This is a genomic window from Salmonella sp. SAL04214 (assembly GCF_046550615.1).
Classification (GTDB): Bacteria; Pseudomonadota; Gammaproteobacteria; order Enterobacterales; family Enterobacteriaceae; genus Salmonella; species Salmonella enterica.
Genome location: NZ_JBGDXT010000003.1, coordinates 144,734 through 201,104 on the forward strand (window position 1 = coordinate 144,734; position 56,371 = coordinate 201,104).

The window sequence follows — 56,371 nt, forward strand, 5'->3', positions numbered from 1 at the left end:
CCGACAAGTGCAAACTTCTGCATTGCTCATCGAGTTAACTACATCGCTGTAGTGAATAATGGTGGTGGGGGAAGGATTATTCGTCGCTTCGCTCCTCACCCTACGGGCCGTTGCCGTTGGCAACGTTCTCTCGCTTTCGCTCGAGTCGAACCTTAATCGAAGGTTCTCACCCTTCCCCGACAAGTGCAAACTTCTGCATTGCTCATCGAGTTAACTACATCGCTGTAGTGAATAATGGTGGTGGGGGAAGGATTCGAACCTTCGAAGTCGATGACGGCAGATTTACAGTCTGCTCCCTTTGGCCGCTCGGGAACCCCACCACGGGGTAATGCTTAATACTGGCCCGCTTCCTTTCGGGAAGCGGGGCGCATCATATCAAATGACACGCCGCTGTAAAGCATTCCTTTGCCTGAAATGAACTGTTTGCGTACTTTTCATCCGTAACGGATTAAAGCTAATCAATTCATATTACTGACGATTAAAGAATAATCGTCCGATTGCCGTAAACAAAGACCCGCTGCGCCAGAACCTGATACAGCGCGCGGCTTAATACGTTTTTCTCAACGTCGCGCCCGGCACGCATCATATCTTCTGCGGTGTAAGTGTGATCGACATGAATCACGTCCTGCATAATGATTGGGCCTTCATCCAGATTATCATTCACATAGTGCGCGGTAGCGCCGATGATTTTCACGCCGCGCTCATAGGCCTGATGATAAGGACGCGCGCCGATAAACGCCGGCAGGAATGAGTGGTGGATATTGATAATTTTGTTCGGGAAGCGCGCCACAAAACCTGGCGTCAAAACACGCATATACTTGGCCAGCACCACATAGTCCGGTTGATGGGCATCAATGGCGTCCGCCATCTTCGTGTCATGCTCTTCACGCGTTAATCCCTCATGGCTGACCAGTTCGAAAGGGATCTCAAAACGTTCAACCAGCGAGCGTAACGTTTCATGGTTGCCAATGACCGCGGCGATTTCAACATCCAGCCCGCCATAGTTGGCTTTCATCAGCAGGTCGCCCAGACAATGCGCCTCTTTGGTAACCAGAATCACTACCCGACGGCGTCCGGCGGGATTGAGTTCACGAACAGAGCCTTCCGGTAAGGCGCTGTCCAGATCGGCCAGAAGAGTGGAATCATTGAAGATGCCTTCCAGCTCGGTCCGCATAAAAAAGCGTCCGGTGCGATGGTCCACAAATTCATTGTTTTGCACAATATTAAGCTCGTGCTTATAGCAAATGTTGGTAATCCGCGCGATAAGGCCTTTTTGATCGGGACAAATAGTACGCAGAACTTTACGTTGTAGTGATTGCATTGCCGGAAAAATCCTGTTGAGAGTGTTTGCTGTATCGATACTGTCAGGCGTCACTGGCCGCAGCACTTTTTAAATTTTTTGCCTGAACCGCACGGGCAGGGATCATTTCGACCCAACTGCGGGCGGGTACCGTCAATATAATACCACTGACCGTTTTCTTTGATAAAACGAGAGCGTTCGATAATCGCCCCGGTTTTCCCTTGTTCGGAAAAGCGCGCGATAAAACTAACATACCCTGTATTTTCTGCTTCTGACCAGGTATGTTCAAAAATAGTCAGGCCGAGCCACCTGGTATTGGCAAATCCGGCGATGATATCATCACGAAACGCGGCCGCATTGCAGGTTGGATGCCAGCTCTTAATTAAGTAATCTGCGTCTTTCATCACAAAAGCGCAGTAACGAGAGCGCATGAGATGTGACGGATCGGGTGCTACTCGTTCTCCGGACACAATACGACCACAACATAGGCTATACTCGTCAGCGCTACCACAGGGACAAGGCTGAGACACAATAATCTCCCTGAATATAAAAAACGGCGTTGAACGCCAGGGTGGCATTATGTTAACTGAGCAGTGGCGATGTTGCTACGTCTTGAAGCCAGGGGAAGTCGTTAAGTACGATGAGAAAAATGAAAATAGGGCTGGCGCTGGGATCTGGCGCAGCGAGAGGATGGTCTCATATTGGGGTCATCAAAGCCCTCAAGCAAACAGGCATTGATATTGATATCGTTGCAGGATGCTCAATAGGTTCACTGGTCGGCGCCGCGTATGCCTGTAATAAATTATCGGCGCTTGAACAGTGGGTATGTTCATTCCGCTACTGGGATGTTTTACGCCTGATGGATGTATCCTGGGGCAGAGGAGGGTTGCTTCGCGGCGAACGCGTATTTAATCACTATCGGGATATTATGCCCGTCACGGATTTTGACCACTGTTCAAGACGTTTTGGCGCGGTCGCGACGAATCTTAGCACTGGACGAGAGCTATGGTTTACTGAAGGCGATCTACACCTTGCTGTACGCGCGTCTTGCAGTATGCCAGGGCTGATGTCTCCGGTTGAGCATAACGGTTACTGGCTGGTAGATGGCGCAGTCGTTAATCCGGTACCTGTTTCGTTAACCAGGGCGCTGGGGGCCGATATCGTTATTGCGGTAGACCTGCAACATGATGCCCACCTCATGCAGCAAGATTTACTCTCTGTAAATGTCGGGAATATCAATGAAGAGAGCGATGATGCGCTGCCCTGGCATAAGCGTTTAAAAGAACGTTTCAGTAGCCTGACTTCACGCCGTGGCGTGAGTTCGCCTGGGGCAATGGAAATCATGACAACCTCCATTCAGGTGTTGGAAAATCGTCTTAAACGTAACCGTATGGCTGGCGATCCGCCTGATATTCTCATTCAACCATTCTGTCCGCAAATCTCTACGCTGGATTTTCATCGCGCCCATGCCGCTATTGCGGCGGGTCAGTTAGCCGTAGAGAAAAAGATGGACGAACTTATACCCTTGGTGCGTACCGACGTTTAATGTACCTTTTACGATCACTTAAGCAAATTCTGACAGGCGCAAGCGGCAATACCATGCCACTATTGATTAAAGCCAGTCAGGGGAGAGAACATGACGCAGCCATTGGTCGGAAAACAGATTCTTATTGTTGAAGACGAGCCTGTATTTCGCTCGCTTCTGGATTCGTGGTTTTCCTCTTTGGGAGCGACAACGGCATTGGCAGGCGACGGGGTGGATGCCCTGGAGTTGATGGGGCGTTTTACCCCTGATCTCATGATATGTGATATCGCTATGCCGAGAATGAACGGTCTCAAACTGGTAGAAAACTTACGTAATCGCGGAGACCAGACGCCTATTCTGGTTATTTCCGCAACAGAAAATATGGCGGATATCGCCAAAGCGTTACGCCTTGGGGTTGAAGATGTCTTGCTGAAGCCGGTAAAAGATCTCAACCGCTTGCGGGAAACCGTATTCGCTTGCTTATACCCTAATATGTTTAACTCGCGGGTTGAAGAAGAAGAACGCCTGTTTCGTGACTGGGATGCAATGGTGAGTAATCCAACCGCCGCAGCGCAATTGTTGCAGGAATTGCAGCCCCCGGTACAGCAGGTGATTTCCCATTGCCGCATTAATTACCGGCAGCTCGTCTCCGCCGATCAGCCTGGACTGGTGCTGGATATTGCGCCGCTATCTGATAACGAACTGGCATTTTATTGCCTGGATGTCACCCGGGCGGGCGATAACGGCGTGTTAGCCGCATTGTTGCTGCGAGCGCTATTTAACGGCTTATTGCAGGATCAGCTCGGCCAACAAAAGCACCGTTTACCGGAGTTAGGCGCGCTATTAAAACAGGTAAATCATCTGCTCAGACAAGCCAATTTACCTGGGCAATTCCCGCTATTTGTCGGCTACTATCACAGTGAGCTCAAAAATTTGATTCTCGTCTCCGCCGGATTGAACGCCACCTTAAATACGGGCGCTCATCAGGTTCAAATTAGCAGCGGCGTGCCGCTAGGAACATTGGGTAACGCCTACCTTAACCAATTAAGCCAGCGTTGCGACTCATGGCAGTGTCAAATATGGGGCGCAGGAGGGCGTCTGCGATTGATGTTGTCTGCGGAATGACCAAACGGAAGAGTGAGCGGAAATTGCTTTACCGGCCTTTCCCGACGAGTGTTACTATCTGCGGCAGATTTATAAGTATTTGTCTTAATTATACCAATATAAGTCCTTTTTGGACCTGAGGCTTGTTCTGGTACTGATATACTGGAACACGATACAGATTAATGAACACGTTCAATACATGAACAGTCCAGGAGAATTTTAAATGGCTGCCCTTAATTCGAAAGTCAAAAAAGCCGTTATCCCGGTCGCGGGATTGGGAACCAGGATGCTGCCAGCGACCAAAGCTATCCCGAAAGAGATGCTGCCGCTGGTTGATAAGCCATTAATTCAGTACGTCGTGAACGAATGTATCGCTGCTGGCATTACTGAAATCGTGCTTGTTACGCACTCGTCTAAAAACTCTATTGAAAACCACTTTGATACCAGTTTTGAGCTGGAAGCGATGCTGGAAAAACGCGTTAAGCGTCAGCTTCTGGAGGAGGTTCAGTCTATTTGCCCTCCGCATGTCACTATTATGCAGGTACGTCAAGGGCTGGCAAAAGGCCTGGGCCATGCCGTATTGTGCGCGCATCCCGTTGTCGGAAACGAACCTGTCGCTGTTATTCTGCCAGACGTTATTCTTGACGAATATGAGTCCGACCTGTCTCAGGATAACCTGGCTGAAATGATCCGCCGTTTCGACGAAACCGGCAATAGCCAGATTATGGTTGAGCCGGTAGAAGATGTGACTGCATACGGCGTGGTAGATTGCAAAGGCGTTGAGCTGGCGCCGGGCGAAAGTGTGCCGATGGTTGGCGTGGTTGAAAAACCAAAAGCGGATGTTGCGCCGTCTAACCTTGCGATTGTTGGGCGTTATGTGTTGAGCGCGGATATCTGGGCGTTGCTGGCGAAAACCCCTCCGGGCGCCGGGGATGAAATTCAGTTGACCGATGCTATCGATATGCTGATCGAAAAAGAAACGGTTGAAGCCTACCACATGAAGGGTAAAAGCCATGACTGTGGTAATAAGTTAGGATATATGCAGGCATTCGTTGAATATGGCATCCGTCATAATTCGCTGGGTGCTGAATTTAAAGCCTGGCTTGAAGAAGAAATGGGTATTAAGAAGTAACGATACGTTATAAATTTTTTAACAGAAGCGCTGGTAAATCCGGCGCTTTTTTTATGCCTGGGGTCGTCAGCAGAGAGCTCAGGCAAAAAAAATCCCGCCAGCGGCGGGATTTTAAGCATCCAGGAAGTAAATTATTCCTTGATCAGGAAATCTTCCAGTTGCTTACCTTGTTCTTCCATTGCTTTTTTGATTACAGCCGGTGTACGACCCTGGCCAGTCCAGGTTTTAGTTTCACCGTTTTCGTCAACATAGCTATATTTAGCCGGACGAGCTGCGCGTTTAGCTTTGGTGCCGGATTTAGCGGCAGCCATGCTATTCAGCAGTTCATTCGGGTCAATGCCGTCGGCAATTAACATTTCACGATACTGTTGCAGTTTACGAGTGCGTTCTTCCACTTCAGCAGCAGCAGCGCTTTCTTCTTCACGACGCTCATTAACGACAACTTCTAATTTTTCCAGCATTTCTTCAAGCGTTTCCAGAGTACATTCTCTTGCCTGCGCACGAAGAGTACGGATGTTGTTCAGAATTTTAAGTGCTTCGCTCATTGTAGTAATCTCAAACTTATATTGGGGTGGTTTGTTGAGCTAATAATAGAGCGATAAATTCAGTTGTGCAATAGCCAGGAATGTAAGGAATTCAAAATTACGCTTTATTAAGCACACGTTTTAATTATCTCAACTTAAATTTTCCTTGAGACGCCGCACAAAAAAGAGCTTATTGGCAGGGGGGATACTCACCGTCTGTCGCTAAAAATTTAGGAGTCAGGTCACATTTTATCATGATGAAATACGATCTCATTGCAGAGATATCAATCTCTTGTATTAGCTTTCCTTACAAGAAAACCCTATTACTTTGCACCGGGTATGAGTAACGGTAACAATAAGTACAAGGTTTTCATATTGGCGGGTGATGATAAGCATTGTTGATGAATTTTAACGGCATAATTTGTGAAGGAATGTGTATATACCCTTCATACTTCAAGTTGCTTATGTGTTGGCTACGCTCGCTCACCCCAGCCACATAGATATCTATGCTCCTGGGGACTCACTCCCTTGCCGCCTTTAAGCAACGCGAATTATTTTGGGTATAGTGAGCGATGTTTGTACAATTCTTAATACTCACCGGAGCGCGAGCCGCGCCGTCGCGTCGGTAAATTATGGTACAATCCCGCCAATCTTTATTTCACTCAGGTGAGGTCCTGCGACCAATGGCACAGCTATATTTCTACTATTCGGCAATGAATGCGGGTAAGTCGACTGCACTGCTGCAATCTTCATACAATTATCAGGAACGCGGGATGCGTACCGTCGTATATACGGCGGAAATCGACGATCGTTTCGGCGCAGGCAAAGTCAGCTCTCGTATCGGTTTGTCGTCGCCGGCAAAATTGTTTAACCAAAATACATCCTTGTTTGAAGAGATTCGTGCCGAGAGCGCGCGGCAGACAATACATTGCGTGTTAGTCGACGAAAGCCAGTTTTTGACTCGCCAGCAGGTTTATCAATTATCCGAGGTTGTCGACAAATTAGATATTCCAGTACTTTGCTATGGGCTACGAACAGACTTTCGTGGGGAGCTCTTTGTCGGCAGCCAATACTTGCTGGCATGGTCAGATAAGCTGGTGGAATTAAAAACTATCTGTTTCTGCGGTCGTAAAGCCAGTATGGTTCTGCGCCTTGATCAGGACGGCAGGCCTTATAACGAAGGCGAACAGGTGGTTATTGGCGGGAATGAACGCTACGTTTCAGTTTGCCGTAAGCATTATAAGGACGCGCTGGAGGAGGGCTCACTGACGGCGATTCAGGAGCGCCATCGGCACATATGATACCTGAGGTAAAGATCGGCTTATAAAACGCCCTGTAGCGCTTTGGAGGTCATTATTCAGGCCTCCTGACGAAGGGCGTGCCGTGAGCACGTAGGCCAGATGATCAGCATAGCGCCTTCAGGCATCAGATAAACAGGTAAAACAAAAAAACGGCCTCAATTGAGGCCGTTTTTGTCATGCTAAAGCAGATAACGAATTAAGCGGATTTTTTCGCTTTCTTCTCTGCTTTCGGTGTGGCAACGACGTCTTTCTTCGCTGCAACTTCACCTTCGGTGAAATCACGACCGTAGTAGGTATCCAGCAGAATCTGTTTCAGTTCGGAGATCAGCGGATAACGCGGGTTAGCGCCGGTGCACTGGTCATCGAAGGCATCTTCAGACAGTTTGTCAACGTGTGCCAGGAAGTCAGCTTCCTGCACGCCTGCTTCACGGATAGACTTAGGAATGCCCAGCTCAGCTTTAATGCTTTCCAGCCATGCCAGCAGTTTTTCAATCTTAGCGGCGGTACGGTCGCCCGGCGCGCTCAGGCCCAGGTGGTCAGCAATTTCAGCGTAACGGCGGCGTGCCTGCGGACGATCGTACTGGCTGAAAGCGGTCTGCTTGGTCGGGTTGTCATTCGCGTTGTAGCGGATAACGTTACAAATCAGCAGGGCGTTCGCCAGACCGTGCGGAATGTGGAACTGAGAGCCCAGTTTGTGCGCCATGGAGTGACATACACCGAGGAAGGCGTTGGCAAACGCGATACCGGCGATAGTCGCTGCACTGTGAACACGTTCACGCGCAACCGGGTTTTTAGACCCTTCGTGGTAAGACGCCGGCAGGTTTTCTTTCAGCAGTTTCAGAGCCTGCAGAGCCTGACCGTCAGAGAACTCAGAAGCCAGTACGGAAACATAAGCTTCCAGGGCGTGAGTTACCGCATCCAGACCACCGAACGCACACAGGGACTTCGGCATATCCATCACCAGGTTGGCATCGACAATCGCCATATCCGGGGTCAGGGCATAGTCAGCCAGCGGATATTTCTGACCGGTTGCATCGTCGGTCACAACCGCAAACGGTGTGACTTCAGAACCGGTACCGGAAGTGGTGGTGACGGCGATCATTTTCGCTTTCACGCCCATTTTCGGGAACTTGTAGATACGTTTACGGATGTCCATAAAGCGCAGCGCCAGTTCTTCGAAGTGAGTTTCCGGATGTTCGTACATGACCCACATGATTTTCGCGGCGTCCATCGGGGAACCGCCGCCCAGCGCGATGATTACGTCCGGTTTGAAGGAGTTCGCCAGCTCAGCGCCTTTACGAACAACGGAAAGCGTCGGGTCGGCTTCAACTTCGAAGAAAACTTCGGTTTCAACGCCAGCCGCTTTCAGCACAGAGGTGATCTGGTCTGCGTAGCCGTTGTTGAACAGGAAGCGGTCAGTCACGATGAGCGCACGTTTGTGGCCATCAGTAATCACTTCATCCAGCGCGATGGGCAAAGAGCCACGGCGGAAGTAGATAGATTTCGGAAGTTTGTGCCACAACATGTTTTCAGCTCGCTTAGCAACGGTTTTCTTGTTGATCAGGTGTTTCGGACCAACGTTTTCAGAGATGGAGTTACCACCCCAGGAACCACAACCCAACGTCAGGGAAGGTGCGAGTTTGAAGTTGTACAGGTCACCGATACCACCCTGAGAGGCCGGGGTGTTGATCAGGATACGCGCGGTTTTCATCATCTGACCGAAGTAAGCAACGCGTTCTGGCTGGTTATCCTGGTCAGTGTACAGGCAGGAGGTGTGACCGATACCGCCCATAGCGACCAGTTTTTCTGCTTTTTCTACCGCTTCTTCGAAATCTTTCGCACGGTACATCGCCAGAGTCGGAGACAGTTTTTCGTGTGCGAACGGTTCGCTTTCATCAACGACCGTAACTTCACCGATCAGAATCTTGGTGGTTTCTGGTACGGAGAAGCCTGCCAGTTCAGCGATTTTGTAGGCTGGCTGACCGACGATAGCGGCGTTCAGAGCGCCATTTTTCAGGATAACGTTTTGAACCGCTTTCAGCTCCTGGCCCTGCAGCATGTAGCCGCCGTGGCTGGCGAAACGTTCGCGAACGGCATCATAGACGGAATCAACAACGACAACAGACTGTTCAGAAGCACAGATTACGCCGTTATCGAAGGTTTTAGACATCAGAACAGACGCCACAGCGCGTTTGATGTCAGCGGTTTCATCAATGACAACCGGGGTGTTGCCTGCGCCTACGCCGATAGCCGGTTTACCGGAGCTGTATGCTGCTTTAACCATGCCCGGACCACCGGTCGCAAGGATCAGGTTAATGTCAGGGTGATGCATCAGCGCATTTGACAGTTCTACGGAAGGTTGATCGATCCAGCCAATCAGATCTTTCGGCGCGCCGGCAGCGATAGCCGCTTGCAGAACGATGTCTGCCGCTTTGTTGGTTGCTTCTTTAGCGCGCGGATGCGGAGAAAAGATGATGGCGTTACGGGTCTTCAGGCTAATCAGCGATTTGAAGATCGCGGTAGAGGTTGGGTTAGTGGTTGGAACGATACCGCAAATAATGCCGATAGGTTCAGCAATGGTGATGGTCCCGAAGGTGTCGTCTTCAGACAGCACGCCGCAGGTTTTTTCATCTTTATAGGCATTGTAAATATATTCAGAAGCGAAGTGGTTTTTAATCACTTTGTCTTCCACGATACCCATACCGGATTCGGCGACGGCCATTTTGGCCAGCGGAATGCGGGCATCAGCGGCTGCCAGAGCGGCGGCGCGGAAGATTTTGTCGACCTGTTCTTGAGTGAAACTGGCATATTCACGCTGGGCTTTTTTTACACGCTCTACGAGTGCGTTAAGTTCAGCGACATTAGTAACAGCCATAATGCTCTCCTGATAATGTTAAACTTTTTTAGTAAATCATCTGCGCGATACGTGAGTATAGACAGATCGACGATACTTTGTATAAATGCCTGAAATTCAGGTGGTTACTTAACGTCCGTTTCGCTCTGATTTACTAAAAGAGCTTCTGCGTTAGTATCATTTAACTCTAACGCGTTACGTCCAGGTGGCGTAAGCAAGATTACTCACTTCTGAGTAGCGATTGTGTGATCTAAATCAAGATTACGCAAAGCTGACACCTTTCAGCAGGCCATTTTAGCCTTTTATGTAAATTGTTAAGAAATCGTTGTCATGAAGAGTGAGTGGATTAGCATAACGAGTACATATAAATAACAGCGATGAATGGATGAAATTAGGTGTAGATAAGAGGTGAACTATGCGAATAAAAGGCGTATCTTCTGCGCGTTTTGATCATTAACGAAAATTGACTTCATCCGGCTAACGCTTCGGAGCTAACCGTGATTCAACCGCTTTTTGATTTTCCTGTTTACTTTAAGTTCTTTATCGGGCTCTTTGCGCTGGTTAACCCGGTGGGGATTATCCCCGTTTTCATCAGCATGACCAGCTACCAGACGGCCACGGCGCGTAATAAAACTAACCTCACCGCGAATCTGTCGGTTGCGATTATCTTGTGGAGTTCCTTATTCCTCGGCGATGGCATCCTGCAGCTGTTTGGTATTTCTATTGACTCGTTCAGAATTGCGGGCGGTATCCTGGTTGTCACCATTGCAATGTCGATGATCAGCGGGAAGCTGGGGGAAGATAAACAAAACAAGCAAGAAAAGTCAGAGACGGCCATACGCGAGAGCATTGGCGTTGTGCCGTTAGCGCTGCCGTTAATGGCAGGGCCAGGGGCGATTAGCTCCACTATCGTCTGGGGGACGCGTTATCACAGCATCGCGCATTTGCTTGGCTTTTCAGTTGCCATTGCGCTTTTTGCGCTTTGCTGCTGGGGCGTGTTCCGTATGGCGCCGTGGCTGGTTCGTTTGCTGGGGCAAACCGGTATCAACGTTATTACCCGAATCATGGGGTTGTTGTTAATGGCGCTCGGCATCGAATTTATTGTCACAGGAATAAAAGGCATTTTCCCCGGCTTGCTCAACTAAACTCCCACCTGTTGATTTACAGGCGGCGCCGTAAGGGGGCCGCCTTGTGACATTCCCAGTGACATTCCCACGTAACACTTCTTACTTTGATAAGCATTCAGCGTTTAAATGATAAAAAATACTAATATAATCTAATGCTATTTATTTTTATTAATCAAACTATTATCAACATTACTGAGTCCGTGAGAAGCGGTAGGTCTGTTATTTTATTCACACCATACTCTGGGGCTTGATGAAGGATTATTGAAATGTTATTAGTTGTTTCAGCTCCATCGTAGATGAATGTGCTAAATAATGAGCATTTGTTAAATTTGTGTGTGTTTTCTGGCGCAGGTATATCCTACGCTGTGACAGCGAGACGGCTTTCTTTCAAATTGTTGATTATAAAGAATAAATTAAAGCTTTTTAACATTCTTGAACTGTTTTTCTGGGCAGGAAATTTTCCATAAAAGAGAATTGGTTAACAAAATTGTAAAATGAATTGGCGGTTCAGAAACGCATTTGATACTTTTCGGCCAAACATTTTGCAGAAGATTTCACATTGTTGATAACTATTTTCATTTAGATGGTTGTCAGAAATAACGTGCGACGTGGGCAGGTACGTCGTATACCGAATCGACGAAAGGCGATCGAACGAATCGTCAGAATAAATAAAGTCGGTGATAGCAAAAGCAGTGACAGACCTGGCAGTACACCACCAGTGCTGCACAGGAACCCTGACGGGATTAAACAGGCTGGTAAAAACCAGTAATTATAATGAGTGGAGTACAAACACAATGTCTAACATCACGAAAAAAAGTTTGATTGCAGCGGGAATACTCACTGCGCTCATCGCCGCCAGCGCCGCGACTGCGGCAGACGTGCCCGCCGGCGTTCAGTTAGCCGACAAGCAAACGTTGGTACGTAATAATGGATCAGAAGTGCAGTCTCTCGACCCGCATAAAATTGAAGGCGTGCCGGAATCGAACGTCAGCCGTGATCTCTTTGAAGGCTTATTAATTAGTGATGTCGAGGGGCATCCTTCACCGGGCGTCGCGGAAAAATGGGAAAATAAAGATTTTAAAGTCTGGACATTCCATCTACGTGAAAATGCGAAATGGTCAGATGGTACGCCCGTCACCGCCCATGATTTCGTTTATAGCTGGCAACGCCTGGCCGATCCTAATACGGCATCGCCGTACGCCAGCTATCTGCAATACGGTCATATTGCTAATATCGATGACATTATCGCCGGTAAAAAACCCGCCACCGATCTGGGGGTAAAAGCGCTTGATGATCACACCTTTGAAGTGACCTTAAGTGAGCCGGTGCCTTATTTCTACAAATTGTTGGTCCACCCTTCAGTGTCTCCTGTACCGAAATCGGCGGTCGAAAAATTTGGCGATAAATGGACGCAACCAGCCAATATTGTCACTAACGGCGCTTATAAGTTAAAAAACTGGGTGGTGAACGAACGTATCGTGCTGGAGCGTAACCCGCAATACTGGGATAACGCCAAAACCGTCATCAATCAGGTGACTTATTTGCCGATCTCTTCGGAGGTGACGGATGTCAACCGCTACCGCAGCGGCGAGATCGATATGACTTATAACAATATGCCGATCGAATTATTCCAGAAACTGAAGAAAGAGATCCCGAATGAAGTCCGCGTAGACCCTTATTTGTGTACCTATTATTACGAAATTAATAATCAAAAAGCGCCGTTTAACGATGTCCGCGTGCGTACCGCGCTGAAACTGGCGTTAGATCGCGACATTATTGTTAATAAGGTTAAAAATCAGGGCGATTTACCCGCTTATAGCTACACGCCGCCGTATACCGATGGCGCAAAACTGGTAGAGCCTGAGTGGTTCAAATGGTCCCAGCAACAGCGTAATGAAGAAGCGAAGAAATTGTTGGCTGAAGCCGGTTTTACGGCGGATAAGCCCTTAACATTCGACCTGCTGTATAACACCTCCGATCTGCATAAAAAACTGGCCATTGCCGTGGCGTCTATCTGGAAGAAAAATCTGGGCGTCAATGTGAATCTGGAGAATCAGGAATGGAAAACCTTCCTGGATACCCGTCATCAGGGCACCTTTGATGTCGCCAGAGCCGGGTGGTGCGCAGATTATAATGAACCGACCTCATTCCTGAATACTATGTTGTCCGACAGTTCAAATAACACCGCGCATTATAAGAGCCCGGCGTTTGATAAGCTGATTGCCGACACGCTGAAAGTGGCGGACGATACGCAGCGCAGCGAACTCTACGCTAAAGCGGAGCAGCAGTTAGATAAAGACTCGGCTATTGTGCCGGTGTATTACTACGTTAACGCGCGCCTGGTGAAACCTTGGGTGGGCGGGTATACCGGTAAAGACCCGCTGGATAATATTTATGTGAAAAACTTATATATTATCAAACATTAATGGCAAGACATGGGACAACTGCGGTTGTCCCATGGTGTCTTTTTTCATCGCACTATAACTTTCCCTGGCGGATCTTTTGTCACGTCCGGGAAGTAAAGGCACAGGCCAGAAGGTACGGGCAATGTTGAAATTTATTTTACGCCGCTGTCTGGAAGCGATTCCGACGCTGTTTATTCTTATTACCATCTCTTTCTTTATGATGCGCCTCGCGCCGGGTAGTCCTTTTACCGGCGAGCGCGCATTGCCGCCGGAAGTGCTGGCCAATATTGAAGCAAAATATCATCTGAACGATCCCATCATGACGCAGTACTTCAGCTACCTGAAGCAGCTGGCGCATGGCGATTTTGGACCATCGTTTAAATACAAAGATTACACGGTCAACGATCTGGTTGCCGCCAGCTTCCCCGTTTCGGCGAAACTTGGCGCCGCCGCTTTTTTGCTGGCGGTCATTATTGGTGTCAGCGCTGGCGTGATTGCCGCGCTAAAGCAAAATACGCGATGGGATTATACGGTGATGGGATTTGCCATGACCGGCGTCGTTATCCCCAGTTTTGTGGTGGCGCCGCTGCTGGTGATGGTCTTTGCGATAACCTTGCAATGGCTGCCTGGCGGCGGCTGGAACGGCGGGGCGTTAAAATTTATGATCCTGCCGATGGTCGCGCTTTCACTGGCCTATATTGCCAGCATCGCTCGTATTACGCGCGGCTCAATGATTGAAGTTCTGCATTCGAACTTTATTCGTACCGCGCGGGCAAAAGGATTACCGATGCGCAGAATCATCTTCCGCCATGCGTTAAAACCTGCGCTGCTGCCGGTTTTATCCTATATGGGGCCAGCCTTTGTCGGCATTATTACCGGCTCAATGGTGATCGAAACGATTTATGGCTTACCGGGCATTGGGCAGCTTTTCGTTAATGGCGCGCTCAACCGCGATTACTCGCTGGTGTTAAGTTTGACCATTCTGGTCGGGGCGCTGACCATATTATTTAACGCCATTGTCGATGTGCTCTATGCCGTTATCGACCCGAAAATTCGCTATTGATACTGGAGCTCGCGATGATGTTAAGTAAGAAAAACAGCGAGACGCTGGAAAATTTCAGTGAAAAGCTGGAGGTGGAAGGTCGCAGCCTTTGGCAAGATGCCCGTCGGCGCTTTATGCATAACCGTGCGGCGGTGGCCAGTCTTATTGTCCTGTTTCTGATAGCCCTGTTCGTGACAGTGGCGCCTATGCTGTCGCAATTTACCTATTTCGATACCGACTGGGGCATGATGTCCAGCGCGCCGGATATGGCGTCCGGTCACTATTTCGGCACTGACTCTTCCGGGCGCGATCTGTTGGTGCGCGTTGCCATCGGCGGGCGTATCTCATTGATGGTCGGGATTGCCGCCGCGCTGGTGGCGGTCATTGTCGGAACGCTGTATGGCTCGCTGTCCGGCTATCTGGGCGGCAAAATTGATTCTGTGATGATGCGTTTGTTGGAGATCCTCAACTCATTCCCGTTTATGTTCTTTGTGATTTTGCTGGTGACGTTTTTTGGGCAGAACATTCTGTTGATTTTCGTCGCCATCGGCATGGTCTCCTGGCTTGATATGGCGCGTATCGTGCGTGGCCAAACCCTAAGTCTTAAACGTAAAGAGTTCATCGAAGCCGCGCAGGTGGGTGGTGTGTCGACCGCCAGCATTGTGATCCGCCATATTGTGCCTAACGTCCTGGGCGTAGTGGTAGTGTATGCATCGTTGCTGGTGCCCAGCATGATTCTGTTTGAGTCTTTCCTCAGTTTCCTGGGGCTTGGGACGCAGGAACCGTTAAGCAGTTGGGGAGCGTTGTTGAGCGATGGCGCAAATTCAATGGAAGTCTCACCGTGGCTGCTGCTGTTTCCGGCTGGCTTTCTCGTGGTGACGTTATTCTGTTTTAACTTTATTGGCGATGGCCTGCGTGATGCCCTCGACCCGAAAGATCGTTAAGGAGTACAGCCATGAGCTTATCAGAAACCGCAACTCAGGCGCCGCAACCGGCGAATGTACTGCTGGAGGTAAATGATCTTCGTGTTACGTTCGCTACGCCTGATGGCGATGTGACGGCGGTCAACGATCTGAACTTTACGCTTCGCGCTGGAGAAACGTTAGGCATTGTTGGCGAGTCTGGATCGGGGAAATCGCAAACGGCGTTCGCATTAATGGGACTGCTGGCGACGAATGGTCGAATCGGCGGTTCCGCGACCTTTAACGGACGTGAAATTCTTAATCTACCTGAGCGCGAACTGAATACGCTGCGCGCAGAACAGATTTCGATGATTTTTCAGGACCCGATGACCTCGCTAAATCCTTATATGCGCGTTGGGGAGCAGTTAATGGAAGTCCTGATGCTGCATAAAGGAATGAGCAAAGCGGAAGCTTTTGAAGAGTCCGTCAGAATGCTGGATGCCGTAAAAATGCCGGAAGCGCGCAAACGGATGAAAATGTACCCGCACGAATTTTCCGGCGGAATGCGTCAACGTGTGATGATTGCGATGGCGCTGTTGTGCAGGCCGAAACTGCTTATTGCCGATGAGCCTACCACCGCGCTTGATGTTACCGTGCAGGCGCAGATTATGACCTTGCTTAATGAGCTAAAGCGCGAATTTAATACCGCCATTATCATGATTACCCACGATCTGGGCGTGGTCGCGGGTATTTGCGATAAGGTCCTGGTAATGTATGCCGGGCGTACCATGGAATACGGTAAGGCGCGCGATGTTTTTTATCAGCCCGTCCATCCGTATTCGATAGGACTGCTTAATGCGGTGCCGCGTCTGGATAGCGAGGGGGCGGAAATGCTGACGATTCCGGGCAATCCTCCCAATTTATTGCGTTTGCCTAAAGGTTGTCCATTCCAGCCGCGTTGTCCTCATGCGATGGAGATCTGCAATAATGCGCCGCCACTTGAAGCGTTCAGTCTTGGTCGCTTGCGCGCCTGTTTTAAACCGGTGGAGGAACTGCTATGAATGCTGTGATTGAACAACGTAAAGTTCTCCTCGAAATCGCCGATCTGAAAGTACATTTTGATATCAAAGAAGGGAAGCAGTGGTTCTGGCAACCGCCGAAAACTGTGAAAGCGGTGGACGGCGTTACGCTACGCCTGTATGAAGGCGAAACGCTGGGCGTGGTGGGCGAATCCGGCTGCGGCAAGTCGACGTTTGCGCGCGCCATTATTGGTCTGGTGAAGGCGACAGACGGTAAAGTCGCCTGGCTGGGAAAAGATCTGCTGGGCATGAAAGCGGATGAGTGGCGCGAGGTGCGCAGCGATATCCAGATGATTTTCCAGGACCCGCTGGCGTCACTCAATCCGCGAATGACGATTGGCGAAATTATCGCTGAACCGCTGCGCACTTATCATCCTAAACTTTCGCGCCAGGACGTGCGTGACCGCGTGAAAGCCATGATGCTGAAAGTGGGGCTGCTGCCGAATCTCATCAACCGTTATCCCCATGAATTTTCCGGGGGGCAGTGCCAGCGCATCGGTATCGCCCGGGCGTTGATCCTGGAACCTAAGCTTATTATTTGCGATGAGCCGGTGTCGGCGCTGGACGTTTCTATTCAGGCGCAGGTGGTGAATTTGCTCCAGCAGTTACAGCGAGAGATGGGGCTGTCGTTGATTTTTATTGCGCACGACCTGGCGGTCGTAAAGCACATCTCCGATCGTGTCCTGGTGATGTATCTCGGTCATGCAGTAGAATTGGGCACCTATGATGAGGTGTACCATAATCCACTGCATCCTTATACCAAAGCGCTGATGTCGGCGGTACCGATTCCCGATCCCGATCTGGAGCGAAATAAGAAGATACAATTGCTGGAGGGCGAATTACCTTCGCCCATTAACCCGCCTTCCGGCTGCGTGTTCCGTACACGCTGTCCGCTAGCCGGGCCAGAATGCGCGCAAACTCGACCGGTGCTGGAAGGGAGTTTTCGCCATGCCGTTTCCTGCCTTAAAGTAGACCCGTTATAATCGCAAGGGCTGACAATTCGTCAGCCCTTCTTTTAGGTGAGGTTACCGTGTCACTTTCTTTGTCGTCGGTTCGCCGTCGTCTTTATCATAATCTGTTCGATTTGACTACGCGCTCAGGTCGCCGTTTTGAAGGGTTATGCGCGCTGTTTGCGCTGCTTAGCGTACTGGTTATTTTTGTTGAATCAGGCGTAGGAACGGAATATCACCTGACATTTGATGAATGGCATATTTTTGTCTGGCTGGAGCTCTGCGTTACCCTGATATTTACCGGTGAATACTTGCTCAGACTGTTTAGCTGGCCCGAACCGGCAAAATACGTTTTTAGTTTCTGGGGATTTATTGATCTGGTGACGATTTTGCCGCTGTACGTCATGTGGCTGTGGCCGGAAATTAGCCTGAACTATATGTTTGCCTGGCGCGCTATGCGAGCGATTCGCGTGCTGCGTATTCTTAAACTGCTACGCTTTATGCCATCCCTGCGCGTATTCTGGAGCGCCATTATTAGCGCGCGTCATCAGCTTATTCTGTTCTATTCATTTATTGCGATCGTGATGATTATTTTCGGTGCCCTGATGTATCTTATTGAAGGACCGAAATATGGCTTCACGACGCTTAATGCCTCGGTGTATTGGGCGATAGTGACAGTCACAACCGTGGGGTACGGTGATATTACGCCGCATACGCCGCTGGGACGTATTGTCGCGTCGGTGCTTATTTTGATTGGTTATTCGGTGATTGCGATTCCTACAGGACTGATTACCACGCACATGAGCAGCGCGTTTCAAAAACGTCACTGGCAGCGAAAATGTCCGCAGTGCCAGCAAAGCCAGCATGAACATAGCGCGCAATATTGTAACCGATGCGGCAGTAAGCTACCGGATTAAACAGGCTTGCCGGAGGGCGCAATCAGACGCCATCCGGCCTGAACCGCTTATTCGCGCCAGAGAATATGGCACAGCTTGTGGTCCTTTTCCCGGCACAGCAGAACGCGGGCGAAAATGTCGTTAATTTCGCCGTCTTCGGTATCCGCCAGGCCAATCACCACCTCGGCAAAAAAGTCTGGATTCAGGTCAAAATCGACGTGCTCTTGCCAGTCTTCAGCGGGATCAAACAACTCCGCGCCGCCGCGCTCCTCGAATTGCAAATTGAACAGAATGATATCAGCCGGATCAAGATTATCCGCCGCCAACTCAAGAAAAATATCGTAAGCCTGCTCAAGCGTTTCGTCTTCAGTCAGGCGATTGTTCAGATCCATTTCCATAGTGACTACCTGTTTACTCATGTTGGTCACGTTTTACAGCAATGGACTAAAGAAGTAAAACAATCGCTCGGTAATACGCTGCCATAACGGACGTTTTACCCACAAACGCGCATCTAACAGGCGGGAGCGCGAAATATAATCGTCCTGTACCGCAGCCAGATCGGCGCCGAAACCCGTATCATCAATGACCAGCGTAATCTCGAAATTAAGCCACAGGCTACGCATGTCGAGATTCACGGTACCGACCAGGCTCAGTTCGCCATCGACCAGCACGCTTTTGGTATGCAACAGCCCGCCTTCGAACTGATAGATTTTCACGCCCGCCGCCAGTAACTCGCTAAAAAAGGCGCGACTGGCCCAGCCGACGAGCAGTGAATCATTTTTACGGGGCAGGATAATACTGACATCCACGCCGCGCTGCGCAGCGGTACAAATGGCGTGCAGCAGATCGTCGCTGGGGACGAAATATGGCGTGGTCATAATTAAATATTCGCGCGCAGCATAGGTGGCGGTTAATAGTGCCTGGTGAATGAGATCTTCCGGAAAACCAGGACCGGAAGCAATGGTATGAATGGTATGCCCGCTGGCCTGCTCAAACGGCATAATATTCATGTCCGGCGGGGGAGGCAGAATGCGTTTACCCGTCTCGATTTCCCAATCGCAGGAGTAAACAATCCCCATTGCTGTCGCAACGGGGCCCTCCATCCGCGCCATCAAATCGACCCATTGCCCAACGCCGGCATCCTGTTTGAAAAAACGCGGATCCACCATATTCATACTGCCGGTATAGGCGATGTAATTGTCAATCATCACCATTTTACGGTGCTGGCGAAGATCCATACGGCGTAAAAAGACGCGCATCAGATTCACCTTCAGCGCCTCTACGACTTCAATGCCAGCGTTACGCATCATGGCCGCCCAGGGGCTGCGGAAGAAAGCGACGCTACCCGCGGAGTCCAGCATAAGCCGGCAATGGATGCCGCGGCGGGCGGCGGCCATTAGCGATTCAGCGACCTGATCCGCCATGCCGCCTGGCTGCCAGATGTAAAACACCATTTCGATATTATGCCGCGCCAGTTGGATATCGCGAATAAGCGCCTGCATGACATCATCGGAGTCGGTAAGCAATTGCAACTGGTTGCCTTTGACGCCCGCAATCCCCTGACGTCGTTCGCACAGCTTAAACAAGGACGATGCGACGCTACTGTTTTCTTGCGCGAAAATGTGTTTGCAGGCTTTGAGGTCATTCAACCATTTGGCGGTAGACGGCCACATGGCGCGGGCACGCTCGGCGCGACGTTTGCCTAAATGCAATTCGCCCACGGACAAATAGGCGATGATCCCGACCAGCGGAAGGATATAGATGATTAACAACCAGGCCATTGCGGAGGGAACTGCGCGCCGTTTCATTAGAATACGTAATGTGACGCCGGCAATGAGAACCCAGTATCCCAAAATGACCAGCCAACTCACCACGGTGTAGAAGGTTGTCATAACTTTAAAAATCCTTTAGAAAGCGTGTTGTTAAGAGTTTACGCGTCAGGATTCACATGGCAAATAAAAACACGGGAAAAGCGCTGGTCTGCATCCGGCGAGGGGGTATAATGGCGCTTCTGTTACAGTGAGAGTCGTAAACATGAAGCGTAGTAGAACGGAAGTGGGGCGCTGGCGAATGCTACGTCAGGCGAGCCGCCGTAAAGCGCGTTGGCTTGAAGGGCAATCACGCCGTAATATGCGTATCCATACCATCAGGAAATGCATCTTTAATCGTCAGCGTAATTCATTACTCTTTGCGATTCACGGTGTGTGAGCCAGAAAGGGCACCGTATGCGGTGCCCAACAGGCCATCCTTTTCAAAAGATCTTCTTATATGGTTTGACCGAAACCTGCGCATAGACGCCCGCTGCGACGTAGGGGTCCGCATCAGCCCAGGATTGCGCCGCTTCTAAAGATTCAAATTCAGCAATCACCGTTGACCCGGTAAATCCGGCTACCCCAGGATCGTTACTGTCCACTGCGGGCATCGGCCCGGCAGTTAATAATCGCCCTTCATCATGCAGAAGTTGCAGGCGCGCCAGATGCGCGGGCCGTACCGAGAGGCGTTTTTCAAGCGAGTTGGCATTGTCCTGAGCGTAAATAACATACAGCACGGGTAGAGCTCCTTAATCGGTAAAAGTTGCTGATTACGTTATTGGAAAGGGCATTTAACTGCAATGTAAAGATACCGACTTTGTTAAACATGCACATTTTGTGTGGTGTTTTTGCGCGATATCATCTTTTAAATGCCGCTATCGGCAATGCCTTATTGAATATGATTGCTATTTGCATTTAAAATTCAGCTCTGGTTTTTCAACTGAAACGATTATGACTTCAATGACCCTTGATTTACCTCGTCGCTTTCCCTGGCCGACACTCCTTTCCGTAGGCATTCATGGTGCTGTAGTGGCAGGTTTGCTCTATACCTCGGTACATCAGGTTATTGAATTGCCTGCGCCAGCGCAGCCTATCACGGTGACAATGGTTTCACCCTCTGACCTGGAGCCGCCCCAGGCGGTTCAGCCGCCGCCGGAGCCGGTGGTTGAACCCGAACCGGAGCCAGAGCCGATCCCTGAACCGCCTAAAGAAGCGCCCGTGGTGATTGAGAAACCCAAACCTAAGCCAAAACCCAAGCCAAAACCGAAACCGGAACCGGTGAAAAAGGTTGAAGAGCAGCCGAAGCGCGAAGTCAAACCGACCGCGCCGCGTCCTGCCTCACCGTTTGAAAATAGCGCCCCGGCGCGGCCAACAAGCAGCACCTCGTCGGCGACCAGCAAGCCGGCGGTGAGCGTGCCCACTGGACCTCGCGCTCTGAGCCGTAACCAGCCGCAATATCCGGCGCGAGCACAGGCGTTACGTATTGAAGGCCGCGTAAAGGTGAAGTTTGACGTGACCTCTGCTGGGCGAGTGGAAAATGTACAGATTCTGTCCGCGCAGCCAGCCAATATGTTTGAGCGTGAAGTTAAGAATGCGATGCGCAAATGGCGCTATGAAGCAGGCAAGCCGGGTTCCGGGCTGGTGGTCAATATTATCTTCCGTCTGAACGGTACGGCGCAGATTGAGTAATCTCTGGCGCCGCCAGCCAGGAATATACCATCACCTGCTGGCGGCGTAAGTGGGTATACTTAACCCTGAACCGGGAGCGGGCGAGGTTTACCGTCCGGATCGACGGCAACATAAATAAACAGCGCCTCGGTGGCCTTGTAGCGCTGTCCAATCGGTTCTGACGCGACTTTTTTCACCCAGACTTCAATATTGATGCTAATAGACGTCGTACCGCGTTTAACGCAGCGCGCGTAGCAACATACGACATCGCCAACCGCGACGGGGCGCAGAAATGTCATTCCTTCCACGCGTACGGTTACAACCCGACCGTGCGCGATCTCTTTGGCCAGTATCGCGCCGCCAATATCCATTTGCGACATCAGCCAGCCGCCAAAAATATCGCCGTTCGCATTGGTATCGGCAGGCATGGCCAATGTACGTAAAACCAGCTCGCCCTGAGGAGTATTATCCATTGTTGTCATTGTAAAACCGACTATCAGAAAAAATTACAGCCGCGATGCTACTATGAATTTTGTGTGGAGAATAGAGGGAATAAAGGTACTGACGGGAAAGCGCAGGGCGTAAAGGCGGAGAAAATATCGCCAGGCGTTCGCAGCCTGGCGATGATAAGTCACGGGAGGGTTATGATTTATCTTCCTGTGGCAGATGCCGGTAGATATAGACGCCGCTCAGCAGGGTAAAAATGAGCGTCAGCGCCGTGAGTCCGAAGACCTTAAAGTTAACCCAGATATTTTGCGGCAACCAGAAGGCGATATAAATGTTAGCCAGACCGCACGCAATAAAAAACAGCGCCCACGCCAGGTTCAGCTTTGACCAGACCTGCTGCGGCAACGCCAGTTCTTTACCTAACATACGTTGGATTAACGGTTTTTTCATCACCCACTGGCTTATTAACAGCGCGCCGGCGAACAGCGCATAAATAACCGTCACCTTCCATTTAATAAATTCATCGTTATGGAAGAAGAGCGTCAGACCGCCGAAGACGGCAACCAGAACAAAGGTAATCAGCGCCATCTTCTCTATTTTCCGATAGCGCACCCAGCTATAAATCAGCACGATTGCCGTCGCGACAATCAGTGCGGAGGTCGCCGCATAGATGTCATAAAGTTTATAAAACGCAAAAAAGACAACCAGCGGTAAAAAATCCAGAAACTGCTTCATTCTTCGATTCCATCATCAACGAGCGTCGAATGCGCCGCGTAACGGCGCATTGCGGATTATTGGCGAATCAACATATACAGGCGGAATAAGTAGATAAGCAATACTGCGGAAATCAGATTGCTCAACGTATTCGCCAGTACAGCGCCTACATTTGGGGTCAGTACAGCGAAGCTGGGCGCGAACAGCAATAGCAATGTTTTAGCCAGTAACCAGCCTATCACCGCGGGCGCGACCAGTCTCATGTTAGCCCAGGCTAAACGCATACTGCTGCGCATTGCGGCAAACACGCCCATTTTCTCTTCAACCAACATCACTGGCGCAAGCGCCAGCACAATGGCCATAATAATCCCCGGAACGACAATCAGCATTATACCGATTTGCACTAACAGGGTAGTCAGAAAAATGAGAATAAACAGTTTAGGCAATGCAGGGGCGCTGGCGCCGATAGCGCGCAGCGCGCTAACCCGATGTCCCGCTGAAACTAACTGAGTCATCAGGATGATACCGCCGGCCAGAATAGCGTTGCCGATAAGCCCGGAAAACGTCGAGGCGGCAGAGGCGCGCAACAGGATCTGCTGCTGCTCTGGCGTCATATTTTGTACCAGCTCAAACAGGCCAGCGCTGCCTGCCAGATGTTCTCCTTCACTGAGTTGCGCGATTTGCGCATCGCTGGGTGAAAAGGCATGACCTAAGACCACCGTGATAAATGCGCACAGCAACGAAACCAGCAAGATAGTAATAAATTGATTTCGGAAAAAATTTCCGGCGTCACGGTAAACGGACTTCGCCGTGATAGACATGCACTCTCCTTGAGTTTTGCAGGTGTTAATTTGCGGACAATTGTACCCTGGATAACTCTACAGTGGCAGCATCAGCAGTTGTATGGAAAAGCATATCTTTGTAAAGCGGCGGTAATCCGTATCGCGCGCGGGCGCGATTGCACGCCTCATTCACTTCGCCTCCTTCGCCCGATATCGAAAATTCGCGACAGGTTGAAGGGCGGTTTTCATAAATAGCGCAACTGACGTTTTCACCCGGCGTGCCAATTAGCGCTTTACAGTGCGGCTGTTTTTGGTTGGTACCGGCCATACAACGTAAAAAAGGGGTAACAGGCTCGGTTAATGACGCCGGAACGCGTCCGCTGGCATCGTCGCCTTCAGCCCAATAAAAGGAGACACGAAAATAGGCACAACAGGCACCGCATGTCATGCATGGGTTAAGAACGCTCATGATTCACCTGCAAAAAACTCACGTATCAATAGATTACAACGGAAATTAATCTGTCCCGCAGTGTTCGCGAATCTTAACGCCACGCGCCATTGCGGGACATTGATTACCTTAGCCAGCCTTTATCGCCAGGGCAACAGGAGCAGACAAATATTTGCATAGCGTGAATATGTCAAAATTGATCTGAATTCCTATAACCAGGATTTTCAATACAAGTTCTAAATTAATCTGGATCAATAAATGTTAAATTATAAGAACAAATGTGATCTGTGTTAGATCACTTATTACTTCATTGTGGGTATATTCATCACGCTTTTATAACCATAACGATGGAGCGGGTATGAAAAAATTTACAGTGGCGGCACTGGCGTTAACAACTCTTCTCTCAGGCAGCGCGTTCGCGCACGAAGCCGGAGAATTCTTTATGCGTGCAGGTCCGGCAACCGTCAGACCTACAGAAGGGGCGGGTGGTACGCTGGGGCATTTAAACGGGTTTGATGTGAGTAATAACACGCAACTCGGCCTGACATTCACTTACATGGCGACGGACAATATCGGGGTTGAATTGCTGGCGGCCACGCCGTTCCGCCATAAGGTGGGTACGGGCGCGACGGGAGATATCGCCACGGTTCACCTGTTACCGCCAACGTTAATGGCGCAGTGGTACTTCGGCGATTCCAGCAGCAAAGTGCGTCCTTATGTCGGCGTGGGGGTGAACTACACCACCTTCTTCGATAACGACTTTAACGATAATGGTAAAAAGACCGGGCTGTCCGATCTGAGCTTTAAGGATTCCTGGGGCGCGGCAGGGCAAGTTGGGGTAGATTACCTGATTAACCGCGACTGGTTAATTGGCGCCTCTGTCTGGTACATGGATATTGATACTACCGCCAATTATAAAATGGGCGGCGTGCAGCAGCATGACAGCGTGCGTCTGGACCCATGGGTATTTATGTTCTCGGCAGGCTATCGTTTCTAATCGCGTGATGTTGTGACGAAAAAAGACCCCGCCAGGCGGGGTCAAAAAAGGACATGACACACGGATTTTACTTGTCGGAACTCACTTGTCTTCTTTCGGTTCGCCGCAGCCTAGTTCTGCGCCAGTGAGAGGATCAACGGTGGGGTCCGATTTCGTTCTTTCTGCCATCGCTTTGAGCAGCGCCAACTGCTCGCGCGGCAATTTCACTGTCGCCAGGCCATCGCCGCCATCAACAGCAGGCATCGGTTCTGCGACATAGTTGAAGTTCTCATCGCTATTCCAGCTACCTCGCGGATCGTCGCCTTGCGACATGTTGTAGTACACGTCGGTATACTGTTCTACCGGCGGTAATTTACCCGGCGGGAAGTTGTTACGAATCGAATACAGCGCCTTTTCAAAAGAGAGCTGGTGCGCGACTTCACGGGTCATTAAGAAACTGAGCGTGTCTTTTACGCCAGGATCGTCGGTCAGATTAATCAGGCGTTCATAAATGATCTTCGCTCGCGCCTCTGCCGCGATGTTTGAGCGTAGATCGGCTGTGACTTCGCCGATAGTATCAATATAAGCCGCGGTCCACGGTACGCCGCCGGAGTTAGTCAACGCAGGGCCGCCGCCATACAGCAGAGAGGTGATATGGCTGTCATTACCATTCTGCGTCAGCGAGCGATAAAGTTCCGCTTCGCTTTCGGTGCCTTCCGCCAGCTCGCCTTTAGCGCCTTTATTAAGCATTCCTACCAGTGAGCCGATAATTTCCAGATGACTCAGCTCCTCGGTGGCGATGTCCATTAACATCTCTCTACGACCGGCATCATCATCGCTTAAACCTTGCGTGAAGTAGCGGCAGGCGGCCGCCAGTTCGCCCTGCGGGCCGCCAAACTGTTCCAGCAGCAGGTTCGCTAATCCAGGATTAGGTTCGCTCACTCGCACAGTATATTGAAGTTGTTTTACGTGTCGAAACATATTGCCTCCTGCTTATTATTTATTTTTTGGCTTCAACGCCATCTGCTTCAGATCGCAGTAAAAATTGTTCCGTTGTCTGCGGAATATGTTTGATAAGCCAGTCAGCCATTTGCATTTCTTCTTTCAGAATGGCTTCAATCGTCGGAATTGAGGCAGTGTCGCCAGCTTTTTTTGCCGCCGCCAGCAGGGAGGTATAACAAGCAATTTCGAACTGCTCGAAAACATAACCGCTAATTGAGCCTTTGACAATTTCATCGGAAGGGAACATGCCACCGATAGATTGCCCCATTGCTGCCATTTTACTCATGGAGTCTTTCAACACCGAACGGGAAATGCCATTACGGTCCAACACTTCTTCGAGCATGGTAATTTGATGTTTGGTTTCACTAATATGTTGTTCAATTCTGGCTTTTATATCAGGATAATTTTCAATACGGCTGGCCATAGATTCAAGCATCGATTCTGCCTGTTTTTCCATGGCATGGGCGTCACGAAGCCAGTCATGATAATGTTCAGTATAATTCATTTTACATTCCTCAATGCGTGATAATCTGCTCCGATAATAAAATCGGAATCATGCAAGCTGATAATTAAAAATATTATTTCGATTTGCGTTCAGCACTTTTATTAACATTGCTGACTGCTAAATCGGTAAGTTTTAAATCAGTTTGTTTTTCCTCGTCGAGGGTTTCTTTGAGCAGTTTTAATGCTTTGCTATAGCCGAGCTGCTCGGCCAGGGTGGCTAGCGTGCCGTAGCTGGCGATTTCGTAATGCTCGACTTTTTGCGCCGCGGCGATAAGCGCTGCATCGCGTACTTCGTTTTTCTCCGTACTTTCGATGACTTCATTGGCTTCTTCAATCAGCCCTTCCATAGCGACGCATTTCATTCTTTTCAGTTTAATGCCAGATTCAGATTCGACGATCTGATCAATACGTTCAATCTGACCCTGGGTTTCTTCAAGATGAGATTGAAAGGCCTGGCTTAATTTTTCATTGGACGTGGCTCTGGCAAGTTTAGGAAGAGCCTTGGTTAATTGTTTTTCTGCACTATAGGTATCTGAAAGTAGATGGATAAAAAGGTCTTCAACGGTTTTGATATTCATAAATCTAATTCTCCTGGGCAAAATACTGCGAGCCAGAAGACTCGCAGATTGCTTGATAAAAGCATGTGTTATATTTACATTACAGTAAATCAGGAATTATCGGATTTACGTCCGCCGTGACTATTCTGACCACCTTTTTTACCGGCTTCAGAAGCTCGTTGCGGATCGTTTTTGAAATTCCCACCGCTATGCTGACCGCCTTTGCGGCCCGCTTCAGATGCTTTTTCACGATTCTCGGCGAAATTTCCTGAACCACCACGATGTTCGGCCATATTATTTCTCCTGTCTCGTTGCTTGCTGAAAAATCGGTTTTAACCGTGTCGACACCCTATTAAAATTAGTTGGTTAAACCGATTAGTCAAATTGACGGAAATAGTTGTGATTTACCGCGTAAATAACGCACAAAAAATGGTTTAGGGATAATATATTCTATATTTTCTTTTAGAATAAGCGATTTAACAGAAAATGCTTTACATTGTTATTAATAACAAACGTCACTATCTGCGGCCATAGAAACGTTAATGCATTGTTTGTTGACATTTCTTTACATAAAGGCGGGGGAAATTGACGTGAAAACGCTAAATTTTTCGGCGTGATTAGGAGTTTTCTTAGCAAAAATTGACTTCAGACTTTTTGAAAGCTGGGCAGAGAATAACACCAAAAAGATTGATGATGTACGCCTGAATCGTGATTCTGGTTCGGCGCAAGCTCTCATTAAGCCGCCAGCGTTATGCTGACGGCTTAACCCGTTATGCGCGGCTGGCGGCTTTCATCGCTGAGACAAAGGACCTGAGCTCCGCCAACATCTGTTCGGGAGACGCGTGGTTTTTCTCGATAATGTTGACAATGGCTGAGCCGGAGATAGCGCCAGCCGCCCCGGCACGCACGGCCGCAGACACCTGTTCCGGCGAGGAGATACCGAAGCCCTGTAACGCAGGCGCGGCGTGGTACTCTTTAAGCTTCTCAATGAGATGATGCAACGGCAATGCGCCACGGTTTTCCGCGCCGGTGACGCCCGAACGCGAAAGCAGGTAGGTGTAACCGCGGCCGTAAGATGCGACCTGGCGCAGAAGATCGTCATCCGCATTTGGCGGGCAGATGAAGATCGGCGCGATGTTATGCCGTAACGCCGCCTGGCGGAAGGGGGCCGATTCTTCAACCGGGACATCTGCGACCAGCACGGAATCTACGCCAACCTGTTCACAACGGGCATAGAACGCATCTATGCCGTTATTGAACACCAGATTCGCGTACATTAGCAGGCCAATCGGAATGGTCGGGTGTTTTTCACGAATCAGCGCCAGCATTTCAAAACACTGAGCCGGCGTGACGCCAGCGGCGAAGGCGCGTAAGTTCGCATTCTGGATGGTAGGGCCATCGGCCAGCGGATCGGAGAAGGGAACCCCCAGTTCCAGAGCGTCGGCGCCAGCGTCAATCAGTGTGTCGATAATTTTCAGTGACTGTTCAATGCCAGGGTCGCCCAGGGTGACGAAGGGGACAAAAGCGCCTTCCCGGCGATCGTTGAGTTGGGCAAATAAATTTTCGTAGCGTTCCATCAGATTTCCCCTCGCGCTTTCAGGATATCGTGTACGGTAAAGATGTCTTTATCTCCGCGGCCAGAGAGATTGACCACCAGCAGTTGCTCTTTTTCCGGCTGCTCGCGCATCATTTTCAGAGCGTGCGCCAACGCGTGGGAGGATTCCAGCGCCGGGATAATTCCCTCATGGCGGCACAACGTTTTGAAGGCTTCCAGCGCTTCATCATCGGTAATGGAGACATAATCCGCGCGTCCGATGCTGTTCAGGTACGCATGTTGCGGCCCAACGGATGGGAAATCGAGTCCGGCGGAAATGGAATAGGACTCTTCAATTTGCCCGTCCGCTGTTTGCATCATCGGCGCTTTCATCCCGAAATAGATGCCAACGCGACCATGTTTAAGCGGCGCGCCATGCTCGCCGGTTTCAATACCGTGACCGCCAGGTTCAACGCCTATTAGCCCGACGCCGGTATCATTAATAAAATCCGCAAACATCCCGATAGCGTTTGAGCCGCCGCCGACGCAAGCGATAACGGCATCTGGCAGACGGCCCTCTTTGTCGAGGATTTGCGCTTTCGTCTCTTCGCCAATCATGCGTTGAAACTCGCGAACGATGGTGGGATAGGGATGCGGTCCCGCCGCCGTGCCGAGCATATAGTGCGCGGTTTCGTAACTACCGGACCAGTCGCGCAGCGCCTCGTTACAAGCATCTTTTAGCGTAGCGGAGCCGCTATGAACCGGGATGACCTCAGCGCCCATCAGACGCATACGGAAGACGTTCGGCGACTGGCGCTCAACGTCTTTGGCGCCCATATAGATACGGCATTTCAGACCCAGCAGGGCGCTGGCGAGCGCAGAGGCGACGCCGTGCTGACCGGCGCCGGTTTCAGCGATAATCTCGCTTTTCCCCATCCGTTTGGCCAGTAGCGCCTGACCCAGTACCTGATTGGTTTTGTGTGCGCCGCCGTGCAGTAAATCTTCGCGCTTTAAATACAACGTGGTACGCGTACCGGCGGTAATGTTCTGGCATTTCGTCAGCGCGGTGGGGCGTCCCGCGTAGTTTTTTAGCAGATCGGTGAATTGCGCCTGAAATTCAGGATCTTTTTGCGCGCTGACGAAGGCCTCTTCAAGCTGGTTCAGCGCAGGCATCAGGATCTGCGGCACATACATGCCGCCGAATTCACCAAAGTAGGGGTTGAGAAGTGTTGTCATGTTTTTTCCTTAATATGCGCGCAGTGTCTGAAAAACCGAGGCCAGAAGACGAGCATCTTTGATGCCCGGCTGTGACTCCACACCTGAATTAAAATCGAGACCGGCACAGCCGACTTGCGCCGCCTGGACGCAGTTATCGGCCGCCAGCCCGCCCGCCAGTAACACATCATCCAGCGGTTGCCCCTGTAGCAGTGACCAGTCGAAGCGCTGCCCGCTGCCGCCTTGCCCATTGTCGAAAATGTATTTATCGACATGGTGATAATCGCGTGCGGGAAGGGCATCGCTAACGCTCAGCGCCTTCCAGATTTGCACATTGCGCGGCAACGCCTCGCGCAGCGCGTTGACATACGCCTGGTCTTCACTGCCATGTAGCTGTACGGCAGAAAGCGACAGGACGGCGGCTTTCTGGCAAACATCGGCGATATCAGCGTTCTGGAAAACGCCGACATACTGCAATGGCGCGCCGCTTATCACTTCTCGCGCCTGCTCAACGCTCACCGCGCGTGGAGATGAGGGCACAAAAATCAACCCGCCATATATGGCGCCAGCGTCACAGGCCGCTTTAGCGTCCTGGGCGCGGGTCAGGCCGCAGACTTTATTCTCGCCAAGCAGCACGCGACGGACGGCGGCGTTAAGATCGTCATGCGCCATTAACGCCGAGCCAATTAAAAAACCGTTGGCGAAGTGGCTCAGTTCGCGTACCTGACCATAGGTGTTAATCCCGGACTCGCTGATGACAGTCACGCCGTGGCCCAGTTTTGGCGCCAGCTGGCGGGTGCGATTCAAATCAATCGACAGATCGCGCAGATCGCGATTGTTGATACCTACCACTTTTGCGCCTAACGCTATCGCGCGCTCCCGTTCTTCGTCATTACTGACCTCCGTGAGCACGCCCATTTTCAGACTGTGCGCGACGGCGGAGAGTTGGCGATACTGTTCGTCATCCAGAACCGAGAGCATCAGTAAACAGGCGTCGGCCTGATAGTAACGGGCAAGGTAGATCTGATAGGGATCGATAATAAAATCCTTACACAGAATCGGCTGCGGCGCGCTTTGGCTAACGACCGGCAGAAAATCGAAGCTCCCCTGAAAATATTTTTCGTCGGTGAGCACCGAGATCGCCGAGGCGTAATGTTGATAAATACTGGCAATACGCGCCGGATCGAAATCGTCGCGAATCACGCCTTTTGATGGCGATGCTTTCTTACACTCCAGAATAAAGGCGGTACGCGCGCCCTGGAGCGCATCATAAAAATGGCGTGTACTTGGCTGGATCTCATTTTGAAAGCTGGCCAGCGGCTGTTGCTGTTTGCGGGCTTCTACCCAAATCGCCTTGTCTGCGACGATTTTCGCTAAAACGGTTTGCATTATTTACCCTCTTGCCGCCAGTGCGGTGACTCTGTCATATGCGGTGCCGTTGCGCAGAACATCAAGCACGGTTTGCGCGTTGGCCTTGAGATCTTCCTGACCATGCAGACGCATCAGCATCGCCACGTTGGCGGCGACGGCGGCCTCATGCGCGGCATCGCCTTTACCTTGTAATAACCGCGTCAGAATGTCACGGTTTTCTTCCGGCGTGCCGCCAGCCAACTGATCCTGATGGTAAGGCGTCAGGCCAAAATCCTCCGCCGTAAGTTGATAGCTTTTAATTTCGCCGTCATGCAGCTCCGCGACAATCGTCGGCGCATGGAGCGAAACCTCATCCATGCCGCCGCTATGTACCACCGCCGCGCGCTGATAGCCCAGTACCCGTAAGGTTTCCGCAATCGGCAGCACCAGTTCCGGGCTATAGACGCCAATCAATGCCAGCGGCGGATGCGCCGGGTTGATCAGCGGGCCGAGTACGTTGAACAGGGTTCGCGTTTTTAACTGTTGGCGAACCGGCATCGCGTGACGGAATCCGGTGTGATATTTCGGCGCGAACAGGAAACAGACGCCCAGTTCATCTAACGCCTGACGTGATTTATCGGCGTTCATATCCAGATTAATACCGAACGCCGCCAACAGATCGGATGACCCCGATTTGCTGGACACGCTACGGTTGCCGTGTTTCGCCACTTTCAGTCCACAGGCCGCTGCGACAAAGGCGCTGGCGGTAGAGATATTGATACTGTTACTGCCATCGCCGCCGGTACCAACGATATCCGCAAACAGATAGTCCGGGCGCGGGAACGGGGCGGCATTTTCCAGCAACGCAGTGGCGGCGCCGGCAATTTCATTGGGATGCTCGCCGCGAATTTTCATGCTCACCAGCGCGGCGGCGAGCTGTTCAGGCTTAAGTTCGCCGCGGACGACCGCCGAAAACAACTGGTGGCTCTCTTGTTGCGTCAGAGTTTGCGCCTGATAGAGTTTCTCCAGAATCGGCTGTAGGGTGTTGGTCGGTTCCAGCTTTTGCTGCGCCCAGGCTAATGTTTGCTCCAGCAGACGCGCGCCCTGCGTCGTCAGGATGGACTCAGGATGAAATTGAAAACCGCAAACGCGATCCGCATCATGACGTACCGCCATCACCATGCCGTTGAAATGGGCGTTAATGGTCAGCCCGGCAGGAACATTACTGCCGACCAGCGAATGATAACGCGCGACCGGTAGCGGATTCGCCAGCCCGGCGAACATCGCCTGACCGTCATGCTCAATGCTGGAGGCTTTTCCATGCAGGATTTCTCCCGCCTGTCCGACATAACCGCCGTAAGCTTCGACAATCGCCTGATGCCCCAGACAAATGCCGATGATTGGTAACTTGCCGCGTAGTCGGGTCAGCAGCTCCGGCATACAGCCTGCCTCGCTGGGAACGCCCGGACCGGGGGAGAGCATTAGCACCGGATTTTTCATTGTCGCCAGGCGATCGATAAGCGTCTGCGCCGGAATATGGTTACGGTAAATCACCACGTTATGACCGTTGGTCCGTAGCTGATCTGCCAGGTTCCAGGTAAACGAGTCGATGTTATCGAGCAGCAGAATATCAGCCATCAGAAGGTCTCCTGTGCATGATGCGCGGTGGCGATAGCACGCAATACGGCGCGCGCTTTATTACGGGTTTCATCGGCTTCAGACTGCGGAACAGAGTCCAGCACAATTCCGGCGCCCGCCTGTACGGTGGCGATACCGTTCTCCACCAGCGCGGAGCGGATAACAATACAGGTGTCCAGATCGCCGTGGGCGGTGAAGTAACCGACCGCGCCGCCATAGCTGCCGCGGCGCTGTCCTTCCGCATCGGCAATCAACTGCATGGCGCGTACTTTCGGCGCGCCGCTCAGGGTGCCCATGTTCATGCAGGCGCGATAGGCGTGCAGCGCGTCGAGATCGTGACGCAGTTCGCCCACCACCCGGGAAACCAGATGCATCACGTACGAATAGCGGTCAACTTTTGTCAGATCGGCAACGTAGCGACTGCCCGGCGTACAGATGCGCGCCAGGTCATTGCGCGCCAGATCGACCAGCATCAGATGTTCGGAAAGCTCTTTATGGTCGGTACGCATGTCCAGCTCAATACGGCTGTCGAGATCTCTGTCCAGCGTACCATCGGCGCGGCGACCGCGTGGACGGGTACCCGCGATGGGGTAAATCTCAATCTGACGGCTGGCGGCGTCATATTTCAGCGAGCTTTCCGGCGACGCGCCGAAAAGCGTGAAATCATTATCCTGCATAAAGAACATATACGGGCTGGGGTTGCTCTTTTTCAGCACGTAGTAGGCAGCCAACGGCGACGGGCAGGGCAATGAAAAGCGGCGCGACGGCACCACCTGAAATATCTCCCCCGCGCGGATGGCTTTTTGCAACTGGCGTACCACCGCGCCGAACGCGTCATCGCTCTGATTACATTCGCAGCGCATGTCCGGCACCGGCGTCACCGGCAACGGCGGCGCAGGCTGGGTTAACTGTTGGCTAAGGTACGCCAGGCGGGCGTTCAGGCGCTGTTTTTCCCGGTCGCTGGCGGTGAACAGACTGGCCTGAATACGGGTGCTTTTTTTCTGATGATCTATCACCATCAGCGTTTCCGCTAAATAAAAGCAGTAGTCCGGGCAGTTATTGCCAGCCTCAAGGTGTGGCAGCGCTTCAAAGCCAGCGACCAGGTCGTAGGCAAACAGACCGCCGAAAAACATAGCCTCCCGCTCTTGCGTCGGTATGTTCACCACCCCCTGTAACAGGCGGAACGCATCAAATACCGACAGAGAGCATAAACGGGCGTCTTCATCTAATAATGGGCTGACGGGCGGGAAGCGTAGAACGCGACCGGCAGGCAGGACTTCGTTCTCCACGCCAGCGGGCAGGGCGGTATCCAGTAGCGGCAATAACGAGGCGCCATTATCAGATAACGCCTGAATGGTGACAGTGTCACCTAAAGCGGTAATGCGCAGCGCGCTATCTACCAGCAGCAGGCTTTTTAAATCGTCTTTACTGTCGATATCCGCGGATTCCAGCAGCAGCGTTGCCGGGCGATCGCCGCAGACCTGGTGAAAAAGCGCCGTTGGGTTTTCCCGGTAGGCGGCATCGCAGGTCAACAGTTCGAGCGTGGGTTTTGGTGTTTGCATGGTTATTCTCATTATTTTGTTCAAAAAAAAGCCCGCTTAACAGGCGGGCCGGGTATCGTTTGGCTGATTACAGCTGTTCATACACCGCCCGCTATCAGGAAGTGCGCCACCAACCGTGTAATGCAAATGTCGCTGCCATTTTAGATACCCTCTTCATGTGAACTTTCGTACTAGTTAACTAGTTCGATGGAATAATGTCAACACCTATTTCAGTATATTTGCCGGAACCGTTATGATGTACATGACATACCTTTATCTCTATGGGAGCCGCCTTGAGCGACACGAATTACGCAGTGATTTACGATCTGCACAGTCATACCACGGCGTCCGATGGACTGTTGACGCCAGAAACATTAGTACACCGTGCGGTAGAGATGCGAGTCGGCACGCTGGCGATTACCGATCATGACACCACAGCCGCGATTCCTGCGGCAAGAGAAGAAATTTCACGTTCCGGGCTGGCCCTGAATCTGATTCCCGGCGTGGAGATTTCAACGGTCTGGGAGAATCATGAGATTCACATTGTGGGTCTGAATATTGATATTGCGCACCCGGCAATGCGCGATTTTCTGGCGCAGCAGACACAGCGGCGTCAGGCGCGTGGTCGGCTCATTGCGGAGCGTCTGGAAAAAGCCCATATTCCCGGCGCGTGGGAAGGGGCATTGAGACTGGCCAATGGCGGCGCGGTGACGCGCGGCCACTTCGCCCGCTTTCTGGTGGAGTGCGGCAAAGCCGCGACCATGGCGGATGTTTTTAAAAAATATCTCGCGCGTGGGAAAACCGGTTACGTTCCGCCGCAGTGGTGTACAATAGAACAAGCTATTGATGTCATTCATCATTCTGGCGGTAAGGCGGTGTTGGCCCATCCGGGACGCTACGATCTTAGCGCTAAGTGGCTGAAAAGATTAGTGGCGCATTTTGCCGACCATCACGGCGACGCGATGGAAGTGGCGCAGTGCCAACAATCGCCCAATGAACGCACCCAACTGGCGACGCTTGCGCGTCAGCATCATTTATGGGCATCGCTTGGATCTGATTTCCATCAGCCCTGCCCGTGGATTGAGTTGGGGCGTAAACTCTGGCTGCCCGCTGGCGTTGAAGGCGTATGGCAGACATGGGAACAGCCGCAAATATCACAGTGAGGGAAGTATGAGCCAGTTTTTTTATATCCATCCGGATAACCCACAGCAACGGCTGATTAATCAGGCCGTCGACATTGTGCGTAAAGGCGGTGTTATTGTTTATCCAACCGATTCCGGCTATGCCCTTGGTTGTAAAATTGAAGACAAAGGCGCAATGGAGCGCATTTGCCGCATCCGTCATCTGCCGGACGGCCACAACTTCACGCTGATGTGCCGCGATTTGTCCGAGTTGTCGACCTACTCCTACGTCGACAACGTGGCATTTCGTCTGATGAAAAACAATACGCCGGGTAATTACACCTTTATCCTGAAGGGGACAAAAGAGGTGCCGCGCCGTCTGTTGCAGGAAAAGCGTAAAACTATCGGCCTGCGCGTACCGTCAAACCCGATTGCGCTGGCGTTATTGGATACGCTGGGCGAACCAATGCTCTCGACGTCGTTGATGCTGCCTGGCAGCGATTTTACCGAATCGGACCCGGAGGAGATTAAAGATCGGCTGGAGAAGCAGGTGGATCTGATCATCCACGGCGGTTACCTCGGTCAACAGCCTACCACGGTAATCGATTTGACCAATGACTCCCCGGTGGTGCTGCGCGAAGGCGTCGGCGACGTTACACCTTTCTTATAAGGGCGTAAGCCTGTATACTACGCGGCCTTAAAATGGCGCGGCAACGCGCCGTTCATTCTCCTGTTCGACGCCTGTGAAGGCGACACCTGAAGGAAGCTCTATGAGCGAAAAGTTACAAAAAGTGCTGGCGCGCGCTGGCCACGGCTCTCGCCGTGAAATCGAATCCATTATTGAAGCGGGACGTGTCAGCGTTGACGGTAAAATCGCCACGCTTGGCGATCGTGTTGAAGTCACTCCCGGTTTGAAAATCCGTATCGACGGTCACCTGATTTCGGTGAAAGAGTCGGCGGAACAAATTTGCCGCGTTCTGGCCTATTACAAACCAGAAGGTGAACTGTGTACCCGCAATGACCCTGAAGGGCGGCCAACCGTTTTTGATCGCTTACCGAAACTGCGCGGCGCGCGGTGGATTGCGGTAGGACGTCTGGATGTCAACACCTGCGGGCTATTGTTGTTTACCACCGACGGTGAACTGGCGAACCGCCTGATGCATCCTAGTCGTGAAGTTGAACGTGAATATGCCGTGCGCGTGTTCGGTCAGGTGGATGAATCGAAACTGCGTGATTTAAGCCGTGGCGTACAGTTGGAAGATGGTCCGGCGGCATTTAAGACCATTAAATTCAGCGGCGGCGAAGGCATTAACCAGTGGTATAACGTGACGCTGACGGAAGGGCGCAACCGCGAAGTTCGCCGACTGTGGGAAGCGGTAGGCGTTCAGGTCAGCCGTCTGATCCGCGTTCGTTACGGCGATATCCCGCTGCCGAAAGGCCTGCCGCGCGGCGGCTGGACTGAGCTCGACCTCGCGCAAACGAACTATCTGCGTGGTCTGGTAGAGCTCCCGCCGGAAACCTCGTCGAAGGTTGCCGTCGAAAAAGACCGTCGTCGTATGAAAGCGAACCAGATCCGTCGGGCGGTAAAACGCCACAGCCAGATAGCTGGCGGACGCCGCTCCGGTGGGCGTAATAACAACGGGTAATCTCTACCGCGGTCTATAGGCCGAGAATCATCAGACAAGAGGGTTTGTGCCGGATGGCGGCGCAAACGCCTTAATCCGGCCTACGGTTAATAATCAATTCCCATCTGGGCTTTTACGCCCGCGTCGAAAGCATGTTTAACCGGACGCAGTTCGCTGACGGTATCCGCAAGATCAAGAATATCCCGATGACAGCCGCGACCTGTAATAATCACCGTCTGGTGACCAGGGCGCGCGTTTAGCGCGCTTATGACCTCTTCCAGCGGCAAATAGTCATACGCCACCATATAGGTCAGCTCATCCAGGACCACCATATCAAGCAGCGGATCGGCCAGCATCCGTTTCCCATGCTGCCAAACGGCCATACATGCTGCGGTGTCTGCCTCGCGATTTTGCGTCTCCCAGGTAAATCCCGTTGCCATCACCTGAAATTCGACGCCATGCGGTTCCAGCAGATTACGCTCGCCGTTGGGCCAGGTGCCCTTAATAAATTGCACCACGCCTACGTTTTTACCGTGTCCTACGGCGCGGGCGGCAGTCCCGAAAGCCGCCGTGGTTTTGCCCTTACCATTGCCAGTAAACACGATAATAATACCGCGCTCTTCCTGTGCCTGGGCGACACGGGCGTCAACCCGATCTTTTACCTTCTGCTGGCGCTGCTGATAACGTTCATCACTCATTGGGCGATTCCTGGTTTACGGCCCGGTTGGGCGTCAAAGGTCATACCGGTTTTACGGCGACTGTCGTCGCCCATAAGCCACAGGTAAAGCGGCATAATATCGGCAGGCGTTTTTAATTTGTGTGGATCTTCCGTCGGAAAGGCGCTGGCGCGCATACTGGTGCGCGTGCCGCCCGGGTTAATGCAGTTAACACGCAGAGAACGGTTCTGGTATTCGTCCGCCAGCACCTGCATCATTCCTTCAGTAGCAAACTTCGAGGTGGCATAGGCGCCCCAGTTGGCGCGTCCCTGACGGCCAACGCTTGATGACGTAAAGACCAGCGAGCCGGCATCGGACTTCAGCAATAACGGTAACAGCGCCTGGGTGAGCATAAAGGTGGCGTTAACATTCACCTGCATGACATCCTGCCAGATCTGCGGATCTTGTTCGCTCATTGGACCGATTTCTCCCAGTAACCCGGCATTATGCAGGACGCCATCCAGGCGGGGATAGTGCGCGGCGATGCGGTCGGCCACTTGCCGGCACTCTTCAGCGGTGCAGGTCAGCAGATCGAGCGTAAACCACTGTGGTTGAACATGTTGCTCGTCAGCAATGTGCTGCGCGACCCGACGCAGTTTCTCTTCGTTGCGTCCCAGCAGAATCACCGTTGCGCCGTAACGCGCATACGTGAGCGCGGCTTCCCGCCCAATGCCATCGCTGGCGCCAGTGACCAGAATAATGCGGTTTTGCAATAGATCTTGTTTCGGTTGGTAATGCATGGCTACTCCTCAACGGCGTGGTGCACCGTCCTGCCAGGTTGTCTTATCTTCGCGTTAACTTTTCGGGTTTATGCCTGAAAGCGCCTTTTTTTTCAATCAGACAGGGGCGATAACGCCGTAAAATGAACGTCTTGTCATACTTTTTCTTCCTCAACAGGCACACGGATGAAGAGAGACTGACTTCGATGCCTGTTGTACACTGAGCGCAAGTCGCGTTATTTAATCAAGGTGGGAGTCGTGGAATTGTTGTCTGAATATGGCTTATTTTTGGCAAAAATCGTCACCGTTGTGGTGGCCATTGCCGTCATTGTGCTGCTGATCGTGAATGCTACGCAACGCAAACGTCAGCGCGGTGAGCTGCGCGTGACCAATTTGAGCGAGCAGTATCAGGAGATGAAGGATGACCTTGCTGCGGCGTTGATGGATGGCCATCAGCAAAAACTGTGGCATAAAGCGCAGAAAAAAAAGCATAAGCAGGAGGCGAAAGCCGCCAAAGCAAAAGCGAAGCTGGGGGACATTGCGACATCGGACAAACCGCGTGTATGGGTGATAGATTTCAAAGGCAGTATGGATGCTCACGAAGTTAATGCGTTACGCGAAGAGGTCACGGCGGTGCTGGCAGTGGCGAAACCCGGCGATCGGGCGGTTGTGCGTCTGGAAAGCCCCGGTGGCGTTGTGCATGGCTATGGCCTGGCGGCATCGCAATTGCAGCGCCTGCGCGATAAAAATATTCCGCTGACCGTGACGGTGGATAAAGTCGCGGCAAGCGGAGGCTACATGATGGCCTGCGTGGCGGAAAAAATTATCGCGGCGCCGTTCGCTATTGTGGGGTCAATTGGTGTTGTCGCGCAAATCCCGAACTTTAACCGCTTTCTCAAAAGTAAAGACATTGATATTGAACTGCATACCGCAGGGCAGTACAAACGTACCCTGACATTGTTAGGCGAGAATACGGAAGAAGGGCGGCAGAAGTTTCGTGAAGATCTCAACGAAACGCACCATCTGTTCAAAGAGTTTGTGCAGCGGATGCGTCCGGCTCTGGACATTGAACAGGTCGCCACGGGCGAACACTGGTACGGTCAGCAGGCGCTGGAGAAAGGACTGGTTGATGAGATTAACACCAGCGATGAGGTTATCCTCGGCCTGATGGAAGGGCGCGAGGTGCTGAATGTGCGCTATATGCAGCGTAAAAAACTGATCGATCGTGTTACCGGCAGCGCGGCGGAAAGCGCGGATCGGCTGCTGCTGCGCTGGTGGCAGCGTGGACAAAAACCGTTGATGTAAACCGCTATTGCCGGATGGCATTCAGCGCCATCCGGCATGGATTAATCCACCAGGTGATACTTCTCAGACAGCACATGCGCCAGGTGTTTAAACATGTTAAACACCGCGGTGCTTTTAGGGGTCGGTAACCCTTGCTCGTCTAAAAAGTAATCGCCGCTGAAAACCAGCACGCCATTTCTCTGCGTTACGCCGGTGGCGACAATACCTGCCATCGTGTCTTCATGTTCCCGAATAATTTTGTTGGCTTCAAGCAACAGTGTTTCGCGATCGATAGGTTGCGTCTCTTTATGCATTTTTTACTCCTTAAACAAGGAGATTAGTCTACGCTGAGCACTTCTGATGGGCAAATATTCTCACAGGAAATTGATGGATTTGTCATGTTGCGTTCACTGGCAAGATTTGTTTTTGCATGCTAATAAAGTTGCGTATCGAATTTTATCAGGTACAGTGTGACGCTTTCGTCAATCTGGCAACAGAATTGCTTGACATTCGACCAAAATTCCGTCGTGCTATAGCGCGTGTGTGCAAAAAAGCCTGTTAACTCAGTCACCTGAGGGTTACATTTCGTACACAAAGCCAGTACAAGGGGTTGATATCCGCAGACGCAGAGACCATATATCGTTGTCTCGTCGCCAGTGGAAGGTGAATCAACGTGCGACGCATTCCTGGAAGAATCAACTTAGGTAAAGGTGAATATGGGTAAAGCTCTTGTCATCGTTGAGTCCCCGGCAAAAGCCAAAACGATCAACAAGTATCTGGGTAATGACTACGTGGTGAAATCCAGCGTGGGTCATATCCGTGATTTGCCGACCAGTGGCTCAGCAGCTAAAAAGAGCGCCGACTCTACCTCCACCAAAACGGCTAAAAAGCCCAAAAAGGATGAACGTGGCGCTCTCGTCAACCGTATGGGGGTTGACCCGTGGCACAACTGGGATGCGCACTATGAAGTGCTGCCCGGTAAAGAGAAGGTCGTCTCTGAACTGAAACAGTTGGCGGAAAAAGCCGACCACATCTATCTCGCAACCGACCTTGACCGCGAAGGGGAAGCCATTGCATGGCACCTGCGGGAAGTGATCGGCGGCGATGACGCGCGCTACAGTCGCGTAGTCTTTAACGAAATAACCAAAAATGCCATTCGCCAGGCGTTTGAACAGCCGGGCGAGCTGAATATTAACAGGGTCAACGCCCAGCAAGCGCGCCGCTTTATGGACCGCGTGGTAGGCTATATGGTCTCGCCGCTGCTGTGGAAAAAGATCGCCCGTGGTTTGTCGGCAGGTCGCGTTCAGTCTGTCGCGGTCCGTCTGGTCGTTGAACGCGAGCGCGAGATTAAAGCGTTTGTTCCGGAAGAGTTCTGGGAAATTGACGCCAATACGACGACGCCGTCTGGCGAGGCGCTACCGCTACAGGTCACGCATCAGAACGACAAGCCATTCCGGCCGGTAAATCGCGAGCAGACGCTTGCCGCCGTCAGCTTGCTGGAAAAAGCGCGCTATAGCGTACTGGAGCGTGAAGACAAACCGACCAGCAGCAAACCTGGCGCGCCGTTTATCACCTCCACGCTACAACAGGCGGCCAGCACCCGGCTGGGCTTTGGCGTGAAGAAAACCATGATGATGGCGCAGCGTCTGTATGAGGCGGGCTACATCACCTATATGCGTACAGACTCCACCAACCTGAGTCAGGATGCGGTCAACATGGTGCGTGGTTATATTGGCGATAATTTCGGCAAGAAATACCTGCCGGATAACCCGAACCAGTACGCCAGCAAAGAAAACTCTCAGGAAGCGCACGAAGCGATCCGTCCTTCCGACGTTGCTGTCATGGCGGAGTCGCTGAAAGACATGGAGGCTGACGCGCAGAAGTTGTATCAGCTAATTTGGCGTCAGTTTGTCGCCTGTCAGATGACGCCAGCACAATATGACTCTACTACGCTTACCGTTGGCGCAGGCGAATTCCGTCTGAAAGCGCGTGGGCGTATTTTGCGCTTTGACGGCTGGACAAAAGTGATGCCGGCGCTGCGTAAAGGCGATGAAGATCGCACATTGCCTGCCGTGAATAAGGGCGATGCGCTGACGCTACTTGAATTGACGCCTGCTCAGCACTTTACTAAACCGCCAGCCCGGTTTAGCGAGGCTTCTCTGGTTAAAGAGCTTGAGAAGCGCGGTATTGGTCGTCCGTCTACCTATGCGTCGATTATCTCGACCATTCAGGATCGCGGCTATGTTCGCGTTGAAAACCGTCGCTTCTATGCGGAAAAAATGGGTGAAATCGTCACCGATCGGCTGGAAGAAAACTTCCGCGAATTGATGAACTACGATTTTACCGCGCAGATGGAAGATAGTCTGGATCAGGTTGCGAATCACCAGGCCGAGTGGAAAGCGGTACTGGATAACTTCTTCAGCGATTTTACTCAGCAGCTCGATAAAGCCGAGAAAGATCCGGAAGAAGGGGGGATGCGTCCTAACCAGATGGTGCTGACCAGCATCGACTGTCCAACCTGTGGCCGTAAAATGGGAATTCGTACTGCCAGTACGGGCGTTTTCCTTGGTTGTTCAGGTTATGCGCTTTCGCCGAAAGAGCGTTGTAAAACGACCATTAACCTGGTGCCGGAAAATGAAGTTCTGAACGTGCTGGAAGGCGACGACGCCGAAACCAACGCCCTGCGCGCCAAGCGTCGCTGTCAGAAGTGCGGTACGGCGATGGACAGCTATCTGATCGATCCGAAGCGTAAATTGCATGTGTGTGGTAATAACCCGACCTGTGACGGCTACGAGATTGAAGAAGGCGAGTTCCGCATCAAAGGGTATGACGGCCCGATCGTTGAGTGTGAGAAATGTGGTTCCGAAATGCACCTTAAAATGGGGCGTTTTGGTAAGTACATGGCCTGTACTAACGACGAATGTAAAAATACCCGTAAGATCTTGCGTAACGGCGAAGTTGCGCCGCCGAAGGAAGATCCTGTTCCATTACCGGAACTGCCGTGTGAAAAATCGGACGCGTACTTTGTGCTACGCGACGGCGCCGCAGGGATATTCCTGGCGGCCAATACGTTCCCGAAATCACGCGAAACGCGCGCGCCATTAGTCGAGGAGCTTTACCGGTTCCGCGATCGCCTGCCGGAAAAACTGCGTTATCTGGCGGATGCGCCGCAGCAGGACCCGGAAGGTAATAAAACCGTTGTTCGCTTTAGCCGCAAAACAAAACAGCAGTACGTTGCGGCGGAAAAAGACGGGAAGGCGACGGGATGGTCAGCGTTCTTCGTCGACGGCAAGTGGGTTGAAGGCAAGAAATAACCCCTGCCTGTCGTCACTATAGTCAAGCGGGCCGCGTAAGCGGCCCTTTTTTATATCCCCTTCATATTTCAAGTGGCTTATGTGTTGGCTACGGATTACTCGGCCCATCTATGGGCCTCGCCCTGACGGGCCGTCGCACGCGACGTTCAAATCTGCTCCCGGCAGATTTGTCGCTCACCCCAGTCACCTGGTTATCTATGCTCCTGGGAACTCACTCGCTTGTTGCCTTTAATCACTCGAATTATTTTGGGTATAGCGGGCTTATTATTTTATCGCGCTGGCTATACAGTTCAGATATAAATGATATAGTGGTTATAGTTAACACCTTTTTTATTATTAAATCGTATTAGCAGCCCAATGATGTCTGCAGATAAACGATGGCCTGATGGCGCTAATCTGGATGATGTATTATGAAATTGCAGCAGCTTCGTTACATTGTTGAAGTGGTTAATCATAACCTTAACGTCTCCTCTACCGCTGAGGGGTTGTATACTTCCCAGCCGGGGATCAGCAAGCAGGTTAGGATGCTGGAAGATGAGCTTGGCATCCAGATTTTCGCCCGCAGCGGTAAGCATCTGACTCAGGTGACACCCGCAGGCCAGGAGATTATTCGTATTGCGCGTGAGGTGCTTTCCAAAGTCGATGCCATTAAGTCGGTCGCCGGCGAGCATACCTGGCCGGATAAAGGCTCGCTCTATATTGCCACTACCCATACTCAGGCGCGTTACGCATTGCCAGGCGTGATTAAAGGCTTCATCGAGCGTTATCCGCGCGTTTCGCTGCATATGCACCAGGGGTCGCCAACGCAGATTGCGGAAGCGGTATCGAAAGGGAACGCCGATTTCGCGATTGCCACGGAAGCGCTGCATTTATATGACGATCTGGTGATGTTGCCATGCTATCACTGGAACCGTTCGATAGTGGTGACGCCGGATCATCCATTGGCGGCAACGTCTTCCATAACGATTGAAGCGCTGGCGCAGTATCCGCTGGTGACGTATACCTTCGGCTTTACCGGCCGTTCCGAACTGGATACCGCTTTTAATCGCGCAGGGTTAACGCCGCGGATCGTCTTTACTGCAACCGATGCGGATGTGATTAAAACGTATGTCAGGTTGGGGCTGGGCGTTGGCGTCATTGCCAGCATGGCGGTCGATCCGCTTGCCGATCCTGATTTAGTGCGGATTGACGCGCACGATATTTTTAGCCACAGCACCACAAAAATTGGTTTTCGCCGTAGTACTTTTTTACGCAGCTATATGTATGATTTTATCCAGCGTTTTGCGCCGCATTTGACGCGTGATGTGGTGGATACGGCGGTGGCTTTGCGTTCTAATGAAGAAATTGAAGCGATGTTTCAGGATATAAAGCTGCCTGAAAAGTAATATCACCGTCGGTTTGTGTCGTAGTGGCATGGCAGACAAAGCCGCCTTTTGCAATATCCCTCGAAGTATTACGGGTAATGATCAGCAAAATAGTGTTGAATTACCCGTCCCGCCAGTTTCTTTTTCCAAATAGTTATCTTGAGTCAAAAGATTGATTTATTCACTGGCAACGATTCGTAAATTGACTGGATTTTTGACTAAAGTTTATTTAGGATTTGTCTCATCTGATGATTAATTGTACCGATTGTTTGGTGCTGAAATGATAAGTGATACCGATAGCATGAGGTTAGTAATGCCTTCTGAAAACCAGGAACCGCGCCGCGACCCTGAGCTCAAACGTAAAGCATGGCTGGCGGTTTTTGTGGGTTCTGCGCTGTTCTGGGTAGTGGTAGCGCTTGTTATCTGGCATTGGTGGGGCTAAGTGAGCATTACGTCGGAACGCGAGCGCGTGATCGCGCCCCCGATTCAATCTTGTGACGATGATAACACCCCGGATACGACCGTTTTTCGGTCTGTTCCGCAACACTGGACGCTCACACCGCAGCAGCGGGCATTTATTGATGCTTTTGCTGACGAGGTGTCACAAAAATAATATTCGTCTTTTTATTGGCGTTACTGTTTTATTAACGCTGTCTTATTACACCGCAGCAACCGTGTGCTGAGTGCTTCTCAGTATTGATTAAACACAGTTGGTGTCGCCTATGTTAACGTCAAATATAAAGTATTGGTCATGGACTGGCGCGTTTATATTATCGCTACTGTTCTGGGTCGAGTTAATCTGGATTGCCGTCTAATCTCGTCAAAGCCCGATAATGCGTTATTTATCGGGCTTTTTCATCTTCGTTCCTCGCCTGTTAGTTTTCTCCTCTTTTAGCAATTTGGGTTGTTATCAAAACGTTACATTTTGTTTGTGTTATCTTTAATACAACCCTGTGGAGAATCAGGGTAACGCAACCCTGTCATTTAAGGAGGAGCTATGTCGTCAACCCTACGAGAAGCCAGTAAGGATACATTGCAGGCCAAAGATAAAACGTATCATTACTACAGTCTGCCGCTGGCTGCCAAATCCCTGGGCGATATCGCCCGTTTGCCCAAATCACTTAAAGTGTTACTGGAAAACCTGTTGCGCTGGCAGGACGGCGAATCTGTGACTGATGAAGATATTCAGGCGCTGGCCGGTTGGCTTAAAAATGCCCATGCCGATCGTGAAATTGCCTGGCGGCCCGCCCGTGTCCTGATGCAGGACTTTACCGGCGTGCCTGCCGTTGTCGACCTGGCGGCGATGCGTGAAGCCGTTAAACGCCTCGGCGGCGATACGTCGAAAGTGAACCCGTTATCGCCGGTTGATCTGGTTATTGACCACTCTGTGACGGTCGATCATTTCGGCGATGACGATGCGTTTGAAGAAAACGTGCGGCTGGAAATGGAACGTAACCATGAGCGTTATATGTTCCTGAAATGGGGAAAGCAGGCATTCAGCCGTTTCAGCGTGGTACCGCCCGGCACCGGCATTTGCCATCAGGTTAACCTGGAATACCTGGGTAAAGCCGTCTGGAGCGAATTACAGGACGGGGAGTGGATTGCTTACCCGGACTCGCTGGTGGGGACTGACTCCCATACGACCATGATTAATGGTCTGGGCGTATTGGGGTGGGGCGTGGGCGGTATCGAAGCGGAAGCGGCGATGCTTGGTCAGCCTGTGTCGATGCTTATCCCGGATGTCGTCGGCTTTAAGTTAACCGGTAAACTTCGGGAGGGGATCACCGCCACTGACCTGGTGCTCACCGTCACGCAAATGCTGCGTAAGCATGGCGTCGTGGGTAAATTTGTTGAATTTTATGGTGATGGTCTGGATTCGCTGCCGTTGGCGGATCGCGCGACCATCGCTAATATGTCGCCGGAATATGGCGCCACCTGTGGTTTTTTCCCCATTGACGCCATCACCCTGGAATATATGCGATTAAGCGGGCGTAGCGACGATCTGGTCGAGCTGGTTGAAGCCTACGCGAAGGCGCAGGGAATGTGGCGCAATCCCGGAGACGAACCGGTATTTACCAGTACTCTGGAACTGGATATGGGCGATGTCGAGGCCAGTCTGGCCGGGCCGAAACGCCCGCAGGATCGCGTGGCGTTAGGCGATGTGCCGAAAGCCTTTGCCGCCAGCGCCGAGCTGGAGCTGAATACCGCACAAAGAGATCGCCAGCCGGTTGACTATACGATGAACGGACAGCCATATCAGCTTCCTGATGGCGCTGTCGTCATTGCCGCCATCACCTCCTGCACGAATACCTCGAATCCCAGCGTGCTGATGGCGGCGGGATTACTGGCGAAAAAAGCAGTAACGCTGGGGTTGAAGCGTCAACCGTGGGTCAAGGCTTCTCTGGCGCCGGGGTCAAAAGTGGTATCTGACTATCTGGCGCAGGCCAAACTTACGCCTTATCTGGATGAACTCGGTTTTAACCTGGTCGGTTATGGCTGTACGACCTGTATCGGGAACTCCGGTCCGTTGCCGGAGCCTATTGAGACCGCGATTAAAAAAGGCGATCTGACGGTAGGGGCCGTGCTTTCCGGTAACCGAAATTTTGAAGGGCGTATCCATCCGCTGGTGAAAACGAACTGGCTGGCGTCGCCGCCGCTGGTGGTCGCGTATGCGCTGGCCGGAAACATGAATATTAACCTCGCGACAGACCCGCTGGGGTACGATCGTAAAGGCGATCCGGTATACCTGAAGGATATCTGGCCTTCAGCGCAGGAAATTGCCCGCGCCGTTGAACTGGTATCATCGGATATGTTCCGTAAAGAGTATGCGGAAGTGTTTGAGGGTACGGAAGAATGGAAATCGATTCAGGTTGAATCGTCCGATACCTACGGCTGGCAGTCGGATTCAACCTATATTCGCCTGTCGCCTTTCTTTGATGAAATGCAGGCCCAGCCTGCGCCAGTCAAAGATATCCACGGCGCGCATATCCTGGCGATGCTGGGGGATTCGGTAACGACCGACCATATTTCTCCGGCCGGCAGTATCAAGCCGGACAGTCCCGCCGGACGTTATCTGCAAAACCACGGCGTTGAGCGGAAGGATTTTAACTCCTATGGTTCACGGCGCGGCAACCATGAAGTGATGATGCGCGGTACGTTCGCCAATATTCGTATTCGCAACGAAATGCTGCCCGGCGTCGAAGGTGGGATGACGCGGCATTTGCCGGGTACGGAAGCGATGTCGATTTATGATGCCGCGATGCTTTACCAGCAGGAAAAAACGCCGCTGGCGGTGATTGCCGGGAAAGAGTATGGGTCGGGATCGAGCCGTGACTGGGCGGCAAAAGGTCCGCGGCTGTTAGGTATTCGCGTGGTGATCGCCGAGTCGTTCGAACGTATCCACCGCTCAAACCTGATTGGGATGGGGATCCTGCCGCTGGAGTTTCCACAGGGCGTAACGCGTAAAACGCTGGGACTGACCGGGGAAGAGGTGATTGATATCGCGGATCTGCAAAACCTGCGCCCTGGCGCGACCATTCCGGTGACGTTAACGAGATCGGACGGCAGCAAAGAAACGGTGCCTTGTCGCTGTCGCATTGATACCGCCACCGAGCTGACTTACTACCAGAATGACGGCATATTGCACTATGTCATTAGAAATATGCTGAACTAAAGCCGTTTATCGGGCCTGCCGTAAACAGGCAGGCCCGCGCTTTAATACCGGTGGCTTACTTACTTAGCAGGTGGCCCATTTTGGCCGCTTTAGTATCGAGATAATGCTCATTATTTGGATTACGACCCACAATGAGCGGAACGCGTTCGACGATATTAATTCCCGCCTCGGTCAGTATTTCGACTTTCTTCGGATTATTGGTCAGCAGGCGAACTTCATCCACGCCGAGTAATTTGAACATATCCGCGCACAGGGTGAAATCACGCTCATCGGCGGCAAAGCCGAGCTGATGATTGGCCTCCACCGTGTCATAGCCTTGATCCTGTAACGCATAAGCGCGAATTTTATTAAGCAGGCCGATATTGCGGCCTTCCTGACGGTGGTAAATCAGAATACCGCGTCCTTCTTCCGCAATATGCGTCAGCGCGGCTTCCAGTTGAAAACCACAATCACAGCGCAGACTAAAAAGCGCGTCCCCGGTAAGACATTCGGAATGAACGCGAGCCAAGACCGGCGTTTTACCTGAAATATCGCCAAAAACCAGCGCGGCATGGTCGTGTCCGGTTGCCAGTTCTTCAAATCCCACCATCAGAAAGTCACCCAATGGGGTTGGCAGTTTGGCTTCTGCCACACGTTTAAGCTGCATGTATTTCTCCAGATTATGCTGACGCCTGCGGTGTCGTCGCCTGTTGGCTTGTATCCCGCTATTTTGCCATAAGGCGGCGGACATCACCTAATCACTACCACGTAATTGCTCAGGAATGGCACAAATTTGTCAATTTTCCAGTCCGGCGAGAATTTTCAGTTATGATTGTGATACTTACTTATAAAAGGAGCATCCATGCTTTCAATTGCGAAGCGCACCGCGGCAGGAGCCGCCCTGTTGCTTATCATGCCGCTTGCCGTATGGGTATCAGGCTGGCAGTGGCAGCCAGGACATCAGGTCTGGTGGCTAAAAACGCTATTCTGGATAACGGAAACCGTGACCAAACCCTGGGGCGTTATCACGCATGTGATTCTTTGTGGATGGTTCTTATGGTGCCTGCGATTTCGCCTGCGCGCCGCCATTATGCTGTTTGCGATTCTCGGTGGGGCGATTATCGTCGGGCAGGGCGTGAAGTCATGGGTAAAGGAGCGCGTACAGGAGCCGCGGCCATTTGTGGTCTGGCTTGAAAAAACGCACCATATTCCCGTCGATGAGTTCTACACTTTAAAGCGTACAGAACGCGGACATTTAGTGAAAGAGCAGTTGGCCGGGCAACAGAACATCCCCGTTTTCCTGCGTCAGCACTGGCAAAAAGAGACGGGCTTTGCGTTTCCCTCCGGACACACCATGTTTGCAGCGAGCTGGGCGCTTTTGGCCGTGGGTCTGTTATGGCCGCGCAGACGGACTTTCACCATCGCGTTTTTGTTAGTCTGGGCGACCGGCGTAATGGGCAGCCGTTTGCTTCTGGGAATGCACTGGCCGCGAGATTTAGTGGTCGCCACGCTCATCTCCTGGCTATTAGTTACCCTGGCGACCTGGCTGGCGCAGCGAATTTGCGGGCCGCTTATGCCGCCTCGTGAAGAAGCGCAAGAAATTGCTGAACGCGAGCAGGAAAGCTGACAACGGTTGATTTTCTGACTATTGCCCTTAAATCATCTGATGGCGGGCGCATTTCCATTTCGCGCGAGGCGGGAAAATGGTAATTTAGAAGGCTGGATGCGGTAAGTTGGACACGATTTATTCGCGCAAACCACATAACGGGAAGTAATGTGAAATATTTACTCATTTTCTTACTGGTATTGGCGATTTTTGTTATTTCGGTGACGCTGGGCGCGCAGAATGATCAACAGGTGACGTTTAACTACCTGCTGGCGCAAGGGGAGTATCGTATCTCCACGTTGCTTGCTGTGTTGTTCGCCGTCGGTTTTGCGATTGGCTGGCTGATTTGCGGCCTGTTCTGGCTGCGGGTCCGCGTTTCCCTTGCCCGTGCTGAACGTAAAATTAAACGACTGGAAAACAAGCTCTCGCCAGCAACCGACGTTGCGGTCCCTGCCGATTCGTCGGTTGTAAAGGAATAATCATTTATGTTGGAGTTGTTATTTCTGCTGTTGCCTGTAGCCGCTGCCTATGGGTGGTATATGGGTCGCAGAAGTGCGCAACAAACAAAACAGGATGAAGCTAACCGCCTGTCGCGCGATTATGTCGCAGGGGTTAACTTCCTGCTGAGTAACCAACAAGATAAAGCGGTGGATCTGTTCCTCGATATGCTTAAAGAGGATACGGGCACCGTTGAGGCTCATCTCACTCTCGGTAATCTGTTTCGCTCTCGCGGCGAAGTCGATCGCGCCATTCGTATTCATCAAACGCTCATGGAAAGCGCTTCATTGACCTATGAACAGCGTTTACTGGCTGTTCAGCAACTGGGGCGCGACTATATGGCCGCCGGTTTATATGACCGCGCGGAAGATATGTTTAACCAACTTACCGACGAAACGGAATTTCGCGTAGGCGCGTTACAGCAGCTCTTGCAAATCTATCAGCTAACCAGCGACTGGCAAAAGGCGATCGAAGTAGCAGAACGGCTGGTGAAACTGGGCAAAGATAAACAGCGTATCGAAATCGCCCATTTTTACTGTGAGTTAGCGTTACAGCAGATGGGCAACGACGATATGGATCGCGCGATGGCGTTGCTGAAAAAAGGTGCCGCCGCAGATAAAAATAGCGCCCGGGTGTCTATCATGATGGGGCGCGTTTATATGGCGAGAGGGGATTACGCCAAAGCGGTCGAAAGCCTGCAACGTGTGATCGTTCAGGATAAAGAGCTGGTCAGCGAAACGCTGGAGATGCTGCAAACCTGTTATCAACAGCTCGGTAAAAATGCCGAGTGGGCGGAGTTTTTACGCCGCGCCGTTGAGGAGAATACCGGTGCTGGCGCTGAGTTAATGCTTGCCGATATTCTGGAAGCGCGTGAAGGTAGTGACGCAGCTCAAGTCTATATCACGCGTCAGCTACAGCGACATCCTACCATGCGGGTGTTCCATAAGCTGATGGATTACCATCTCAACGAGGCGGAAGAAGGGCGAGCGAAAGAAAGCCTGATGGTACTGCGTGATATGGTTGGCGAGCAGGTGCGCAGTAAACCGCGGTATCGTTGTCAGAAATGCGGTTTTACCGCCTATACCTTGTACTGGCACTGTCCGTCCTGCCGGGCATGGTCGACCATTAAACCTATTCGCGGACTTGATGGGCAGTAGTATATAAAAAAAGCTTCGCTTTAGTTACAACATACTTGATGATGTAAAGCTAGAAACGACGCTGGCATCGGCGGCCAGGGCTTATCAGGTTGTCAATCGAACCTGTTAATTTCCCTGCGCCGCAGGTAGAATGCACGCCGTTTATCCAATTTGCGCCACTTCCGGTGCCCATCATCAAGAAGGTCTGGTCATGACGTTTACTGCTTCATCTTCTTCCTGCGCTATTACTGAATCGCCTGTCGTTGTGGCGTTGGATTACCATGAACGCGATAAAGCCCTGGCGTTTGTCGATAAAATCGATCCTCGCGATTGTCGCTTAAAAGTGGGCAAAGAGATGTTCACGTTATTTGGCCCACAGCTCGTCCGGGATCTCCAGCAACGTGGGTTTGATGTCTTTCTTGATCTAAAATTTCATGATATTCCCAACACCACGGCCCGGGCAGTCGCCGCAGCGGCAGACCTGGGCGTCTGGATGGTAAACGTTCACGCGTCTGGCGGGGCGAGAATGATGGCCGCAGCGCGCGACGCGCTGGCGCCATTCGGTAAAGATGCGCCGTTGCTCATTGCCGTGACCGTGTTGACCAGTATGGAAACCAGCGATCTGCGCGATCTGGGCGTGACGTTGTCACCGGCGGAACATGCGGAGCGGCTGGCGCGCCTGACGCAGCAATGCGGGCTGGATGGCGTGGTCTGTTCCGCTCAGGAAGCGGTCAGATTTAAACAGGTCTTTGGCGCTGCATTTAAGCTGGTGACGCCGGGCATTCGGCCCGCAGGCAGCGAGGCAGGCGATCAGCGACGCATTATGACGCCCGAACAGGCATTATCCGCTGGCGTCGACTATATGGTGATTGGCCGCCCGGTTACGCAATCGGTAGATCCGGCGCAAACGCTGAAGGATATTAACGCGTCACTGAAACGGGAGGCATAATGAGCGATTCCAATAGTCGTCTGGTTTATTCAACACAGACGGGGCGCATTGAAGAACCTAAAACGGCGCCGGTTCGTCCCAAAGGGGATGGTATCGTTCGCATTCAGCGTCAAACCAGTGGCCGTAAGGGTAAAGGCGTATGTTTGATTACCGGTATCGAGATGAATGATGCGGAATTAACCAAACTGGCGGCTGAACTGAAGAAAAAATGCGGCTGTGGCGGGGCAGTAAAAGAAGGGATTATTGAAATTCAGGGTGATAAACGCGACTTGATAAAATCATTGCTGGAAGCTAAAGGAATGAAAGTAAAATTAGCTGGCGGCTAATGAAAACGCCACGGTTGTAAATTACCGTGGCGTAAAAGTCAACTTTGTCTATTTTTGTAATCCAGACCTGAAAAGAATAAACGTATTATTTTGAGCCGTTCAATATTTAAACGTCTGGATTATTTTCCAACCTGGTGACCAATCACGCCGCCGACCGCCGCGCCGCCCAGGGTGCCTAATGTACTGCCGTCCGTTAACACTGCGCCGCCTAACGCCCCCGCACCTGCGCCAATAGCCGTGTTGCGATCGCGCTTGGACCAGTTTGAGCAGGCGCTCAGAGACATTGCTACGGTGATTGCCAGCACAGCAGCGGCCATTTTTTTGCTCGTCATAAACATAATACTCTCTCCTGAATTAACGATTCACGGAATTAAGCTCACTATAACTATAGTTAAAATAAAACCTGTTAAGAGATTTTCCGTAAAACCTGATTGCGCAGGGGTATATCACGCAGGTGATAGTCACTTCCTGTTATTTCGCTAATATTAATTTTACGACGTTACGCTCGTTACAACAGGTAAATAGTCTTAATTGGGATGTCAGAAAAGTCTTAGAGAGAGGATGATTTGCCATAGGGCAAACCATCGGGAAATATTTTAAACGGATGAGCCAATAACATTGACTAGCAGCCCCGCATGTTCTAACTGCATTTGAGCGCTGGCGGAAATTCTGGAATCCGTAATGACACGATGGAAGCGAGAGAGCGGGCCCAGGGGATAGGGATGCACACAGCCAAATTTGGAGCTGTCGGTGAGGACAATCGCTTCTGAGCCTTTTTCCAGAACAGCGTTAACCACATCCGATCGCATCATATCGCGTCCGGTAAAGCCGGTATCAGCCTGCCAGCCATCAATACCGATAAATGCTTTGCTGAAATGCACTTGATGGATAAACTGTCGCGTCAACGGCCCTACCATGCTTTCACTTTTTTTCTGATAGATTCCACCGAGGAGAATGACTTCGCAAGGGGTCTCTTTGAGCAGGTGCGCGATATAACTGCTCACGGTGATGATCGTGACATCTTTTTGTTCCGCCAGCGTCCGGGCCAATAGCGCATTGCTGCTGCCATTTTCAATAAAAACGGATTCCCCTGGACTGACCAGCGAGGCGGCGAACTCCGCCAGTCGGCGTTTTAGCGTGTAGTTCGTCATCATGCGAGTCTCTACGTCATCGCTCTCAAGCGAAACGGCGAAACCGTGCGCACGGCGTAAATAGCTCTGCTTTTCCAGGGTATTCAGATCCTGACGAATCGTGACTTCAGATACGCCGGTAATTTTCGCCAGTTCAGCAACGCTCATCTGGCCTTTATCAACCACCATTTGCAAAATTGATTGTTGTCGGGAGTTCATAGTATTAATTTTATACGTTAAGAGGAGTCAACAGACAGTCAGAGAGCCGGGAAGGGCTAACGGCCATCCCGGACAAATAATCGCTATCAGATTTCCCAGGGCGACCCGGGAGCCTGGGATGGCGAGATACCGTCTTTAACCTGATCTAACAGCTCTGCTCTCAATATTTCAAGGTTATTGATGGCCGAGTGGTAATCGCCAGCAACAAGGATATCCAGCACGGTATCAATGCGTGCGGCAATTCGTTGTGCTTCGATATCAGACATGTTTGTCATCCTTAATGTCAGAAAAGGTTTCAATTCATGATGCAGAAATTAATCTGAAAAGAGAAGGGAAAAATAGGGCTATGCCTGTCTGCACAGGCTGTTCTCCCTATTATCGCCGCCATTAACGCATTTTTCTCGTCTGATAACGTTTGTACCAGCGTTCAAAAGAAACGGCGGGCATAGGTTTGGCGAATAAAAAGCCCTGTCGTTCATTGACGCCGTTTTTTGTCAGGAAGGCATCTTCTTTAGCATTTTCTACGCCTTCGGCAATCACTTGTAAATTTAGCGCCTGAGCCACCGCGACAATCGCCCGAACCAGAGATTGCGACAGCGGTTGTTTATGGATATCTCTGACGAAAGCCTGATCCAGTTTAACGGCATCAATAGGGAACCGGGCGAGTTGAGAAAGCGAAGAATACCCGGTGCCAAAATCATCCAGATGAATCTGAGCGCCGAGCTGACTAAATTGCTGGATAACCGATAGCGCCAGCGTGTCGTTTTCAATCAGGCAGCTTTCCGTTAGCTCGACATCGATCGGGCAATACTCAAAATTCAGATCGTACAAAGCCTGTTTAAGCGCAGTAAAAAGCGTCTGGTCGGCCAGTTGTCGCGCCGAAAAGTTAACGGCTACGCGCAAGTTAATCCCCTTATCGCGCCATTTCGCAATCTGGCGAACCACATCCAGAATCACCCAGCGGCCCAGCGGGACGATGAGTCCTGACTCTTCGGCGTATGAGATGAACTCCAGCGGCGGAATTAATCCGCGTTCCGGCGATTGCCAGCGTACCAGCGCTTCCAGGCTACGTACTTCACCGCGCCAGGTAATTTTGGGCTGATAGTGAATAAGTAACTGGTCGTTTTCCAGCGCTTTTCGCAGGTTTGTATCCAGCCAGTGATAGTCAAATACGCGCTGATTCATTTCCGGCGAAAAAACGCAGAACTGACCGCGGCCGCCTTCTTTGGCGTTATACATTGCGGTGTCGGCAGTGCGGATGAGACTGTCGCTGTCCTGTCCGTGCCGGGGGGCCAACGAAATGCCAATGGCGCATCCCGTGTAAACTTCAATGAGTCCAATGCGAAACGGTTGCCGCAGACGGGTAAGGATTCGTGAGGCTACTGCTTCCAGCGCGGCCTGAGACGTATGGGCAGCGAGGACAATAAATTCATCTCCCCCCAGTCTGGCCAGCAATTGATCTTCCTCCAGACAACTCAACAGCGCCAGCGAAACGGCCTGTAAGAGCTGATCGCCAAACATATGCCCATAGGCGTCATTAATTTTCTTGAAGTTATCCAGATCGAGATAAACGATACCCACCTGAGACTCGCCAGCCGAGGCAATAGCATGATTAATAAATTCATGAATAGCATTGCGATTGGGCAGGCCGGTGACGGTGTCTGTATTCGCCAGTATGCGTAAACGCTCCTGAGCCCGCCTTTCTTCGGTGATATCCGTGCCTGCGCAGATCAGGAAAATTTCGTTTTTTCCGCTACCGTTATGGACGAATTTATTACGAAATAAGAACAGACGTTGGCCTTTACGGGTCTTTATCCAGCGTTCGATTTCATAGGCATTGCCATTGCGAAAAAAATTCTCAATGTAGTGCCGGGAGGCAACCGCCTCCCGGCGACTCATAAATAATTTAAAGACGCTTTGACCAATTACATCTCGCTCTTTTAAGCCTGTGTACTCTTCGCATAACCGATTAAATCGACAGATTTTTCCCCGACTATCCAGTATCGCAATGACTGAGTTGGCTTCTGATACGATTTGCTCGGCAAAAGAGAGCTCCTGCGCCTGCGTTGGCGCGACGGCAGGCGCATCAGGCCAGGTTGCCAGGCTGCCAGCCCATTCACGGTTATTAATCTTACGGCCTACCAGGTGCACTGCGGTAACCTGTTTTTCTATCAACAACGTTATCAGCAGACTGGACGTAATCGCCGTTATTTCCCGGATACGCCCGGCTTGTTCCGGCGATAGCTCAACCGTTTTTTCTGCATCCGTTTCACCTGTCGGGGAGAGATACAGCACGTTGCGGTCATCAGCCAGACGCCAGTGAGAGTGAAGGGGATTTAGCGCCGTTTGTTCCTGAATCTGTTTCATCATGCGTACCATCCCAT

At 51.5% G+C, this 56,371-nt stretch carries 57 protein-coding genes, 1 tRNA gene, 1 other RNA gene and 1 other annotated feature; of the genes, 28 read left to right on the forward strand and 31 right to left on the reverse strand.

Annotation, left to right across the window (positions count from 1 at the left end):
* Positions 1-59 precede the first annotated feature (59 nt).
* From ACLJQD_RS06465 to ACLJQD_RS06480, 4 genes are all read right to left on the reverse strand, one after another.
* Positions 60-191, reverse strand: a non-coding RNA gene (locus ACLJQD_RS06465) — RtT sRNA.
* A gap of 44 nt (positions 192-235) precedes the next feature.
* Positions 236-320 (reverse strand) — tRNA-Tyr (locus ACLJQD_RS06470).
* Positions 321-478: 158 nt separating this feature from the next.
* On the reverse strand, positions 479-1,321 hold the full coding sequence (purU, locus tag ACLJQD_RS06475) for a formyltetrahydrofolate deformylase (RefSeq protein ID WP_001191156.1): 843 nt from the start codon (positions 1,319-1,321) through the stop codon (positions 479-481).
* Between the two features lie 50 nt (positions 1,322-1,371).
* Positions 1,372-1,830: a YchJ family protein gene (locus ACLJQD_RS06480; RefSeq protein WP_001540172.1), complete on the reverse strand. Its 459-nt coding sequence runs from the start codon at positions 1,828-1,830 to the stop codon at positions 1,372-1,374.
* Positions 1,831-1,940: 110 nt separating this feature from the next.
* Here ACLJQD_RS06480 and rssA point away from each other — a divergent pair, with 110 nt between their 5' ends.
* The 3 genes from rssA to galU all read left to right on the forward strand — a co-directional run bounded on the left by rssA (position 1,941) and on the right by galU (position 5,061).
* On the forward strand, positions 1,941-2,846 hold the full coding sequence (gene rssA, locus ACLJQD_RS06485; RefSeq protein WP_001230575.1) for a patatin-like phospholipase RssA: 906 nt from the start codon (positions 1,941-1,943) through the stop codon (positions 2,844-2,846).
* Between the two features lie 90 nt (positions 2,847-2,936).
* Positions 2,937-3,950 (forward strand): two-component system response regulator RssB, encoded by a 1,014-nt coding sequence (gene rssB / locus ACLJQD_RS06490; RefSeq protein WP_000193432.1) that lies wholly within the window; start codon positions 2,937-2,939, stop codon positions 3,948-3,950.
* Positions 3,951-4,152: 202 nt separating this feature from the next.
* Positions 4,153-5,061: a UTP--glucose-1-phosphate uridylyltransferase GalU gene (gene galU / locus ACLJQD_RS06495; RefSeq protein WP_000729450.1), complete on the forward strand. Its 909-nt coding sequence runs from the start codon at positions 4,153-4,155 to the stop codon at positions 5,059-5,061.
* Positions 5,062-5,192: 131 nt separating this feature from the next.
* Here the strand turns inward: galU and hns are convergent, their stop codons facing one another.
* The gene (gene hns, locus ACLJQD_RS06500; protein ID WP_001287383.1) at positions 5,193-5,606 is read right to left on the reverse strand and encodes a histone-like nucleoid-structuring protein H-NS; all 414 of its coding nucleotides are present in this window, start codon (positions 5,604-5,606) and stop codon (positions 5,193-5,195) included.
* A 662-nt stretch (positions 5,607-6,268) separates the two neighbouring features.
* Here hns and tdk point away from each other — a divergent pair.
* Positions 6,269-6,886, forward strand: a complete 618-nt coding sequence (tdk, locus tag ACLJQD_RS06505; protein WP_000068097.1) for a thymidine kinase — start codon at positions 6,269-6,271, stop codon at positions 6,884-6,886.
* A 196-nt stretch (positions 6,887-7,082) separates the two neighbouring features.
* Here the strand turns inward: tdk and adhE are convergent, their stop codons facing one another.
* Positions 7,083-9,761: a bifunctional acetaldehyde-CoA/alcohol dehydrogenase gene (adhE, locus tag ACLJQD_RS06510; RefSeq protein ID WP_000301679.1), complete on the reverse strand. Its 2,679-nt coding sequence runs from the start codon at positions 9,759-9,761 to the stop codon at positions 7,083-7,085.
* 476 nt (positions 9,762-10,237) lie between these two features.
* Here adhE and ACLJQD_RS06515 point away from each other — a divergent pair, with 476 nt between their 5' ends.
* The 7 genes from ACLJQD_RS06515 (at position 10,238) to ACLJQD_RS06545 (ending at position 18,162) form a co-directional block, all read left to right on the forward strand.
* A complete protein-coding gene (locus tag ACLJQD_RS06515; protein WP_000615840.1) occupies positions 10,238-10,885 on the forward strand; it encodes a YchE family NAAT transporter in 648 nt (215 codons plus the stop codon).
* Between the two features lie 776 nt (positions 10,886-11,661).
* Positions 11,662-13,293: an oligopeptide ABC transporter substrate-binding protein OppA gene (gene oppA / locus ACLJQD_RS06520; RefSeq protein WP_001535312.1), complete on the forward strand. Its 1,632-nt coding sequence runs from the start codon at positions 11,662-11,664 to the stop codon at positions 13,291-13,293.
* Between the two features lie 121 nt (positions 13,294-13,414).
* The gene (oppB, locus tag ACLJQD_RS06525; protein ID WP_000911097.1) at positions 13,415-14,335 is read left to right on the forward strand and encodes an oligopeptide ABC transporter permease OppB; all 921 of its coding nucleotides are present in this window, start codon (positions 13,415-13,417) and stop codon (positions 14,333-14,335) included.
* Positions 14,336-14,349: 14 nt separating this feature from the next.
* A complete protein-coding gene (gene oppC / locus ACLJQD_RS06530) occupies positions 14,350-15,258 on the forward strand; it encodes an oligopeptide ABC transporter permease OppC (protein WP_000979653.1) in 909 nt (302 codons plus the stop codon).
* An 11-nt stretch (positions 15,259-15,269) separates the two neighbouring features.
* Positions 15,270-16,277 carry an ABC transporter ATP-binding protein gene (locus ACLJQD_RS06535; protein ID WP_017441279.1) on the forward strand — a complete coding sequence of 336 codons (1,008 nt, stop codon included), beginning with the start codon at positions 15,270-15,272 and terminating at the stop codon, positions 16,275-16,277.
* On the forward strand, positions 16,274-17,278 hold the full coding sequence (oppF, locus tag ACLJQD_RS06540) for a murein tripeptide/oligopeptide ABC transporter ATP-binding protein OppF (protein WP_017441280.1): 1,005 nt from the start codon (positions 16,274-16,276) through the stop codon (positions 17,276-17,278). Before ACLJQD_RS06535 ends, oppF begins: the two co-directional genes overlap by 4 nt.
* A gap of 47 nt (positions 17,279-17,325) precedes the next feature.
* On the forward strand, positions 17,326-18,162 hold the full coding sequence (locus ACLJQD_RS06545) for an ion transporter (RefSeq protein ID WP_000059074.1): 837 nt from the start codon (positions 17,326-17,328) through the stop codon (positions 18,160-18,162).
* 47 nt (positions 18,163-18,209) lie between these two features.
* Here ACLJQD_RS06545 and ACLJQD_RS06550 read toward each other — a convergent pair whose 3' ends face one another.
* Positions 18,210-18,539: an HI1450 family dsDNA-mimic protein gene (locus ACLJQD_RS06550; RefSeq protein WP_000425070.1), complete on the reverse strand. Its 330-nt coding sequence runs from the start codon at positions 18,537-18,539 to the stop codon at positions 18,210-18,212.
* Positions 18,540-18,572: 33 nt separating this feature from the next.
* Complete coding sequence (gene cls / locus ACLJQD_RS06555; protein ID WP_017441281.1) at positions 18,573-20,033, reverse strand: cardiolipin synthase; 1,461 nt, start codon at positions 20,031-20,033, stop codon at positions 18,573-18,575.
* Positions 20,034-20,175: 142 nt separating this feature from the next.
* Between cls and ACLJQD_RS06560 the strand changes: the two genes are divergently transcribed.
* Entirely contained in the window at positions 20,176-20,349 is a 174-nt protein-coding gene (locus tag ACLJQD_RS06560) for a YciY family protein (RefSeq protein WP_001531561.1), read from the forward strand.
* A 43-nt stretch (positions 20,350-20,392) separates the two neighbouring features.
* Here the strand turns inward: ACLJQD_RS06560 and ACLJQD_RS06565 are convergent, their stop codons facing one another.
* Positions 20,393-20,689, reverse strand: coding sequence for a YciI family protein (locus ACLJQD_RS06565; protein WP_000967605.1), 297 nt, complete (start codon positions 20,687-20,689; stop codon positions 20,393-20,395).
* Positions 20,690-20,912: 223 nt separating this feature from the next.
* On the opposite strand from ACLJQD_RS06565, the gene tonB reads away from it, so the two are divergent.
* Positions 20,913-21,641, forward strand: a complete 729-nt coding sequence (gene tonB / locus ACLJQD_RS06570; RefSeq protein WP_023242861.1) for a TonB system transport protein TonB — start codon at positions 20,913-20,915, stop codon at positions 21,639-21,641.
* Positions 21,642-21,700: 59 nt separating this feature from the next.
* On the opposite strand, the gene yciA is transcribed toward tonB, so the two are convergent.
* The 4 genes from yciA to ACLJQD_RS06590 form a co-directional block, all read right to left on the reverse strand.
* Entirely contained in the window at positions 21,701-22,102 is a 402-nt protein-coding gene (gene yciA / locus ACLJQD_RS06575) for an acyl-CoA thioester hydrolase YciA (RefSeq protein WP_000210317.1), read from the reverse strand.
* 160 nt (positions 22,103-22,262) lie between these two features.
* Complete coding sequence (locus tag ACLJQD_RS06580) at positions 22,263-22,802, reverse strand: septation protein A (protein WP_000808682.1); 540 nt, start codon at positions 22,800-22,802, stop codon at positions 22,263-22,265.
* Between the two features lie 56 nt (positions 22,803-22,858).
* Entirely contained in the window at positions 22,859-23,602 is a 744-nt protein-coding gene (locus ACLJQD_RS06585; protein ID WP_017441283.1) for a YciC family protein, read from the reverse strand.
* Positions 23,603-23,627: 25 nt separating this feature from the next.
* Positions 23,628-24,032, reverse strand: a complete 405-nt coding sequence (locus tag ACLJQD_RS06590) for a YkgJ family cysteine cluster protein (protein ID WP_017441284.1) — start codon at positions 24,030-24,032, stop codon at positions 23,628-23,630.
* Between the two features lie 337 nt (positions 24,033-24,369).
* Here ACLJQD_RS06590 and ompW point away from each other — a divergent pair, with 337 nt between their 5' ends.
* The gene (gene ompW / locus ACLJQD_RS06595; protein WP_000714798.1) at positions 24,370-25,008 is read left to right on the forward strand and encodes an outer membrane protein OmpW; all 639 of its coding nucleotides are present in this window, start codon (positions 24,370-24,372) and stop codon (positions 25,006-25,008) included.
* A gap of 81 nt (positions 25,009-25,089) precedes the next feature.
* Here the strand turns inward: ompW and ACLJQD_RS06600 are convergent, their stop codons facing one another.
* The 10 genes from ACLJQD_RS06600 to trpL form a co-directional block, all read right to left on the reverse strand.
* On the reverse strand, positions 25,090-25,968 hold the full coding sequence (locus tag ACLJQD_RS06600; RefSeq protein ID WP_000488353.1) for a manganese catalase family protein: 879 nt from the start codon (positions 25,966-25,968) through the stop codon (positions 25,090-25,092).
* Between the two features lie 19 nt (positions 25,969-25,987).
* Positions 25,988-26,494: a ferritin-like domain-containing protein gene (locus tag ACLJQD_RS06605; protein ID WP_001109977.1), complete on the reverse strand. Its 507-nt coding sequence runs from the start codon at positions 26,492-26,494 to the stop codon at positions 25,988-25,990.
* A 73-nt stretch (positions 26,495-26,567) separates the two neighbouring features.
* The gene (locus ACLJQD_RS06610; protein WP_001022822.1) at positions 26,568-27,071 is read right to left on the reverse strand and encodes a ferritin-like domain-containing protein; all 504 of its coding nucleotides are present in this window, start codon (positions 27,069-27,071) and stop codon (positions 26,568-26,570) included.
* An 89-nt stretch (positions 27,072-27,160) separates the two neighbouring features.
* The gene (locus ACLJQD_RS06615; protein WP_000807657.1) at positions 27,161-27,343 is read right to left on the reverse strand and encodes a general stress protein; all 183 of its coding nucleotides are present in this window, start codon (positions 27,341-27,343) and stop codon (positions 27,161-27,163) included.
* 477 nt (positions 27,344-27,820) lie between these two features.
* The gene (trpA, locus tag ACLJQD_RS06620) at positions 27,821-28,627 is read right to left on the reverse strand and encodes a tryptophan synthase subunit alpha (protein ID WP_000443031.1); all 807 of its coding nucleotides are present in this window, start codon (positions 28,625-28,627) and stop codon (positions 27,821-27,823) included.
* On the reverse strand, positions 28,627-29,820 hold the full coding sequence (gene trpB, locus ACLJQD_RS06625) for a tryptophan synthase subunit beta (protein WP_017441285.1): 1,194 nt from the start codon (positions 29,818-29,820) through the stop codon (positions 28,627-28,629). Before trpB ends, trpA begins: the two co-directional genes overlap by 1 nt.
* Before the next feature lie 9 nt (positions 29,821-29,829).
* A complete protein-coding gene (gene trpCF, locus ACLJQD_RS06630) occupies positions 29,830-31,188 on the reverse strand; it encodes a bifunctional indole-3-glycerol-phosphate synthase TrpC/phosphoribosylanthranilate isomerase TrpF (RefSeq protein ID WP_017441286.1) in 1,359 nt (452 codons plus the stop codon).
* A gap of 3 nt (positions 31,189-31,191) precedes the next feature.
* On the reverse strand, positions 31,192-32,787 hold the full coding sequence (gene trpD, locus ACLJQD_RS06635) for a bifunctional anthranilate synthase glutamate amidotransferase component TrpG/anthranilate phosphoribosyltransferase TrpD (protein WP_000763489.1): 1,596 nt from the start codon (positions 32,785-32,787) through the stop codon (positions 31,192-31,194).
* The gene (locus ACLJQD_RS06640; RefSeq protein WP_001194386.1) at positions 32,787-34,349 is read right to left on the reverse strand and encodes an anthranilate synthase component 1; all 1,563 of its coding nucleotides are present in this window, start codon (positions 34,347-34,349) and stop codon (positions 32,787-32,789) included. Before ACLJQD_RS06640 ends, trpD begins: the two co-directional genes overlap by 1 nt.
* Positions 34,350-34,371: 22 nt before the next feature.
* Positions 34,372-34,467: a sequence feature (Trp leader region), on the reverse strand.
* The gene (trpL, locus tag ACLJQD_RS06645; RefSeq protein ID WP_010989026.1) at positions 34,444-34,488 is read right to left on the reverse strand and encodes a trp operon leader peptide; all 45 of its coding nucleotides are present in this window, start codon (positions 34,486-34,488) and stop codon (positions 34,444-34,446) included. Its footprint overlaps the feature before it by 24 nt.
* A 121-nt stretch (positions 34,489-34,609) precedes the next feature.
* Here trpL and rnm point away from each other — a divergent pair, with 121 nt between their 5' ends.
* The 3 genes from rnm (at position 34,610) to rluB (ending at position 37,095) form a co-directional block, all read left to right on the forward strand.
* Positions 34,610-35,491: an RNase RNM gene (rnm, locus tag ACLJQD_RS06650; RefSeq protein WP_000500448.1), complete on the forward strand. Its 882-nt coding sequence runs from the start codon at positions 34,610-34,612 to the stop codon at positions 35,489-35,491.
* Positions 35,492-35,498: 7 nt separating this feature from the next.
* Positions 35,499-36,119, forward strand: coding sequence for an L-threonylcarbamoyladenylate synthase (locus ACLJQD_RS06655; RefSeq protein WP_000077250.1), 621 nt, complete (start codon positions 35,499-35,501; stop codon positions 36,117-36,119).
* 100 nt (positions 36,120-36,219) lie between these two features.
* Positions 36,220-37,095 carry a 23S rRNA pseudouridine(2605) synthase RluB gene (rluB, locus tag ACLJQD_RS06660; protein WP_001291233.1) on the forward strand — a complete coding sequence of 292 codons (876 nt, stop codon included), beginning with the start codon at positions 36,220-36,222 and terminating at the stop codon, positions 37,093-37,095.
* An 86-nt stretch (positions 37,096-37,181) separates the two neighbouring features.
* On the opposite strand, the gene cobO is transcribed toward rluB, so the two are convergent.
* Both cobO and ACLJQD_RS06670 read right to left on the reverse strand, forming a co-directional pair.
* Entirely contained in the window at positions 37,182-37,772 is a 591-nt protein-coding gene (cobO, locus tag ACLJQD_RS06665; protein WP_001278856.1) for a cob(I)yrinic acid a,c-diamide adenosyltransferase, read from the reverse strand.
* Positions 37,769-38,530, reverse strand: a complete 762-nt coding sequence (locus ACLJQD_RS06670; RefSeq protein WP_017441287.1) for a YciK family oxidoreductase — start codon at positions 38,528-38,530, stop codon at positions 37,769-37,771. Before ACLJQD_RS06670 ends, cobO begins: the two co-directional genes overlap by 4 nt.
* A gap of 237 nt (positions 38,531-38,767) precedes the next feature.
* Between ACLJQD_RS06670 and sohB the strand changes: the two genes are divergently transcribed.
* Complete coding sequence (gene sohB / locus ACLJQD_RS06675) at positions 38,768-39,814, forward strand: protease SohB (RefSeq protein ID WP_000422082.1); 1,047 nt, start codon at positions 38,768-38,770, stop codon at positions 39,812-39,814.
* Positions 39,815-39,855: 41 nt separating this feature from the next.
* Here the strand turns inward: sohB and ACLJQD_RS06680 are convergent, their stop codons facing one another.
* On the reverse strand, positions 39,856-40,107 hold the full coding sequence (locus ACLJQD_RS06680) for a YciN family protein (RefSeq protein WP_000548616.1): 252 nt from the start codon (positions 40,105-40,107) through the stop codon (positions 39,856-39,858).
* Between the two features lie 402 nt (positions 40,108-40,509).
* Between ACLJQD_RS06680 and topA the strand changes: the two genes are divergently transcribed.
* The 5 genes from topA (at position 40,510) to acnA (ending at position 48,144) form a co-directional block, all read left to right on the forward strand.
* Positions 40,510-43,107, forward strand: coding sequence for a type I DNA topoisomerase (gene topA / locus ACLJQD_RS06685; RefSeq protein WP_000513593.1), 2,598 nt, complete (start codon positions 40,510-40,512; stop codon positions 43,105-43,107).
* A 410-nt stretch (positions 43,108-43,517) separates the two neighbouring features.
* Positions 43,518-44,492, forward strand: coding sequence for an HTH-type transcriptional regulator CysB (cysB, locus tag ACLJQD_RS06690; RefSeq protein ID WP_000776230.1), 975 nt, complete (start codon positions 43,518-43,520; stop codon positions 44,490-44,492).
* Between the two features lie 280 nt (positions 44,493-44,772).
* The gene (locus ACLJQD_RS06695) at positions 44,773-44,913 is read left to right on the forward strand and encodes a YmiA family putative membrane protein (RefSeq protein ID WP_213083417.1); all 141 of its coding nucleotides are present in this window, start codon (positions 44,773-44,775) and stop codon (positions 44,911-44,913) included.
* 280 nt (positions 44,914-45,193) lie between these two features.
* Positions 45,194-45,286: a small membrane protein YmiC gene (gene ymiC / locus ACLJQD_RS06700; protein ID WP_223156441.1), complete on the forward strand. Its 93-nt coding sequence runs from the start codon at positions 45,194-45,196 to the stop codon at positions 45,284-45,286.
* A 182-nt stretch (positions 45,287-45,468) separates the two neighbouring features.
* The gene (gene acnA, locus ACLJQD_RS06705) at positions 45,469-48,144 is read left to right on the forward strand and encodes an aconitate hydratase AcnA (RefSeq protein ID WP_017441288.1); all 2,676 of its coding nucleotides are present in this window, start codon (positions 45,469-45,471) and stop codon (positions 48,142-48,144) included.
* A 55-nt stretch (positions 48,145-48,199) separates the two neighbouring features.
* Here acnA and ribA read toward each other — a convergent pair whose 3' ends face one another.
* Entirely contained in the window at positions 48,200-48,790 is a 591-nt protein-coding gene (ribA, locus tag ACLJQD_RS06710; protein ID WP_001176284.1) for a GTP cyclohydrolase II, read from the reverse strand.
* 195 nt (positions 48,791-48,985) lie between these two features.
* Here ribA and pgpB point away from each other — a divergent pair, with 195 nt between their 5' ends.
* From pgpB to yciH, 5 genes are all read left to right on the forward strand, one after another.
* A complete protein-coding gene (gene pgpB, locus ACLJQD_RS06715; RefSeq protein ID WP_000948636.1) occupies positions 48,986-49,750 on the forward strand; it encodes a phosphatidylglycerophosphatase B in 765 nt (254 codons plus the stop codon).
* Between the two features lie 149 nt (positions 49,751-49,899).
* Positions 49,900-50,208 (forward strand): LapA family protein, encoded by a 309-nt coding sequence (locus ACLJQD_RS06720; RefSeq protein ID WP_000876301.1) that lies wholly within the window; start codon positions 49,900-49,902, stop codon positions 50,206-50,208.
* A gap of 6 nt (positions 50,209-50,214) precedes the next feature.
* Positions 50,215-51,384 (forward strand): lipopolysaccharide assembly protein LapB, encoded by a 1,170-nt coding sequence (lapB, locus tag ACLJQD_RS06725; protein ID WP_000891378.1) that lies wholly within the window; start codon positions 50,215-50,217, stop codon positions 51,382-51,384.
* 190 nt (positions 51,385-51,574) lie between these two features.
* Positions 51,575-52,312, forward strand: coding sequence for an orotidine-5'-phosphate decarboxylase (gene pyrF / locus ACLJQD_RS06730; RefSeq protein WP_001529407.1), 738 nt, complete (start codon positions 51,575-51,577; stop codon positions 52,310-52,312).
* Positions 52,312-52,638, forward strand: a complete 327-nt coding sequence (yciH, locus tag ACLJQD_RS06735) for a stress response translation initiation inhibitor YciH (protein ID WP_001285199.1) — start codon at positions 52,312-52,314, stop codon at positions 52,636-52,638. Before pyrF ends, yciH begins: the two co-directional genes overlap by 1 nt.
* A 119-nt stretch (positions 52,639-52,757) precedes the next feature.
* Here yciH and osmB read toward each other — a convergent pair whose 3' ends face one another.
* The 4 genes from osmB to pdeR form a co-directional block, all read right to left on the reverse strand.
* Positions 52,758-52,976: an osmotically-inducible lipoprotein OsmB gene (gene osmB, locus ACLJQD_RS06740; protein ID WP_000481166.1), complete on the reverse strand. Its 219-nt coding sequence runs from the start codon at positions 52,974-52,976 to the stop codon at positions 52,758-52,760.
* A gap of 258 nt (positions 52,977-53,234) precedes the next feature.
* Entirely contained in the window at positions 53,235-53,987 is a 753-nt protein-coding gene (locus tag ACLJQD_RS06745; RefSeq protein ID WP_017441289.1) for a DNA-binding transcriptional regulator YciT, read from the reverse strand.
* Positions 53,988-54,073: 86 nt separating this feature from the next.
* Positions 54,074-54,253, reverse strand: a complete 180-nt coding sequence (locus ACLJQD_RS06750) for a hypothetical protein (RefSeq protein ID WP_001279854.1) — start codon at positions 54,251-54,253, stop codon at positions 54,074-54,076.
* 121 nt (positions 54,254-54,374) lie between these two features.
* Positions 54,375-56,357, reverse strand: a complete 1,983-nt coding sequence (gene pdeR / locus ACLJQD_RS06755; RefSeq protein ID WP_024137313.1) for a cyclic di-GMP phosphodiesterase — start codon at positions 56,355-56,357, stop codon at positions 54,375-54,377.
* Between the last annotated feature and the right edge of the window lie 14 nt (positions 56,358-56,371).

Bases quoted from the DNA above. Each gene is read 5' to 3' on its own strand.
- acnA (WP_017441288.1), top strand. From the start codon at position 45,469: ATGTCGTCAACCCTACGAGAAGCCAGTAAGGATACATTGCAGGCCAAA.
- tonB (WP_023242861.1), top strand. From the start codon at position 20,913: ATGACCCTTGATTTACCTCGTCGCTTTCCCTGGCCGACACTCCTTTCC.
- yciH (WP_001285199.1), top strand. From the start codon at position 52,312: ATGAGCGATTCCAATAGTCGTCTGGTTTATTCAACACAGACGGGGCGC.
- yciA (WP_000210317.1), bottom strand. From the start codon at position 22,102: ATGACAACAATGGATAATACTCCTCAGGGCGAGCTGGTTTTACGTACA.
- cobO (WP_001278856.1), bottom strand. From the start codon at position 37,772: ATGAGTGATGAACGTTATCAGCAGCGCCAGCAGAAGGTAAAAGATCGG.
- ACLJQD_RS06750 (WP_001279854.1), bottom strand. From the start codon at position 54,253: ATGTCTGATATCGAAGCACAACGAATTGCCGCACGCATTGATACCGTG.
- adhE (WP_000301679.1), bottom strand. From the start codon at position 9,761: ATGGCTGTTACTAATGTCGCTGAACTTAACGCACTCGTAGAGCGTGTA.
- rssA (WP_001230575.1), top strand. From the start codon at position 1,941: ATGAGAAAAATGAAAATAGGGCTGGCGCTGGGATCTGGCGCAGCGAGA.
- lapB (WP_000891378.1), top strand. From the start codon at position 50,215: ATGTTGGAGTTGTTATTTCTGCTGTTGCCTGTAGCCGCTGCCTATGGG.
- ompW (WP_000714798.1), top strand. From the start codon at position 24,370: ATGAAAAAATTTACAGTGGCGGCACTGGCGTTAACAACTCTTCTCTCA.
- ACLJQD_RS06610 (WP_001022822.1), bottom strand. From the start codon at position 27,071: ATGAATATCAAAACCGTTGAAGACCTTTTTATCCATCTACTTTCAGAT.
- ACLJQD_RS06695 (WP_213083417.1), top strand. From the start codon at position 44,773: ATGAGGTTAGTAATGCCTTCTGAAAACCAGGAACCGCGCCGCGACCCT.
- osmB (WP_000481166.1), bottom strand. From the start codon at position 52,976: ATGTTTATGACGAGCAAAAAAATGGCCGCTGCTGTGCTGGCAATCACC.
- ACLJQD_RS06600 (WP_000488353.1), bottom strand. From the start codon at position 25,968: ATGTTTCGACACGTAAAACAACTTCAATATACTGTGCGAGTGAGCGAA.
- ACLJQD_RS06640 (WP_001194386.1), bottom strand. From the start codon at position 34,349: ATGCAAACACCAAAACCCACGCTCGAACTGTTGACCTGCGATGCCGCC.
- oppF (WP_017441280.1), top strand. From the start codon at position 16,274: ATGAATGCTGTGATTGAACAACGTAAAGTTCTCCTCGAAATCGCCGAT.
- ACLJQD_RS06670 (WP_017441287.1), bottom strand. From the start codon at position 38,530: ATGCATTACCAACCGAAACAAGATCTATTGCAAAACCGCATTATTCTG.
- hns (WP_001287383.1), bottom strand. From the start codon at position 5,606: ATGAGCGAAGCACTTAAAATTCTGAACAACATCCGTACTCTTCGTGCG.
- trpD (WP_000763489.1), bottom strand. From the start codon at position 32,787: ATGGCTGATATTCTGCTGCTCGATAACATCGACTCGTTTACCTGGAAC.
- topA (WP_000513593.1), top strand. From the start codon at position 40,510: ATGGGTAAAGCTCTTGTCATCGTTGAGTCCCCGGCAAAAGCCAAAACG.
- rssB (WP_000193432.1), top strand. From the start codon at position 2,937: ATGACGCAGCCATTGGTCGGAAAACAGATTCTTATTGTTGAAGACGAG.
- ACLJQD_RS06580 (WP_000808682.1), bottom strand. From the start codon at position 22,802: ATGAAGCAGTTTCTGGATTTTTTACCGCTGGTTGTCTTTTTTGCGTTT.
- ACLJQD_RS06680 (WP_000548616.1), bottom strand. From the start codon at position 40,107: ATGCATAAAGAGACGCAACCTATCGATCGCGAAACACTGTTGCTTGAA.
- ACLJQD_RS06560 (WP_001531561.1), top strand. From the start codon at position 20,176: ATGAAGCGTAGTAGAACGGAAGTGGGGCGCTGGCGAATGCTACGTCAG.
- trpCF (WP_017441286.1), bottom strand. From the start codon at position 31,188: ATGCAAACCGTTTTAGCGAAAATCGTCGCAGACAAGGCGATTTGGGTA.
- ymiC (WP_223156441.1), top strand. From the start codon at position 45,194: ATGTTAACGTCAAATATAAAGTATTGGTCATGGACTGGCGCGTTTATA.
- oppA (WP_001535312.1), top strand. From the start codon at position 11,662: ATGTCTAACATCACGAAAAAAAGTTTGATTGCAGCGGGAATACTCACT.
- pdeR (WP_024137313.1), bottom strand. From the start codon at position 56,357: ATGATGAAACAGATTCAGGAACAAACGGCGCTAAATCCCCTTCACTCT.
- ACLJQD_RS06585 (WP_017441283.1), bottom strand. From the start codon at position 23,602: ATGTCTATCACGGCGAAGTCCGTTTACCGTGACGCCGGAAATTTTTTC.
- purU (WP_001191156.1), bottom strand. From the start codon at position 1,321: ATGCAATCACTACAACGTAAAGTTCTGCGTACTATTTGTCCCGATCAA.
- trpB (WP_017441285.1), bottom strand. From the start codon at position 29,820: ATGACAACACTTCTCAACCCCTACTTTGGTGAATTCGGCGGCATGTAT.
- ACLJQD_RS06605 (WP_001109977.1), bottom strand. From the start codon at position 26,494: ATGAATTATACTGAACATTATCATGACTGGCTTCGTGACGCCCATGCC.
- cysB (WP_000776230.1), top strand. From the start codon at position 43,518: ATGAAATTGCAGCAGCTTCGTTACATTGTTGAAGTGGTTAATCATAAC.
- cls (WP_017441281.1), bottom strand. From the start codon at position 20,033: ATGACAACCTTCTACACCGTGGTGAGTTGGCTGGTCATTTTGGGATAC.
- ACLJQD_RS06655 (WP_000077250.1), top strand. From the start codon at position 35,499: ATGAGCCAGTTTTTTTATATCCATCCGGATAACCCACAGCAACGGCTG.
- oppB (WP_000911097.1), top strand. From the start codon at position 13,415: ATGTTGAAATTTATTTTACGCCGCTGTCTGGAAGCGATTCCGACGCTG.
- rnm (WP_000500448.1), top strand. From the start codon at position 34,610: ATGGGAGCCGCCTTGAGCGACACGAATTACGCAGTGATTTACGATCTG.
- tdk (WP_000068097.1), top strand. From the start codon at position 6,269: ATGGCACAGCTATATTTCTACTATTCGGCAATGAATGCGGGTAAGTCG.
- ribA (WP_001176284.1), bottom strand. From the start codon at position 48,790: ATGCAGCTTAAACGTGTGGCAGAAGCCAAACTGCCAACCCCATTGGGT.
- ACLJQD_RS06590 (WP_017441284.1), bottom strand. From the start codon at position 24,032: ATGAGCGTTCTTAACCCATGCATGACATGCGGTGCCTGTTGTGCCTAT.
- ACLJQD_RS06745 (WP_017441289.1), bottom strand. From the start codon at position 53,987: ATGAACTCCCGACAACAATCAATTTTGCAAATGGTGGTTGATAAAGGC.
- ACLJQD_RS06550 (WP_000425070.1), bottom strand. From the start codon at position 18,539: ATGGAAATGGATCTGAACAATCGCCTGACTGAAGACGAAACGCTTGAG.
- pgpB (WP_000948636.1), top strand. From the start codon at position 48,986: ATGCTTTCAATTGCGAAGCGCACCGCGGCAGGAGCCGCCCTGTTGCTT.
- rluB (WP_001291233.1), top strand. From the start codon at position 36,220: ATGAGCGAAAAGTTACAAAAAGTGCTGGCGCGCGCTGGCCACGGCTCT.
- oppC (WP_000979653.1), top strand. From the start codon at position 14,350: ATGATGTTAAGTAAGAAAAACAGCGAGACGCTGGAAAATTTCAGTGAA.
- trpA (WP_000443031.1), bottom strand. From the start codon at position 28,627: ATGGAACGCTACGAAAATTTATTTGCCCAACTCAACGATCGCCGGGAA.
- ACLJQD_RS06615 (WP_000807657.1), bottom strand. From the start codon at position 27,343: ATGGCCGAACATCGTGGTGGTTCAGGAAATTTCGCCGAGAATCGTGAA.
- pyrF (WP_001529407.1), top strand. From the start codon at position 51,575: ATGACGTTTACTGCTTCATCTTCTTCCTGCGCTATTACTGAATCGCCT.
- ACLJQD_RS06535 (WP_017441279.1), top strand. From the start codon at position 15,270: ATGAGCTTATCAGAAACCGCAACTCAGGCGCCGCAACCGGCGAATGTA.
- galU (WP_000729450.1), top strand. From the start codon at position 4,153: ATGGCTGCCCTTAATTCGAAAGTCAAAAAAGCCGTTATCCCGGTCGCG.